A 56,577-nucleotide genomic window follows, 5' to 3' on the forward strand; every position below is an offset into this window, starting at 1 on the left:
ACGGGCGAGAGTGACATTCCTGAATTGCAGATGGGTGACATTTTAGCTTTGCGGCTACAATTACGTATTCGCATAATCAGTATTATGTTAACTTTGGTACTTGCTCAGATCATAGTTGTTACACACCGTAATATTCGCAGTGCCATTTTACGTATTGTACGACCCCATCAGCAACGCTGGTCTGTGGTGCGTAACCAGTTAGCTTGCGAAGCAAGCTGTTGTCGGCCCAAGTCGCAGGAACATCGCCGGGCTGCATTGGGAGCATTTGTTTTTGTGCTACGTGGTTCGACGCACGTTCGATGGCTCCGATAAAATCCAACAGCTGCACGCTCTCGCCATTGCCAACATTTACAACTCGCCACGGAGCAACTGGTGACAGACTGTCACCATCCGGAATGACGCCGTCCTTCGGACGCTCTGGTACTGCCTCGATCAATAATCTAATACCGCGCACGAGATCGACAACGAAAGTAAAGTCGCGCTTCATGTTACCGTGGTTAAACACCTTGATCGGCTTTCCTGCCATGATCGCGCTCGTGAACAAATACGGCGCCATATCTGGGCGGCCCCAGGGCCCATACACTGTAAAGAACCGGAACATCGTCACAGGCATGTCAAACAGATGCGCGTAGCTATGAGCCATAGCTTCTGTCGCTTTTTTTGTGGCCGCATAATAGGACATTTGGTGATCAACTTGATCTGTCTCGCGATACGGCATTTTGGTGTTTGCACCATAAACCGAACTCGTTGACGCAAGAAGCAAATGCTTTGGTGGAAACGCACGTGCGGCCTCTAATAACTCAAATGTTCCCAATAAGTTAGCTTCGGTATAAGCGCGCGGATTGTCGATTGAGTATCGTACACCAGCTTGAGCGGCCAAATGGACGACTGCGTCAAAACGATGTGTCTCAAATAGCCCCATCAAGAGGCCTGGCTCTTCTACCCTGCCCGTCACACTGGTATATAGTTCGCGCTCGCGCAACTGGTCTTCACGGGCCTGTTTTAACGCTGGATCGTAATAGTCATTGTGGCTATCTAAACCAACGACTTCAAAGCCTTCGTCAAGCAAAAGCTTTGAAAGATGGAAGCCGATAAAGCCGGCAGCGCCGGTCACCAAAACTGTGCGTTTCTGCATTAATCTACCTCAAATAAATCGCGCGTGTATACTTTGTCAGCAACATCGCTGAGGTCAGCCGACTGCCGGTTTGCAAGGATCAAGTCTGCGTCCGATTTAAACGCCGCCAAATCATTCACAACGGGGCTATTAAAGAACTGGTCGTCGTCTAGAACCGGCTCGTAAACGATGCATTTAATACCCTTAGCCTTGATACGCTTCATAATGCCTTGGATTGAACTGTCTCTGAAGTTGCTCGAACCGGCCTTCATTACCAAACGATAAACACCAACTGTCTTTGGCATTTTTGCAATAATTTGATCCGCGATAAAATCCTTGCGCGTCCGGTTGGATTCAACGATCGCACCAATGATATTTTGAGGTACTTGATCATAGTTGGCCAGTAACTGCTTGGTATCTTTAGGTAAACAGTAACCGCCATAACCGAATGATGGATTATTATAATGCGTGCCAATCCGTGGATCGAGGCTAACACCTTCTATCACCTCACGCGAGTTTAAACCGTGTGCAATGGCGTAACTATCCAACTCGTTAAAATAGGCCACTCGCATTGCCAAAAATGTGTTTGAAAACAATTTTATAGCCTCTGCCTCTGTAGAATTCGTGAACAGAACAGGCATGTCTTTCTTAATGGCACCTTCAACCAACAGATTAGCAAATCGGCGCGCGTTGTCAGTATGGGATCCGACCACAATCCGCGATGGATGCAAGTTGTCATAGAGCGCCCTACCCTCGCGCAAAAACTCTGGCGAAAACATAATATTCTCATAACCAAGCTGTTCACGCAGTTGGTTAGTAAAACCGACCGGCACAGTAGATTTGATGATTATGACAGCCTTGGGTGCAATTTCGTGAGCTTGTCGTGCAACCGCTTCAACGCTTGAAGTGTCAAAATGATTGGTGCGGGGATCATAGTTGGTTGGCGTCGCGATAATGACGAAATCAGCTTCACCGTAAGCAATACTAGGGTCGGTCGTTGCCGATAAACTCAGCTTTCTTGTCGCTAGAAAATCGGTGATATCATCGTCCTCGATTGAGGATTTCCGAGCGTTAACCGCAGCCACACGGGACTGGTCAACGTCAATTGCCGCTACATTATATTTTTGTGCAAGCAATACTGCGTTTGACAGACCGACATAGCCTAACCCTGCGACTGCAATCTTCATGGCTGTGTTACCTCGATATTGGTTATCGTTATTAAATTATTGATCTTAAATGGACTGACTGTCTATTCAGAGTTATCCCACCGAACGACATAATCTCCTTGCTGCGCATTCTGAATGCGCTCAGTTGGATTTGCTCCCTTTGTCTTTTGAATGACGTAGTATAAATACCATCGCCCCATAAGACCTCTCGCTCTAAATCGTGCCCCCCTCTTTCCGGTGTCGTCCACCTGAATAACATCCATTGTAGGGTCGAATGGAACGGCGGCACACGTCTTGACCTCACATCCACGCGAATCTTGCCAATAACGCCACACCAATTCTGGACTAAATTGATAAAACCCATGGCCTGCCCAGCCCGACATGCCATTTGTAGAAATGAATATTCCATCATCCTTTAACATATGAAAAACATTATCTAATGCTTGCGGTGTGTTAAACACATGCTCAAGCGTGCCACCGTCAAGTATTACATCAAACTTCCTTCGCAGCGCTTTTGGCACGGGCTCATTCATGTCGTGGGTATGGTCGCAGCCTTCATAGTCCGAAAAATCCATCGACGACATCTTGGGAAAGCCAACGGCAGATAGAAACGTTTCGGCAAATCCGTCTTCTTGTTCATAACCGGGTATATCGGTGGAGAGACCATGCTGCCTCAGTGCTCGACGCGTGATAGTTCGCCATTTTGGCTTCAGGCGAAGCCCCTGCCGCCCAAGCATCACTCCATTTTTTTTTCCTTTCAGGAGTGGTGCCGTTTCCAGTAATTGTAGTGCAAGTGCCGTATCAACGCCCATCTAACGTCCTCAAAAATTGTTTTGGGCAACACTTGGTCCGACCCAAGTACTGAGTGTCTTGAATGCCTCGTCGCCAACTAAGACTTATAAAGGCGGAACCTAGCCAAAACCATAGCAAGCCATCACAAATTCGGGTTTTCTTATTACCGCGAAAAACGTACCTTTGCATAACTCAAGATGAAATGGCTAATCCAATTGCAAGACAATCCGCCGTCCGATGACAATGATGACTTAGAAGAGCGTGCCGGTAACGCGAGTTCTGAGATCTTGCCGTTTTGGTTCTCAGAGCTTTCTCCTGGTGGTTCAGGTAGCGGCTTCCTTGAGAAAACAAATCGTCATTCCTTGATGTTCGTTAAACGGATGCGGCCAGTTCTTTTGGTTAGCTTCGATAACCTTTCCAATGTTTCGGATTCTAGTTCAGAGCGGAGCCCATGGGCCTATAAATTTGCAATGGACCACAACGTTTCGCATCTTGGTGTATTTGCGCATGGCAAGATGTGGTATCGAGATCCAGCCCTGATCTCTCGAATGGAACAACTTGCCGAGACAGGTTTTTTTGCTGGCTATGAACGGGTCGTATTTGCGGGTTCTTCTATGGGGGCGTTTGCTGCTCTTGTTTTCGCATCCCTTGTACCCGGCGCTCATGTCTTGGCGTTCAATCCACAAAGCACACTTGATCCGGAACTTGTCCCTTGGGAAAAACGCTATTGGATCGGAAGACGGCAGGATTGGACGCTACCATTAAGCGATGCTAAGGGGGCTTTGGACCGTTGCGGTCCTGTCAGCGTCTTCTATGACCCCTACTATGCACCTGACCGCATGCATTATGAGCGTATACAAGGACCCAATGTAACACCTTACAAATGTTGGTTCTCAAATCACAAATCAGCTGTCTTCTTACGCAAGATTGACGCACTGAAACCGCTCATGTTTGAGGGGTTGTTTGGTGAAATTACTCCATCAATGTTCTATGAGTTATACCGACGTCGCCGGACCCTTCCCTGGTATTCTGGTTCACTGCAAAAATACTTCACTAATACCAACCGCGATCATATGGCTAAAGTCGTCCGCATGAATTTTAGACGTCTAAAGCGAGAGGCACAGTGAGCTCCCCGTACACAATTATTCATGGCGGCTTCCACAAGACTGCGTCGACATTCATGCAGCGTATTCTGCATCGAAATAAAGGCTACATGAAGAAACAGGGAGTGTATTACGTCCACCATCGACATATGCGCAAGCAATTTACCGTGCCCTGCCAGTCCAATGCCTATATGCACGCAGGCGTCCACAGAAATACCGTAATCAATGACCAACAACTTCGCGAAATCACGCGTGAATTCTTTGCGCCAATCCGAGAGGCAAAACCACGCCGGTTAATTCTTAGCGATGAGAACCTTGCAGGGCATTGTGGCCATTGCGTGAAGTTTGGGCAGCTTTATCGCTTTCGTGATCCATTCATGAAAGTAACTGCTGGCGAAATTCCATATTCAGTTCGCGAAGTTCATCTGGCTGTACGCAATTATGCCGATTTTTTCGCTGCTGCTTACGTCGAATACGTTAGAGCCCTTCAAGAGAACAGTCCTGATTTTATTTTCCCGCAAACCATGACAGAAAAAGTGTTCAAACTACTGCCGGGCTGGGTCGGTGTCATAGACAGAGTGAAAGTCTATTTTCCTGAGGCGCAAATTTATGTTTGGACATTCGAAGATTTTCGAAGTGACCCGCTTCTAGCTAATCAAATTCTTTCAAATCTAGCTGGTAGCGATGTTGATGTAAGGAAATTCAAGAACCCCAAAGACTCGAAGCAGCGCCCTTCTGCATCCGCGCGTGCAATGGATGAAATTCAAGGTCTTGTTTTGTCCGATGGAATTGCAGAAGCTTCAAAGCACATCCGTGAAATACAAGAAAGGTTTCCGCGCAACAAAGAAAACAAGGGTTTCGATCCGTGGTCGGAGTGGGAGCGTCATCACCTGTCCAACCTTTATGAAAAAGACCTGGCCCGCCTTTCAAAGGATTCTGCCATCACGATAGTACGGCCGAAACCGCTATTTTCGTAACCGATTAGCAAGCGGGAATTATTGAAACTAATTCCCTTTTCTCCAAGCGGTTAAAAGTGATAAAGAAATGATATGACACGAACTATCCTTATCCTAAATGGCCCAAACCTAAACCTTCTTGGCACACGTCAGCCAGAGGTTTATGGCCCGACTACATTGAATGATGTCGAAGAACTTTGCCAAGCAAAGGCGAAGCAGCTCAATGTTGAGATTGAGTTTGCGCAAAGCAACCACGAAGGTGTACTTATCGACCTGCTTCATGCCGCGCGCGGCAAGCACGCCGGGGTCATCTTGAACGCTGGTGCATATACACATACATCTGTGGCGTTGATGGATGCCATATCAAGTATCATGTTACCTGTCATCGAATTACACCTTTCGAACATCCATGCGCGTGAAGCGTTCCGGCAGACTTCGTATATTTCGAAAGTCTGTGTCGGCCAAATCTGCGGGTTTGGTGCGTCCGGGTATCCACTGGCGATGCAAGCACTAACCGACTATTTGGGAGAGCCAGCATGAGAAGCCTCGTTGATCAGCTATCACGGTTGACCAACGCGAGTTCCGTCGAAGAGCTTTGGAAACTTCATACTCAACAGATGGAAGCGTACGGCTTTGATCGGTTGATGTACGGTTATACCCGCTATCGCACTTCGAGCTCTCTTGGTGATCCGCAAGATTGGGTCCTATTGTCGTCGCAGACACCAGAGTACATGAAGGTCTTCTTTGACGAAGGCTATTACTATCACGCGCCGATGCTAAAGTGGGCCTTGGCAAACGATGGCGCATGCAGCTGGCGCTGGATGATGGAAATGGGCCGTATTGATAACCTGACGCCAAGCGAATTGCGCGTTATGGAATTCAATCGAAGAATGAACGTTACAGCCGGTTATACGGTGAGCTTTCGGTCAATTTCGGAACGCACTAAAGCAGCGATTGCTTTGACGGCCCGTGCCGGGATTACCCAAGATATGGTCGAACAGACTTGGGCAAAGCACGGCGATGAAATTATCGTCATGAACAACGTCATGCACCTTAAGCTGCTTACCCTGCCCTACACCGGCGAACGTCACCTGACGAAACGTCAACGCGAAGTCTTGCAGTGGGTTGGCGATGGTAAGACAACACAGGACATTGCGGTCTTGCTGGGCCTGACACCCGCGACGGTAGAAAAACATCTCCGCCTCGCAAGAGAAGCGCTTGATGTGGAAACCACCGCTCAGGCCGTTCTTAAGGCCGCATTCTATAACCAGATGTTTGTCATGGACGCTGAGCCAAAGTGAGCATGATCGGTCGACTGCCGGCGAACTGAATGTAAGTCAGTGGATCAGGAAACGTTAACGATCTTTCCTTTGACGCAAGGGAAAACGTTATAAAAATGCGAGAGGTCAGGTTTCCCTGACTTTCGTAACGTCACGTCATTTGCCACAGTATAGATGTTCCGTGAGTGGTGGCCTTAGGCCTGGGAACAGCGGATTGAACCCCTTGCGATTTCAAGGCCCTGCAATCCGTGCCGGTTAATCCGGACGCTGGTGCCAAGGGTTTGCCCGAAAGCATCAGCACCCCTGATGATTGTGTGCCCTCGTCCCGAAATTGGGCGCGCATTAATCAAAGCGGCACCGTGTCTTTTCCCGAGCACGGTGCCGCGTCATCATTTACATTTAGTTGCCCTAGATGCTGTCGACATACATAGGCTCGAGATAGTCGGCGTACATATCGGGAACTTCGTCAATAGTATCATAGGTTGTCACAACTGGCCCCGTCTCAGCATACTCAGTTACCTGGAATTGCCACGGATCGCTGCCATCAACGTCTTTTTCGATCCGTGCAGCCTTTTCACCATCGTCAAAGAAGACGTAAATTTCGTCTCCATTGTCGAGCGCTGTAGCGGAAATCTCCACGTTCCATCTGGCGCATAGGCGTACATCTTTGCAGCCCAGTCATATGCCCCACCCGTACCGTCGTCGGTGTCCATCCGAATAACGAGCGATAACGTACCGTCTTCATACTGTGCATTGCGTGATGAGCCATCGTCATAAAGAGTAGTTGCTTGCGCGATTTTGCCATTTTCGTCGTAGTTGAAGACAATCGAATCCCAATTAGAGCTATCTTCGAGATCCTGCTTTACGGTCTCCTGTCGAACTCCATCGGTATAGTATTCATTTTTCACGACACCGTTATCATATACGGTCTCGCGATGCTCGACCTGACCTGACGTGTCGTAATATGTCTCTATGCTTTCCCAAGCGTATGCGCCCGGGTCACCGTTTGGTGCCTCCCATGGAGCAAAGCCATCCTACTGAATTGTTCTCGACCGCACGCCATCATCAAAGATTTCGAATTTATATTGACCATTGTCATACGCCGTTAAGCGATCTGCGATTTGACCAAATTCGTCATAGGTGGTCTCAATGCTATCCCAAGAATATTGGTTGTCTGTATCTGTAATGATTGTAGAGCTCATATTTGTGTATCCACTTTGAATGTACGCACAACGCATGATTGGACATCTATACCTTAGTGAAACCGTTAAAATAGCTCTTCAGACAAAAAATGGGGCTCTCTGAACCGATCAGAGAGCCCCACTAAATTACTAATTAGATTAGACTATTAGCCGTTCAGCTTTGCAACTTCTGCTGCAAAATCTTCTTCGACTTTTTCGACGCCTTCGCCAACTTCAAGACGGGCGTAGCCAGTGATTTCCACGCCAGCTTCTTTGGCTGCATCTGCAACTGTCAGGTCTGGGTTCACAACGAACTGTTGGTTCAGCAAAGTGATTTCAGCCATGTATTTCTTCATACGGCCAACGATCATCTTTTCGATCACAGCTTCTGGCTTGCCAGATTCACGTGCGATGTCCATCTGAACTTGCTTTTCTTTCTCGACCACTGCTGGGTCAAGATCAGCTTCAGACAGGGACGCAGGGTTTGCAGCAGCGATGTGCATTGCAACCTGGCGGCCGAATTCTTCGTTGTCGCCGTTCAGCGCAACAAGAACACCGATGTTACCCATGCCAGGTGCAGCAGCGTTGTGCACGTAAGTCACAACAGATGTGCCTTCGAGCGCAGCCATGCGGCGAACCGACATGTTTTCGCCGATAACAGCAACTGCGTCAGTCACAGTTTGCTCTACTGACTTACCGTTCATGTCAGCAGCTTTCAGGCCGTCAATGTCAGACACGCCCAAAGCAACATTTGCGATACCTGAAACCATTTTCTGGAATTCAGCGTTTTTCGCAACAAAGTCAGTTTCCGAGTTCACCTCAACAGCGACACCTTTGCCGCCAGATACAGCAACCGCGACCAGACCTTCAGCAGCCGTACGGCCGGATTTCTTAGCAGCTTTTGCAAGACCTTTGGTGCGCAGCCAATCAACCGCAGCTTCCATGTCGCCATCAGTTTCTGTCAGCGCTTTTTTCGCGTCCATCATGCCTGCGCCAGTGCTGTCGCGCAGTTCTTTCACCATTGCAGCGGTGATTGCCATGTTACTTCTCCTTAAACGGAATTCATTGATCTGCGGGAGGGGGAATAAGCCCCCTACCCGACCGTTTTGTGACGCTTATTCAGCAGCTGCTTCTTCAGCAACGACTTCTTCTGCGAACTCTTCCATTGCGCCCATGTCAACGCCAGCTGCACCCAGCTGAGCGGACATACCGTCAAGCGCTGCACGTGCAGCCAGATCGGTGTAAAGCGCGATGGCGCGTGCCGCGTCGTCGTTACCTGGGATGACGTAGTCTACGCCGTCAGGTGAGCAGTTGGTATCAACAACAGCTACCACAGGGATGCCCAGTTTCTTAGCTTCTGCGATTGCCAGATCTTCTTTGTTGACGTCGATGACGAAAATCAGGTCAGGAACGCCGCCCATTTCGCGGATACCGCCAAGGGATGCTTCCAATTTGCCTTGCTCACGTTCCATGCCAAGACGTTCTTTCTTGGTCAGGCCAGCAAAGCCAGTTGCCGACGCTTCGTCGATCGCTTTCAGGCGGTTGATGGACTGCGAAACAGTCTGCCAGTTAGTGAGCGTGCCGCCCAACCAACGGTGGTTCATGTAGAACTGCGCAGATTTCTCAGCAGCTTCCATGATTGGCTTTGCAGCTTGACGCTTTGTGCCAACGAAAAGAACGCGGCCGCCTTTTGCGACTGTGTCACGGATAACTTGCAGAGCCTGGTCCAACATTGGAACAGTCTGTGTCAGGTCCATGATGTGGATGCCGTTACGAGAGCCGTAGATGTACTGACCCATTTTAGGGTTCCAGCGTGCGGTCTGGTGACCAAAGTGTACGCCTGCTTCAAGCAGTTGGCGCATGGAGAACTCAGGAAGAGCCATGTCTTTTTTCCTTTTCCGGTTTCAACCTCAGCGGGGAATTAGCGTGATGCCAACCGGTGGATCCTTTGGGATTTCTCCCCATTGGACCCGCCCCCGCCTGTGGGATTAAGTGCGTGCGCTTTAACTCGGGTTTCGGCCAGAGGCAACCCTTGAGGTGCCTTCGGTTAGAGTATTTTTAGCAAACAGGCATAAAATCTTATAAAAAGACCCGTTCAATGAACCAATACGCGCCAACTGCGGCGATTGCGACCGATGCTGGAATAGCGACAAGGCGTCTATATGCATCGATTTGGTCGCGAAAGTGAATGGACGCAGTGCATAGCACAAAGACCATCGCCAATGGCGCGGCAAATAGCCAAACGGGGCCCTCAATTAGGGTTTGGAGTGGAATGGGGTTCAGCGCAACAAGCACAAGCGCCACAATCAACATAACCGCATATAAGGCGAAACCCTGCCCAACTTCATTCGCGCCACGGTCAATACGCAATGCTTGCCAAACGCAAAGGAACATAACTGCGATGACAGCAAGCTGTCCGACCTCCACCCCAATATTAAAGCCGATTAGGGCTGGGATGAATGCGTTTTCTGGCAGCCCAAATTCAGCCAACACCGATGCAAAGCCAAGGCCATGCAAAAGCCCGAAGCCAAACACGACAAACGGACGCCAGCGGCTGAGCCCCTTGGTGAATATATTCTCGACTGCAACGAACACGATGGATGCGGCGATAAGTGGCTCAACAATACTGCCAGGCAGCACGACATACCCAAGCGCGGCCAAAGCAAGCGTCAGAGTGTGTGCGACCGTAAATAACGAGACTTGCGTCAAAAGCGGACGCATGTGCGCCGACAAGAAAAACAAACCAAGCACGAACAGGATGTGATCCAAGCCTTTTGGCACGATGTGGTCGAAGCCAATCGGGATGTAGGCCGCAAAGACTTGCCATCCGCTTTGCGCAGAACCACCGCTGATTAGGAATGGCTCGGATAGTTCGCCACCAGCTACCGTTCCGGTGTACGGTTCATTTGCCACACCATTTTGCCGAACAATCAACGTGCCATAAGCAGTATCCCAGCCGACTTGAAAACGCTCCGCACTTACTGGGTAATCGCCGATCAGACTTAGACGCGTCATACGCACAACACGGCTATCCTCGGCGGCGAAAACGACCGTGCCATTATCGCGCAACGTGACTGGCGTGCCGTCGGCCTCAAAAGTGAAATTAGATAAGAATTGCGGCATGTAGACACTGAATTTTTCTGTAATTTCTTGCGGTGAAAGCGCACGTAGAGCGTCGTAATCTTCGACATTGGCCGCCGCATCCGTGTCTTCGACGCTACTTAGATCAACGCCAGCAAGCATTGCTTCGGCGTTCACTTCGATCTCGATCGTGACGACGCCATCATCAGCGGTCAGATCAAGAATGCTCGGGAATACTTCATGTGCCTGCGCCATCGTCCCAAACATCACAATCAGCGTGAGCACGCTTGACATCACGGCACGAAACACAACCCTTGCCCCGTTAGATAAGGAAATCCCTATGCGCATTTTTGCTCTTCTCTTTATTTTCTTGGCCGCACCCGTGTCAGCGCATGAATTCTGGCTGGAACCAGTGGCCTATCAGATTCCAGCGGACGGTAGCCTTGAGGCAGATATTGTCAATGGGCAGAACTTTGTCGGCACGACGCAAGTGTTTTTTCCGCAGCGGTTTGAACACTTTGCAATCATCGCAGGCCCCGCCGCCGCCAACGTCGAAGGCCGCGCAGGTGATCGCCCTGCCTTAACCCAAGAACCCGTTGCCGAGGGGCTAAACATCGTTGCCTATCAGGCCCGCAATGCGACCGTGAATTACGCCACTTGGGAAAAGTTTCAGAATTTCGTGGATCACAAAGATCTAGGCGATGTCCTAAGCCGCCAACGCGAACGCGGATTGCCCGAAGCTGAGTTCAAAGAGGTATATTCTCGCTACTCCAAAACACTTATCGGTGTGGGGCATTCTGAAGGTGCCGATCAGCGCACTGGTCTCGAAACGGAATTGGTCGCGCTCAACAACCCATACATTGACGATCTTTCCGATGGTTTCACTGTTCAGCTATTTTATCGTGAGGACCCGCGCGCAAACGTGCAAATCGAGGTTTTTGAAAAGTCAAAGGCAGGCGTAGTCAATATTGTCTACTATCAAACCAACGAAGACGGTATCGCGACCTTTCCGGTCAGCGCGGGCAATAGCTATATGGTTGATGCTGTCGTCCTACGTGAACCGACGACTGAACTACAGGAACAGACCGGCGCAGTATGGGAAACATTATGGGCCAATCTGACCTTCGGTGTGCCAGAATGAGGGATACCCTGCGCGAAAAAATCATGACCGTATGCAATCAAAAAATTGCGCAAAAGGGAGAAGGCGTTGGACTATCGTTCTATGCGTTTTTTGCCAACCGTAATGATGATCCGGAGCTGTTGATGGAGGCAGCGACATGGTGGATACGCACTCATAAACTGGATCATTTTGAAAAGGCCCAAAAAATCCACCAAATGGTCAAAGATGGCCTATGACGGGCGCTTGCGCATCGCTGTAAGCTCGGTCAGAACGGGCACATGACACATACACCTGACATTCTTTGTATTGGCTCTGTCCTGTGGGACGTGATTGGCCGTACTGCTAGCTCAATGCGCGTGGGTTCTGACGTGCCGGGGCGTATTACCCGCCTTCCCGGTGGTGTCGCGATGAACATCGCAATGACGCTGCGCCGCTTTGACATGACCCCTGCCCTTTTGACCGCAATTGGTCGCGACGCCGAAGGCGATGAGCTTGTCGCAGAGGCAAGTCGGATGGGTATGGTTTGTGACCATATCTATCGGTCTGATGATCTGCCAACGGATGTTTATATGGCGGTTGAAGGTGCCAATGGCCTAATTGCCGCAATCGCTGACGCGCATTCGTTAGAGGCCGCAGGAGATAAGATTTTGCGCCCCATGTCCGATGGCGCCCTTGGCACGGCAGACACACCATATGCTGGGACCGTTGCACTTGATGGCAACCTTACAGAAGAATTGCTGCAAGAAATCGCTGGATCTGACTTGTTTCGACTTGCGGATCTACGCGTTGCTCCGGCTTCTCCGGGCAAGGCCGAACGGCTACTGGCTCTGCTTGGGCATCCTTCAGCGACACTTTACGTGAACCTCGAAGAAGCTGGGCTGCTTTGCCATACCACCTTTGAAGACAGCGCAAGCGCTGCTGCCGCATTAATCAAACGCGGTGCGCACCGTGTACTGGTAACCGATGGCGGCAAATCTGCGTCCAAGGGCACCCAAGGCGACATCATTACCCAAACCCCGCCCGCTGTAATGGTTACCCGCGTCACGGGCGCAGGCGACACATTTATGGCAGCCCACATCGCATCAGAAGCAGAAGGCATGGACCGTGCTGCAGCCCTTACGCGCGCCTTAAATGCTGCCGCGACCTACGTATCCGGAGAAACACCACTATGACGATTTCAATTCACTACAGCACAGAAGTCGCCCATGCCCGTGCTGATGGCCGCCCGATTGTCGCGCTTGAAAGCACGATCATCACACATGGCATGCCCTTTCCCCAAAACGTAGAAACTGCACGTTTGGTCGAGGACGACGTACGCAAGGCCGGCGCAGTACCGGCAACCATCGCGGTCATTGATGGGCTGCTGCACGTCGGGCTTGAAGCCGATCAGCTAGACAGCCTTGGTCAGGCGCAAGATGTGGCAAAGCTTTCACGAGCCGACATGGCCGCATGTATCGCGACTGGCGGCACAGGTGCGACGACTGTTGCTGCAACGATGATCGCGGCCAATTTGGCTGGCATTCACGTGTTTGCGACAGGTGGCATTGGTGGCGTACATCGTGGCGCAGAACTTAGCTTTGATATCTCGGCCGATTTGCATGAACTGGCGCAAACACCCGTTACGGTCGTTGGCGCAGGCGCAAAAGCGATCCTTGATCTGCCAAAGACGTTTGAAGTGCTTGAAACCTTGGGCGTCCCAGTCATCGCTTACGGTCAAGACGCATTGCCCGCGTTTTGGTCCGCAGAGTCGGAATTGCCAGCGCCACTACGTATGGACACTGCCGAGGATATCGCGCGGGCGCAGCTAACACGTACCGCTATGGGCCTTCAGGGTGGTCAGTTAGTGGCAAACCCCATTCCGCTTGCGGATCAAATCACGGCCGAAACGCTCGCGCCGATCATCTCGCAGGCACTTGCCGAAGCCGATGAGCAAAGCATCAGCGCAAAGGCCGTGACCCCATTCCTACTGGGGCGAATTTTTGAACTGACCGAAGGTCGTTCATTGACCGCGAATATTGCATTAGTTCGAAACAATGCGCGGCTGGCTGCCCAAATTGCCATCGAAATGGTGAAATTGGGTTAGCCGGCGCAACTGTAAGCTTGTGACAACCAACCGAAATACCTAGATGTGGCTTCGTAGCCATTTGAGATAGTAAAAATGAATGACGCAACGAATGACGACCTTAAGCGCCGTGGCAAGTTGCGGATTTTCGCGCGACTTCGTAGCAATTTCTTGGCTGGACTTATCATCGTTGCGCCTATTGGGCTGACGCTTTGGCTAATTTGGACGGTTGTCGGCTGGATCGACAGTTGGGTTTGGCCATTTGTTCCCGATTATTACCATCCCGAAGAGCTGGTTAACCGAATTCTAAACCGCGGACCGGGTAACGAAATCACCGTGAACGTCCGCGGCATCGGGGTTTTCATTTTCTTGATCTTCACCGTGATGGTGGGTTGGGTCGGTAAAGGTCTGATCGGTAGGTCGTTCCTTGGCATAGGCGAACGTTTTGTTGACCGCATGCCGGTTGTCCGTTCGATCTATAATGCGGCCAAACAATTGGCCGAGACAGTATTTTCACAGCGCGACACGTCATTCGACAAGGCCTGTATGGTCGAATACCCGCGCAAAGGCATTTGGGCGATCGCGTTTGTGTCTACGAATGCAAAAGGTGAGATCGACGCCAAGCTGTCCAATGGCGAACCGATTGTCACCGTGTTCTTGCCGACAACGCCAAACCCCACATCTGGGTTCTTGCTGTTCCTTCCGCAAAGCGAAATCAAAGTACTTGATATGTCAGTTGAAGACGCCGCAAAACTGGTGATCTCTGCCGGTCTTGTGTATCCTGTCAAAAAGGATACCGCCGAGTTGACCGAGGAAACAACTTAAGTGTTTGGTGCGTCAGTTACGGGTTTTGCAACGGGCTTCAGCCTGATCCTTGCCATCGGTGCACAAAACGCATTCGTGCTTAGACAAGGGCTCGCCCGCAATCATGTGTTTTGGCTTTGCCTTTTGTGCGCCGGGTCAGATGCATTTTTGATCGCAGCAGGCGTATTGGGCTTTGGTTTCATTGTAGAGCTATATCCGCTGCTGCCACAAATCATGACTTGGGGCGGCGCTGCGTTTCTTATCGTCTATGGGGCGATGCGCCTTTGGGCCGCCTACAAGGGTGAATATGCCATGCAAATCGCCGGACAGTCAGCGGGGCTTTGGGCAACGCTTGCGACGGCTGCAGCACTGACATGGCTGAACCCTCATGTCTATCTTGACACATTGGGGCTTATCGGCGCGATTTCTGTTCAATACGTTGATGCAGCGCAAAAGCTCGCTTTTGGAATTGGTGCTGTTACCTCATCCTTCGTCTTCTTTTTTGGGCTTGGCTACGGCGCACGCCTGTTAGCCCCTATTATGCAATCAGCAAAGGCATGGCAGCTTCTGGATGTGCTGATTGGACTTGTCATGTGGGCAATTGCTTACAAGCTGATTAGCTAAACATGTCGGCCAGATCGACGGTACTTTGATTATTTAAGTCATCTTTGTGCTTGGCCAAGAACGCCGATGCCGCGACCTCTCCTGCTTCGCGCAAGCGGCTAAGAACCACGGGCGTCGGAATGGTTTTTGTCGCCACGTTCAGTTCATTCATTAGAACATCGTCGGCGATCATGTGGACCAGCACGCTTTTCATCGCGCCCTCTGGCACTGAGCCTTCGCTGATCAACCGCTTTACAAATGCAATGGCGCGCAATTCACGCAGTAACGAACTGTTAAAGCTGATTTCGTTAATGCGGTTATGAATGCCCTGTACATCCAATGGCACCTCTTCGCGATAGAGAGGATTGATATTCACGATAAGAACGTCGTTCGGTAAGTGCCTTTCAAATAACGGGAAAAGCGCTGGGTTGCCGGTGTAACCGCCATCCCAGAATGCTTCGATATTGCCGGTTTTTGGGTCTTCGAATTCGACGGCTTGAAATAGGCTCGGCAAGCATGCCGATGCCATGATCACATCTGGTGAAATTTCGGTATCCGTGAAAACCCGGATCTTCCCTGAACGGACGTTGGTTGCGCAGATATGCAACTCAGGTCCGTTGTCACCGCAGATTTTGTCATAGTGAAATTGCTTTACGATGGACTCAAGAGGATTACGGATCGCTGGACCATAAGTATATGGCGACATCAAACGCGTGGTGAAATCAAATGCCGCATATGCGGGCGAATATTTCAACGTCTTTGCCCAGATATGCGCGGTCGGTGACATGGATGACACCCAGTCCGACAACCGCTGATCCGTGACTGCGCCCACCTGCCCCCAAAGCCATTCTAGGTTCTCGATGGCACCCTCGCGACCGCCAGTAACCCAACCGGATTTCAACGCAGCCGCATTCAATGCACCCGCCGACGTACCCGAGATCGCGGCGATCTCAATATCCTCTTCTTGAAGAAGTCGAGACAGCACACCCCATGTGAAGGCGCCATGTGCGCCCCCACCTTGAAGTGCGAGGTTGATCCGCTTCACAATGCGGTCCAGCCGCCGTCAACGCTGATCGTTGTACCGGTGACCTGCGCTGCAGCATCCGAACACAGGTAAAGCGCTGTACCGCCCAGCTGTTCAGTTGTCGCGAATTGCTTCGATGGTTGTCGCTCTAGCATTACGTTTTTGATCACGTCTTCGCGGGACATGTTGTATTCTTTCATCGTGTCGGGGATTTGCGCTTCGACCAATGGCGTCAGCACATACCCCGGACAGATCGCATTGCAAGTGATCGGTTCTTGTGCCGTCTCAAGGCCGATTGTCTTGGTGAAACCAACGATCCCGTGCTTGGCTGCCACATATGCAGACTTATAAGGCGATGCGGTCAGACCATGGGCCGATGCGATATTGATGATCCGCCCCCAACCTTTTTCACGCATCCCTGTGATCGCCGCAGCGGTCGTATGAAAAGCAGAACTAAGGTTAATGGCGATAATCGCGTCCCATTTGCCCGCAGGGAAATCTTGAACCGGGGCGACGTGTTGAATGCCCGCATTGTTCACCAAAATATCACAGCCACCCGCATCAGTGATCAACCGACGACATTCATCGCCCTTTGACATGTCCGCCTGGATATAGCGGGCCTGAACGCCAGTCTGTTCTGCGATTTCAGCCGCGAGCGCATGATCTTCGGCGGTGTCAGTGTAGGAATTAAGCACCACATTAATGCCTGCCTTGGCCAATTCACGGGCAACACCAAGCCCAATACCTGAATTTGAACCTGTAATGACGGCGGTTTTGCCTGAAAGTGACATGGAATCTGCTCCGTGATGTTGCGTTGCGACTCAGTCTACATGCTGCAACTGCAAAGGCCACCGATTGTTAGAATGGCCAATAAAAAAACGCCCGCACAAGGCGGGCGTGAAGTTATTGAGGCAGGTTTCATACAGGCAAGAAACCTATCGAGCAGTGACTCCTTTATAAGCAATCACTTGCGCGGCTCCAAGCTAAAAGTTTGAAAACGCACAAAAGCCGCTTTACGATCAGTTTTAATAACCAAATCAAACTAACGGGGCATCACAATTATGACATCGCATTTTCATCGCAGCTGGCGGGGTCTGACAGCGACTCTGGCGCTGATCACGGCAGGCACAACAGCCTTTGCCGAACCCCAAAATGGCATAGCTATGTATGGCGATCCGGCCCTTCCACCGGATTTTGTGTCCCTGCCCTATGCCAATGCCGATGCACCGACAGGCGGACAAATCGTAACTGCCGAGGTTGGAAGTTTTGACAGCTTGAATCCCTTCATCCGCAAAGGGTCAGTTCCTTGGCAGCTACGCTTCTTTTTGGGCGAAAGCTTTATGGGGCGCAGCCTTGATGAACCCTTCTCACTTTACGGGGTTTTGGCCGAATCGGTTGAAACAGGACCGAATCGCGAATGGGTCGAATTTACCCTTCGCGAAGGCACGCAATTCTCAGATGGTAGCCCGCTCACAATTGAAGATGTGATGTGGTCTTATGAAACGCTCGGAACAATTGGCCACCCACGCTATTTGGGGTTCTGGTCCAAGGTCGAAACTATGGAGCAGACTGGCGATCGCTCCGTCCGGTTTACATTCAACGTCGAAGACCGCGAATTGGCATTGCTTGCCGGGATGCGCCCAATCCTGAAAAAGGCACAATGGGAAGGCGTAGACTTTGCCGAAAGCACGACTGACATCGTGCCAATCACCTCGGCCCCTTATCTGATTGATGACTTTGAACCGGGACGGTTTGTTTCGCTGAAACGCAATCCTGACTACTGGGGCGCTGACGTTCCCTTCCGTGTCGGTACCAATAACATCGACGAAGTACGTCTTGAATTCTTTGGCGATGAAACAGCCGCGTTTGAGGCGTTTAAGGTTGGCGAAGTGAATTCAAACCGGGAATTCAACGTCGCGCGATGGGAAAGCCAATATAACTTCCCTGCAGTACAAGATGGTGATGTTGTACTGTCAGTCTTAGGCCATGAACGCCCGTCCGGCATGACGGGTTTTGTCATGAATACACGTAAACCGCAGTTCGCCGATTGGCGGGTTCGCGACGCGATGATCAACGCGTTCAACTTTGAATTCATCAACGAGGCAATGACGGGATCCGCGCAACCGCGCATCACGTCCTATTGGTCGAACTCTCCGCTTGGTATGGGGCATGGTCCGGCCGAAGGTCGCGTGGCCGAATTCCTCCAACCCTTTGCGGATGAGCTCACGCCCGGCACCTTAGAAGGTTACAGCCTACCCGTTTCTGATGGCTCAGAACGAAACCGTGCAGGTACGAGAGCAGCGCTGGATCAACTCGCTGCAGCGGGCTGGACCGTACAAGATGGCGTTATGAAAAACGAAGCCGGTGACGTGTTCACCTTTGAAATCCTGCTGGACCAAGGCGCGTCAGAAAACCAATCGATCATCGATATGTATGTGGAATCCCTAGCGCGGATTGGCGTCACACCTACGGTGACCGTCGCCGACAGTGCGCAATTCAAAGAACGCACTGACGCCTATGAATTTGACATGACCTACTATCGTCGTGGCGTATCGTTGTCTCCGGGCAATGAGCAATACAATTACTACGGTTCTGAAAGCGCTGACCAGACCGGTGGTCGTAACCTGATGGGCGTCAAATCACCTGCCGTCGATTCGATGATCGGTCGTTTGCTCACTTCAGAAAGCCAAGACGATTTCGTTGCCGCAGTAAAAGCATTGGATCGCACCTTGACCGCTGGCCGGTATGTCATCCCGATCTACCAGTGGAACATCAGCCGCATCGCGCATTCCAAGAACCTGCATTATCCGGAAACAATGCCAATATTTGGTGACTGGCCGGGTTGGCAACCAGACGTTTGGTGGTATTCCGAAGACTAAGCTTCCGGCCCCGCCGTCATGGATTTGTTACATACGATCCGTAGGCGGGGCCGGAATTAAAAGAAGGGCATCATGAATGTCCTCGTACTCCGCACAGGTAACTCTGCCCGTTCAATCCTGCTGTAAAGGTCCACCCGCAATCCCTAACACTGCTGGCCGAAAAACGTTTTCCAACAGAAGGCCTATCATCGCAAAGTTGGGATGACTTTGCGCGTGGCGATGCCCCGAAAATGGATGCCGTCATAACGCTTTGCGGGTCTGCCGCAGCCGAAGAATGCCCATATTGGGCAGGTGCCCCCGTCCGTGCACATTGGGGCGTCGAAGACCCAGCTGCGCCGGCGCCCGAAGATTGGGCCCGGGCATTTGAAACTGCATATACCCAGCTGGAAACGCGCGCGAACGCGTTCATTGCGTTACCTTTTGAAGACATGTCACAAGATGACCTTCAGGCAGCGCTAAACAAGATCGGTGAAGACCATGCGTAAGCTATTTGCCGAAGGTCTAGGGACCACATTCCTTTTGATCGGTGTCATCGGCTCTGGCATCATGGGCGACACGCTGTCGGGTGGGAATGTCGCCATTGCACTTCTTGCCAATGCGATTGCGACGGGTTGTATCCTTTACGCGATCATCACAACGCTTGGGCCAATTTCTGGGGCGCACTTCAATCCAGCGGTGACACTGGCCTTTTTCCTACGCCGTGAAATCGCAGCGAAAGAGGCTGTCCGTTACGTCATCGTGCAGGTGATCGGCGCGATCTTGGGCGTTTGGGCCGCGCATATGATGTTCGATATGTCGATCCTGCAAGTGTCGTCGACAGACCGCACAGGCATTGCACAGTGGTTCTCGGAAATCATCGCGACCTTTGGCCTATTATTCGTGATCTTCGGCGGGATCAGTTCTAACCGCGAGGCCGTACCGACCTTGGTCGCGCTTTATATCACTGGGGCATATTGGTTTACGTCATCGACAAGCTTCGCAAACCCTGCTGTCACGATCGCACGAGGGTTCAGCGATACTTTCGCCGGCATCAACCCAGCGCATATCCCGATGTTCATTGTGATGCAGATTGTTGCCGTAGGTATCGCTGCAGTGGTCCTACCAAAACTGTTTCGTGATTAATTCAGCGACGTGACCCACAAAATGGTCGCGTCTTCCTGACTGACAGACACCACATTGTGGCCCATTGAAGCATCGTAATAGGCGTTGTCACCACGGCTTAGTTCGATGGGTTCATAGAATTCAGTATAAAGCCGAACTTGCCCAGTCAGAACGTACAAGAATTCTTCACCGTCGTGACGTACCCAGCCGTCAAAATCATCCATTGATCGGGCACGCACACGAGCCCGATAAGGCAGCATCTTTTTGGTGGTAAGCGTTTCAGCAAGCAACGCATGTTCGTAGGTTGTTGTAATCTTTGTGCCTTCTTCGCCATTGCGTGTCACTGCCATGCGCCCGTTGACTTGACCTTTCGATGGCGGCGTAAACAGCTGCGGTACCGAAATCTCAAGCCCAACCGCGAGCTTTTTCAAAGCATCATAAGTCGGTGACATCTGCCCGTTTTCAATCTTGGAAAGGGTCGAACGCGCCAATCCGGCCTGCTGGGCAGCCTGCTCTAGCGTCCAATCACGCGCCTTGCGCAATTCACGCACGCGCGCGCCCAGATCAAGAGGTTGGGCAATCGTGCTATCACCATTTTCATGGGCCACGCGGATCAGGCTTTTGGGGTCGTTCTGTGTCATGCCGTCACTCTTAATCAGAGGTCGCAGCCGTTGCAACTACGGCCATATATTGCCCCCACCGCCTGCACAGTTCACAGATAAACCTGTGCTTATTTGCACAATTTATTTCCCGCTAGGCTCTGGCCCTTATTGTCTGACGTGATATCAGAAATCGAAGAGTACGTTTTTTGACGTACAGAATGCTCAGCCGTCGACAATTGAAACCGCAGATGCGACGTGACAGGAGACCCAAATGGTCAAGCTAGATATTATTTCGGATCCAATCTGCCCATGGTGCTACATCGGTAAGACCAATTTGGACAAAGCGCTGCTTCAGTTTCCGGATCATCCGTTTGTCATGGAATGGCATCCGTTTCAGTTGAACCCAGACATGCCTGCCGAAGGTATGGATAGGCGCGCCTACCTAGAAGCCAAATTCGGCGGAAAAGAAGGTGCCATTAGCGCCTATGCACCTGTTGTTGAACACGCCGAAAAATCGGGTGCACTGATTAACTTTGACGCCATCAAAAAGACCCCGAACACGATTGATGCCCACCGACTTATCCATTGGGCAGGTATTGAGCAGCGCCAGACGTTTGTTGTCGATCTATTGTTCAAAGCCTATTTCGTCGAAGGTCGTGACATCAGCGACCACGAGGTTTTGGCCGATATCGCGGATACCGCCGAAATGGACGCAGCGACCATCACAAAGCTGCTGAGTTCAGATGCTGATACCGACGATATTCGCGCCCGTGATGCACATAGCCGCAAAATGGGTGTTAACTCGGTCCCGACGTTCATCGTGGCCCAGCAGCACGCGGTTCCCGGTGCACAACCACCCGAGGTCTGGGTGAACGTGATTACCGAGATCATGGACAAGCTAGAAGAAGACGCATGAACCCGCCACGGCCAGCTTGGCACAATAACGACAAGCATCAGGTCGCTTTGGCACCCTAGTGGTGCGCCGTTCATTCATTGAAGCCTACCCGACAGCAACTCGTTGCTGCCATTACTCTTTTCGTTGGACATAGTTTATGAAACGTCTTCCCCAAACTGAATTCATTGCCCTGATGGCAATGCTTGCCGCAACTGTCGCGTTTTCGATTGATGCGATGTTGCCTGCCCTGCCCCAAATCGGGCTGGACCTTACCCCACTGAACATGAACCGTGCGCAACTGATCGTCACCAGTTTCGTGCTTGGCATGGGCGTTGGTACCATGTTCACCGGCCCATTGTCTGATGCGTTTGGCCGCAAGCCCGTGATGGTCGGCGGTGCGATCGTCTATATCCTTGCCTGCGCTTTGGCATGGCAGGCGCAGAGCCTCGAAATCATGCTATTCGCCCGCGTATTGCAGGGCCTTGGCGCTGCTGGCCCCCGTGTCGTTGCGATGGCGTTGGTGCGCGACCTCTATTCGGGGCGCGAAATGGCGCGGATCATGTCGTTTGTCATGATCGTCTTTTCGATTGTTCCGGCGCTTGCGCCGACCTTGGGGCATTACATCATCATCGGTTTTGGCTGGCGCGGTATCTTCGCGGCCTTCGTTCTTTTCGCTTCCATTGTGATGACATGGCTGATTATCCGGCAACCTGAAACCTTAACGCCGGAAAAGCGCCGTCCACTGAGTGCCAAAGCCATTATCGGCGCCATCCGCGAGATGTTCGTTCACCGGACGGCACGCCTGTCGATCCTTATTCAAACGCTGACGTTTGGGATGTTGTTTATGCTCATTTCATCAACGCAGCAGGTATTCGACCAAACCTTTGGGCAAGGCGAAACCTTCCATCTTTGGTTTGGTGCAATTGCGATCTTTGCCTCATCAGCAAGCGTCTTGAATGCGCGCCTTGTTGTAAGGCTTGGCATGCGTGCGATCATCAAATCGATGTATACCGCGCAGATCGCCCTGACGGTTATGCTTATCGTTGTGACCCTACTTAACGGTCCTTACTGGCTTAGCTTTGGCGCCTATCTTATTTGGGTTACTGGAAATTTCTTCCAAGCTGGTCTAACCATCGGCAACCTAAACGCACTCGCGATGGAGGAAATGGGCCATATCGCAGGGCTCGCGGCATCGGTCATTGCAGCTGTCGCGACTGTTGGTGCGGTCGTTATCGCGGCACCTATTGCGCTGTTGTTTGATGGAACGCCAATGCCGATGGCCTATGGCGCATTGGTCAGTGCGAGCCTCGCGCTGTGGCTCACCACAATGATCAAACGGCCAGGTGAAGAATAGCTCTCTTGTTCTGATTTCAGCACGCAAAAGAAAGGTCGGGTCTACCCGGCCTTTTTCTTTTTCTCGTCAGCCAGTTTCTGCGCCAATTCTCGTGCGATGTTGAATGCGCCTTGGATTTTGTCGCGCTCTTTGGTCCAGTCACGTAGCACAACGATCTTGTTGTCTTTGACCTTAGCCTGACCATCCTGCGCGTGCACGAATTCGACCAAACCTTGTGGAGACGCGAATTTGTCGTTGTGGAACTGGATTGTTGCACCTTTCGGACCCGCATCAAGTTTGGAAATGCCGGCACGCTTACACATCGCCTTGATCCGCACGACAAGCATGAGCGTATTCACTTCACGCGGCAATTTCCCAAAGCGGTCAATCAATTCAGCAGCAAAGCCTTCCAGTTCAACCTTAGTCGTCAGCTCGGACAGACGCCGATACAGGCCAAGCCGGACATCAAGGTCAGGCACGTATTCCTCAGGGATCAGAACCGGCACACCAAGATTGATCTGTGGCGCCCACTGACCATCGTCGACGATACCTTCGGCATCCCCGGATTTGATCGCCGCTATCTGGTCTTCAAGCATCTGCTGGTACAGCTCATAGCCAACTTCGCGCATCTGCCCGGATTGTTCTTCGCCCAACAGGTTACCTGCCCCACGAATATCCAAATCCTGCGACGCCAGTGTAAATCCAGCACCAAGACTATCAATCGATCCAAGCACACGTAGACGTTTTTGCGCGGTGTCGGTCAATTTCTGACGTGGCTTTGTTGTCAGATAGGCATAAGCACGGGTTTTTGACCGCCCCACACGTCCGCGAATTTGGTACAGCTGCGACAGGCCAAACATATCTGCACGCCAAACAATCATTGTGTTCGCAGTCGGAATATCGAGGCCGGATTCAACGATCGTGGTCGCCAACAAGACATCATATTTACCGTCATAGAAGGCATTCATGCGGTCATCCAGCTCACCCGCAGCCATCTGACCAGTGGCAGTGATATAGGAGACTTCGGGCATTTCCTTTTTCAAGAATTCTTCCATCTCGGGCATGTCAGCAATTCGCGGCACGACAATAAAGGATTGCCCGCCGCGGTAGTGTTCACGCAGCAAGGCCTCGCGGACGGTGACAGTATCGAATTCGCTGACATATGTCCGAATCGCAAGCCGATCGATGGGTGGCGTGCCGATGATCGACAGATCGCGGACCCCAGACAGCGATAGCTGCAAGGTCCGTGGAATTGGCGTCGCGGTCAGTGTCAGTACATGCACATCGGTCCGCAATTGCTTTAGGCGTTCTTTGTGCTGAACACCAAATTTCTGTTCTTCATCAATGACTAATAAGCCAAGGTTCTTGAACCGCACACCCTTTGCTAAAAGCGCATGCGTACCAACGACAATATCAACCGTTCCTTTGGTGATCCCATCACGCGTCAACGCGGCGTCTTTGGCGGACACGAAACGCGACAGCGGTCGGACATTAACGGGAAATCCCCGAAACCGTTCTGCAAAGTTCTGATAATGCTGGCGTGCCAACAGCGTAGTTGGCGCGATAATTGCAACTTGAATACCGGAAAGCGCGGCGACAAATGCTGCGCGAATGGCGACTTCTGTCTTACCGAAACCAACGTCCCCGCAAATAAGGCGATCCATTGGCTTACCAGCGGCTAAATCCTCTAGAACGTCAGCAATCGCTGCTAGCTGATCATCCGTTTCAACATAGGGAAAGCGGGCAAGGAATTGATCCCAAAGCCCTTCGGGCGGGTCCATTGCTGGTGCGGTACGCAGTTCACGTTCCGCGGCGACCCGGATCAGACGTTCCGCAATCTGACGGATACGTTCCTTGAGCTTGGCTTTCTTGGCCTGCCATGCGCCACCGCCCAGCTTATCCAGCAGCCCCGTATCATGCCCATATTTGGACAAAAGTTCGATGTTCTCGACTGGCAGATAAAGCTTTGAATCTTCGGCATATTCCAGCAGAAGACATTCGTGCGCCGCCCCCAGTGCGGTGACGACCTCCATCCCCTTAAACCGACCGACACCGTGATCAACATGGACCACAAGATCACCCGGATTAAGGCTGTTTGCCTCTGAAAGGAAATTCTCGGCACGGCGCTTGCGTTTGGTCTGGCGGATTAGCCGATCACCCAAAACGTCCTGCTCTGAAATGACAGTAAGGCCAGGTGCCTCAAATCCATGATCAAGCGGCCAGACGGCAAGGTGAACGCCCGACTTTCCAACCCGACTGAAGTCGTTGATCAGGATGGTCTCGGCGATGCCTTCATCTTCGATCAACCCTTCCAACCGTTCGCGCGCGCCTTCAGAGTAAGAGGCAATCACAACAGGACCGTCGCTCAGCTTGACCTTCACATGGTCCGCTAATGAACTGAAAAGGCTTATTTGTTCTTGTTGGCGTTCCGGCGCAAAATTCCGACCAATACGTCCGCCTGCATCGATGACGCCCATCCCCGTGGCTTGCTTTAGCGGCGAGAACTGCAATACCCGACGGTTTTCAACGGCTGCGTCCCAGGCCGTGTCATCCATATACAACAAGGCAGGTGGCGCTGGTTTATAAACGCTATCCATCCGGCCCTTTTGGCTAAGGGCGTGCATCCGCGTGCCATATTGATCTTCGATGCTTTCCCAGCGGGCCAGACGCATCGGCGCCATCTGATCGTCTAAGGTGACGGTTGCACGCGGCAAATAATCAAACAGCGTTTCTAGGTCTTCTTGGAAGAAGCCCAACCAATGTTCGATCCCGGCGTGTTTACGCCCCGCACTCACGGCCTCATATAATGGGTCATCGGTTCCAGCGGCGCCGAATTCGATCCGGTAGTTTTGTCGAAAACGCGTGATCGCCGGGTCGTCCAAGATCACCTCGGACACTGGGGCAAGCTCGACTTCAGTAAGCTTTTCGGTGGTTCGTTGCGTGGCCGGATCAAACCGACGTGCGCCATCCAAAACATCACCAAATAGATCAAGCCGAACCGGCCCCGATTGTCCGGGCGGAAAGATATCTATAATACCCCCACGCACGGCGTAGTCACCCGGCTCCATCACTGTAGGACTCTGTGTAAAACCCATACGTACCAGGAAGTTACGCAGCGCATCTTCATCAATGCGGCTACCGACAGTCGCCTTGAACGCGGCCTCGCGCAATAGACTGCGCGCAGGCACCCGCTGCGTCGCGGCCGCAAGCGAGGTCAGTAAAACGAATTTCTCAGGCATGCCATGCACAAGACCCGCAAGCGTCGCCATCCGCGCAGCTGAGACATCCGCATTGGGCGACACACGGTCATATGGCAAGCAATCCCATGCCGGAAATACGAATACGGGAACATCTGGGGCAAAGAACGAAAGCGCGGCCTGCATTGCGGCCAAGCGTTTGTCGTCGCGCGCGACATGCACAACGGGCTGACCTTTTGACAGCTCAGCAAGGATAAGCTGCGCATCATAGCCTTCAGGGGCACCGCTTACGGTGATGTGTTTTAGATCGGACATGCCGGATGAACTACCCTGCAGGTCTTCGGTGTCAACTGCTCAGTATCCAAATGGGTTCGATAGATTGTAGAACATGCCATAGGCAGCCGAAAAAAACACCGAAATCATAGCGATAAATTGGATCCACAGACGTATCCGCATGAGCCGCTTGGCAAGCTCAGTCCCTCGCGGTGGATCTTGCAACAGTCTTGTACTGGCGTGGAAGCTAAGACCGCCCGCTATCGTGAGCGGAAACAGCAAAAAGAATAGCCCCTGCGCAACTTCCATCCTGTAGTAGAACCCCGCCATCGCGATCGAGGTCAGCAAGAACGCAATAAAACCAACAATGATGAACCCACCTTCGTTTGATAACGCCTGCAACCGTCGCACGTTGATATCGGTAAGGCTTTCCAAATCGGCCGCCGCCTGATCACCTTTGCGGCGCGCGCGCTGTATCACATCAAAAGGAATGCCCAGAATCCAATGACTTGCGATCATCCACGACACACAGACCATGAGCCAGTACCAGAGGTTTGAAAATGTACGCAGGCTTACTATTCGCGAAAAGACGTCGTTCCAATCCAAGGGAGCATCCTATTGATGTAAATGGCTTTCCCGGACGTTAGCGCCACAATCCGAAGATGCCCAGACTTGTGATGCGGAAAAATCCGTGCGACCAAGGCGTGAGATACGAAAGATCCAGATATGAAACCTACCGTTGCTCCCTTTCCCGCCACCCGCCTGCGTCGCAATCGCCAATCAGCCAGTTTGCGTGCACTGACACGCCAACATTCGTTCGGCGTGGACGACCTGATATGGCCTGTATTTGTAATGGACGGGAAAGACGATGAAACGCCGGTGGCATCCATGCCCGGAGTGACTCGCAAGACGGTAGATCGCGTGGCAAAGGCCGCAGTCGAGGCACAATCACTGGGAATTCCCGCGATTTGCCTATTTCCCTACACCGGTATGGAGGCCCGTACCGAAGATTGCGCAATGGCATGGGATCCAAACAACCTCACCAACCAAGCGATCCGCGCCATCAAAGATGCCGCACCCGATATCGCCGTGATGACGGATATCGCCTTGGACCCATACAATATCAACGGTCACGATGGCTTTGTTGAGAATGGTGAAATCGTCAATGATCGCACCGTCGAAGCGCTTGTGAAAATGGCGCTGGCGCAGGCAGATGCCGGCGCTGATATTTTAGGACCATCTGATATGATGGACGGTCGCATCGCGGCAATCCGCGCGGCACTAGAGACAGAAAAGCATCAAAACGTCACGATCCTAAGCTACACCGCGAAATACGCGTCCGCGTTTTATGGGCCGTTCAGGGACGCGGTTGGTGCCTCTTCGGCGCTGACAGGCGACAAAAACACCTATCAAATGGACCCGGGCAACTCAGACGAAGCGCTGCGCCTTGTTGAGCGCGACCTGTCTGAAGGCGCTGACATGATCATGGTCAAACCGGGAATGCCGTATCTGGATATCTGTCGACGTGTGAAAGACACTTTTGGTGTGCCAACTTTCGCCTATCAGGTTAGCGGCGAATACGCGATGTTACAGGCTGCTGCACAAAATGGTTGGCTGGACGGTGAAAAAGTAATGATGGAAAGCCTTTTAGCATTCAAACGCGCTGGATGTGACGGTGTTCTTACCTATTTCGCCCCCGAAGCGGCCAAGCTGTTGAACAGCTAAACCGCGTGACAGCCCGACCTCATTTGCCTATAGTTGCGCCCACAAGAGGCGGCAAACGTTTCGATTTTTAGGCAGATAAGGCGGAAACATTATGAGCAATTATACACGGCGCAGCTTTGCGCTTGGCGCTTTAGCGACAACCACACTGGGCGCATGTAGCAATGGCATCGGCGGTAGCGGACCCGCGACAATCGACGCTCGGGTCGATAGCACGCTGAACGCAATGTATTCTCAGTACCCCGGCACCCGCGAACTAGCGAGCCGTGCAACGGGTATGTTGGTGATGCCCCTCATCACCGAAGTGGGCCTTGGGCTTGGTGGTTCTTTTGGGCGTGGCGCACTGCGCATTGGGAACTCAACCGTCGACTATTATTCATCCGCCTCAGGCAGCGCGGGCCTGCAGATTGGCGCCCAACAATACAGCCACGTCCTGTTTTTCATGACCCAAGAAGCATTGATGGATTTCCGTCAATCTCCGGGTTGGGCAGCAGGTGCTGACATCGAATACGCTATCAGCGCCCAAAGCGAAATGCTGCGTGCTGAGACGACGACTTCACTGTCACCAGTGATCGCGGTCGTGTTTGCACAAACTGGCTTGCGTCTTGGTGCAACGCTTGAAGGCACGAAATACACGCGCATTATCCCGTAAGGGCATTGCAGATGCCGCAAGGCAAAACGCAAGATACAACGCACAACGTGACCTGCCCCATCCTTATTCTTGCGGCGGGCAGCTCACGTCGTATGCGTGGGCGCGATAAGCTGTTGGAGCCAGTGAATGACCAGCCACTTATTCGTCTGCAATGTGAACGGGCAGTCGCAGCTGGGCAGCCCGTTTATGTCGCTGTCCCTTCACTTGATCATCCACGCGCACTAGCAGTTGCAGACCTTCCAGTAGCGTTGATACCGATCCCCGATAGTAACGAGGGCATCGGCGCGACCCTACGGACGAGTATACCGCGCCTTCCCGACGGTGTGCAGGGCTTTATGATTGTCTTGGGAGACCTTGTCGCGCTGAATACAGACGATTTCGTCGCGATGCTTCGCGCCCTAGAAACCTATCCTGAAAACCTTATTTGGCGAGGTGCGACCAGAGACGCAAAACCCGGCCATCCGATCGTCTTTCATCACAGCTTGCGCGATGAATTCAGTAGCCTAAAGGGCGACGAAGGTGCCGCACAGATCGTCGCCGCTCATAAAGACAAAATGCATTTGGTCGAACTGGGCCCTCAAGCCCTGCTGGATTTGGACACCCCAGAAGATTGGGCGGAATGGCGCACGCCTTAGGACTTAAAAAGAACTTTCGTTTCTTTTTTCTGCAGCGTCTTCCGGGCCGCGCGGTATTGTTTCAGCCCTTCCATAGTCGCAAGTTCAGGGAACAGGCGGAACAACTCTTCGCGCTGGTCATCATCAACGCCACGCAAAGAATAATCACCAGGCTGGAAGGTTTCAGACCAACTGCCGTTCGAAAGAACGACCTCGTGGTGTTCACACATAAAGTGAATATAGGTCATATTCTGCGGCGGTGCGATTTTTACGCCATCTAACCGGGTCAGGTCTTTGGCATAGACCAGCACTTCGTTTTGTTCGAAATACATCTGCGCCATTTCTGAAACGACCAACATGCGATGATACGGCGATACCTGCATGTCACGTTCGGGCAGACCGTCGCCCAATGCGCCCGCCTTGATAAATATCGGCCGAATGCTTGGTGTTGTCTCTAGGTCCTCTGTCGTGACCTTCTTATGCCCAACCCAGCTAATGTGCTTTATGCCATTGTCACGGGTCAGCACGCGGGTTCCGACGATCAGATCTTCGACCAATGTCTCGCCTCTTGGCGTGGCAATTGCCGTGCCTGGGGTAAAGCATGGTACGATTTTTTCAGGTATCGTCACGTCTACATCTGCCTCCGGCTTTACCGGCTGGCTCGCGCTCCATAAAGCGGCGCTTTCTGTTGTGCAGATCGCCTTGGTCATGTTTGAAATCCCGATAGAAAACCACTTACCAAAAAACCCGTCCGTCACACGAACAGTAACTCATAAATGAATACCAGCCGCTTAACGCAGCAATCAATAGTTCCAGCGCTGAACACACCATAAGTATAGGATTCGCAAGCAAATACCCTGAATTTGACGCCGTTCCGTCAGTATATCGACGCAAAGCAACCACAGTATCGCCATGGTTGCTACACGCAAACATTTTTCAGGATGATACTGGTGCCGATGGAGAGACTCGAACTCTCACGATATTGCTATCGGGGGATTTTGAATCCCCTGCGTCTACCATTCCGCCACATCGGCCAGTGCGGACCTCCTAAACAGGACCGCGGGCAACGTCAATCAGTCGAATGCATTTTCCGTCATTAAAGTCGCGTCGCCCCGAAAGTATCGCATTCACCAAGGCTGCCGCTTTCGAAGCCACGGGCAAACCAGCGTTGGCGTTGATCGCTTGTTCCATGGGTAAATGTGTGTGGTTGTACGCGCTGACCGGCATTACGCTGCAATGTGTCGTCACCAATTTGGGCTGCTGCGTTCATTGCTTCGGCGATGTCGCCGCGCTCAAGACTTCCGAATTTTTCTTCGGCCGCCCGCGCCCAGATGCCCGAGAAACAATCGGCCTGCAGTTCGATCCGAACAGAGATCGCGTTTGATTCTCTTTCAGATGACCGCGCACGAATCTGGTTTGCTTGCCCCAAAATGCCCAATTCGTTTTGCACGTGGTGCGCAATCTCATGTGCGACAACATAGGCTGCCGCGAAATCGCCGCCTGCGCCCAAGCGATCTTCGAGCGTTGTAAAGAACGCTGTATCAAGAAACGCCTTTTTCTCAGGTGGGCAATAGAACGGTCCAGTCGCGGCTGATGCCCCGCCACAAGCAGATTGCGTCTGCCCTTTGAAAAGCACAAGGCTTGGTGCGTTATAGACTTTGCCCAACTGCTGACGGAAAATGTCGGACCAGACTTCTTCGGTATCCGCCAATGTCACAGAGACGAATTCTGCTGCACGTTCATCGGCAGGTGTTAGTTCAGCTGACTGTGCGCTACCCTGCCCGGCCCCATCGAGGTTTACGAATTGGCTGACGTCCACACCAAAGTACCAACCGACAAGCAGAACAACAATTGCCCCGGCACCGCCGATTCCGCCTGCGCTACGTGCGCCGCCGCCACGCCGCCGATCCTCGATATTGCTGCTACCGCGTCGTCCTTGCCATTTCATGGTCAAATCTCCCGTTGATTAACGGCTACTTTACCCGCATCGAGTGTGTGCACAAGCTTGACCCCACTGCGCGGGCATGGCCTAACGCATACAACATTGAAAGGTTCGGATATGTTGCGTGGTCTCTACAATTGGACGTTATCACTGGCGCAATCGCGCTATGCCTTATGGGCACTTGCTGTCGTGGCATTTGTCGAATCTTCGTTCTTCCCTATACCGCCAGATGTTTTGATGATCCCAATGATCATTGCACGGCCATCGCGTGCATTCCTCATCGCCGGCATCGCGACCGTTGCCTCGGTCCTGGGCGGTATCTTTGGTTACTACATTGGCTTTGCACTGATGGAGACCATCGGCCAACCCATTCTTGATTTTTACCACAAAGGACATGCGTTCGAAGAATTCGCCGCGAAATACAATGAATGGGGTGCTTGGGCTGTGCTCACTGCGGGCGTCACGCCCTTTCCGTTCAAGGTCATCACGATCGCGTCAGGCGTGACCCACCTGTCATTCCCAGTCTTTGTAATTTCCGCCATTATCGCACGTGCGCTGCGGTTCTTCTTGGTCGCTGCACTTTTGTGGAAATTCGGGGAACCTATCCGTGACTTTATCGAACGCCGCTTGGGGCTTGTTTTCATTGCGTTTTGCGTCTTGCTTCTTGGCGGGTTCGCGGTTGTGGGCATGCTATGACGCGTAATCTGATGGTGCTATTTGCTGCAGGTGGTTCTGCCGCGCTATTGGGCGGCGCATTTGTATTTCAATTCCTTGGCTACCCGCCCTGTGCGATGTGCATTTGGCAACGCTGGCCGCATGTGGTCGCGATCGTCATCGGGCTTTTGGCATGGAAAATTCGGGGATGGTTATTGCCAGCGCTTGGCGCATTGGCGGCCGCAACAACAGGCTCCATCGGCTTCTTCCACATGGGCGTAGAACGCGACTGGTGGGAAGGACCAAGCAGCTGCACAGGGAATGGGCTTTTGAATGGCCTTGATGGTGCCGGACTACTTGCCATCGAAGGTCCAAAAGTCATCATGTGCGATCAAGTGTCATGGGAATTCCTGACACTCTCCATGCCAACATGGAACGGGATCTTCTCTTTCGTTTTGGTCGGATTTTGGATCGCAGCAATAGTTCTTAGCGGCGCGTCGACAAAAGAAGGCTTGTCTCGCTCCGCGTGACACCTTCTAGGCGGCGAATAGCAGATAGCACCTGATCGAATTCTTCGAGCGTCGCCGTTCCGATTTCTGCGATCAAATCCCAAGTGCCATTGGTTGAATGAACCATCTGCACTTGGGGCATACGCGTTAGGCTTTTTGATATCTTCTCGGCACCCCGCCCCGCGATCTCCAAGCTCATGAAGCCGCGTACTGGATCTGGCCGCACGTCAGAACGTGTGACAACGGTAAACCCAACGATTTCACCACCTTCTACCAGCCGATCAAGTCGCGTCCGAATGGTGCTGCGCGTCACGTTCAGTTCTGCTGCCAGCTCTGACAGCGATGCGCGCCCATTTCGACGCAACGCCCCGACAAGCCGTGTATCCAGTTTGTCCAATTTGACCACTCACTTTGTACAATTTAGATGCATTTTGCACGTTTTGTGCGCTACCGCCACCTGTTGTTTTGGACAATAATTTTGGGATGACACAAAAACACTGCATCTTAATTGGGGCACCGGTGGACTGCGGAAAACGCGTTCGTGGTTGCCTCATGGGCCCCGACGCATACCGAACCGCTGGCATCTCAGAGGCCATCACTGAACTTGGCCACACAGTCGAAGACATCGGCAACCTGCGCCCCGCATCGGTAGAAGTCGCGCCTGCCCGAAACCCGCAAGTCTATAAGCTGGCCGAAAATGTCGGCTGGACACAAACCCTCATGGCCGCCGCTGAAGAAGCAGCGCCACGGGGGATGCCCATTTTCATGGGTGGTGACCATGCACTTGCGGCCGGAACTGTTGCAGGCATGGCCGCCCACGCGGCCAAACAGAACCGACCGTTTTTTGCGCTTTGGCTGGATGCGCACAGCGACATCCATACGCCTGATACGACCGACAGCGGGAACTTACACGGCACGCCAGTGGGCTATGTCACTGGGCGCGACGGCTTTGACGCCTATCCACCCCTGCCGGTGCGCGTCGAACCCGCGAACATCTGCATGATTGGCTTGCGGTCGGTTGATGCCGCTGAACATGCCGTCCTTGACGATGGCGATGTGATGCTGGTGGATATGCGGACAATCGACGAACAAGGGATCAGCGCCCCGCTGCAGGCGTTCTTGGACAAGGTCCATGCCGTCAACGGTATGCTGCATGTTTCCCTAGATGTGGATTTCTTAGACCCATCTGTTGCACCCGCAGTTGGAACAACCGTTCCAGGTGGCGCCACTGTCCGCGAAGGCCACCTTGTCATGGAAATGCTCTCAGACTCCGGTCTCGTGACCTCTCTCGATCTTGTTGAGCTTAACCCGTTTCTTGATGACCGCGGCCAGACCGCAAACCTCATGGTCGACCTGACAGCATCTCTGCTGGGTCGCCGCGTATTTGATCGACCAACCCGGAGCCACCAATGACACTCAAAGCCTCACACCTCGCGATGGTTCCATTCGTAAGCGTCGACAACATGATGCGACTGATCCACAGCATCGGTATCGAAACCTTTATGGCGGATCTGGCGCGTGAAATTGAACACGACTTTGCCCGTTGGGAATTGTTCGACAAAACGCCACGCTTGGGCAGCCATTCAGACGTTGGTGTGATCGAACTGATGCCGACATCTGATGGTGAACTTTACGGTTTCAAGTATGTAAACGGTCACCCGAAAAACATGAAGGAAGGCCTTCAGACTGTGACAGCGTTCGGCGTCTTGGCTGATGTTTACACAGGCTATCCGATCCTGTTTTCAGAGATGACGGTACTGACCGCCCTGCGCACAGGTGCCATGTCTGCCGTCGCGACTAAGCACCTTGCATCGCCTGACGCGAAAACCATGGCCATGATTGGTAATGGTGCGCAGTCAGAATTCCAATGCCTCGCGATCAAGGCGGTCTGTGGTATCAATGATATCCGCTTGTACGATATTGACCCAGAAGCGACCAAAAAATGCGCAGCCAACTTGGCTGATCTTGGGTTCACGATTACGTCCTGCACGACCCCAGAAGAAGCCATTCAAGGCGCTGACGTCATCACAGTGGCCACGGCTGATAAGGATATGCAAACGATCCTGACCGACAACATGGTTGGCGCGGGCGTCCACATCAACGCAATTGGGGGCGACTGCCCCGGCAAGACGGAGCTTCACCGTGATATTGTCGCCCGATCAACCGTATTCGTTGAATATCCACCGCAGACCCGTATCGAAGGCGAAATTCAGCAAATGCCCGAAGACCACCCGGTCACAGAGCTTTGGCAGGTTATCACAGGCGCAACGCCGGGCCGTACATCCGCGTCAGAGGTCACACTGTTCGACGGTGTCGGCTTTGCAATCGAGGACTTTAGCGCCCTTCGCTATGTCCACAAGCAGATCAAAGACACGCCGTTCTATGTCGATATCGACCTGATCGCCGACCCTGATGATCCCCGCGATTTGTTCGGTATGATTAAACGCGCTGGATAATGCCTTGGGGCAGGAAAATCACCGCGATTTCCTGCCCCACATTTTAACTACAAAAAATATCCAATTTTCTGCGGAAACTTGGGCAATAAAAACAATACGTTAAGCGTCAATAACCGCCCCCAATTCGCCAACCCAGCATCGCCCATTGCACCCTATATCAAGTGTCTGATAAGGTATCCTGAACGAGATATAGCAGTAAGAATAACAACAGGCGGTCCACGTGAACGATACTCCAGAAACCCCTGAAAACGATGACGAAAACACGCCAGCACGTTATGTTTATGACGGGCCAGCGGTTACCATCGAGCACGAGCTGAAAACCAGCTATCTTGATTACGCGATGAGCGTGATCGTAAGTCGTGCGATCCCAGATTTGCGCGATGGCTTGAAACCCGTACACCGCCGCATCCTTTATGGTATGAACGAAAGCGGTAACACGTCGGACAAACCTTACCGGAAATCAGCGCGTTCTGTTGGCGATGTTATGGGTAAATACCACCCTCACGGTGACAGTGCGATTTATGACGCTTTGGTCCGGATGGCCCAAGATTTCTCTATGTCGCTAAAGCTGCTTGATGGACAAGGTAACTTTGGCTCGATGGACGGAGACCGCGCCGCTGCGATGCGTTACACCGAAGTCCGGATGGATAAGCCTGCCGCGTTCCTGCTGGCTGATATCGACAAAGACACGGTTGATTTTCAAGACAACTACGACGGCAAAGACCGTGAACCCACTGTTTTACCTGCACGTTTTCCAAACATGCTGGTCAACGGTGCCGGCGGTATTGCTGTTGGTATGGCGACAAACATTCCGCCTCATAACTTGGGCGAAGTGATCAATGCGACATTGGCACTGATTGACGAACCAGACCTGACATCTGAACAATTGATCGAATATGTCCCTGCCCCTGATTTCCCAACGGGCGGGATTATTCTGGGCCGCAGCGGTGCGCGCAAAGCCTATCTTGAAGGCCGTGGTTCTGTCGTTGTGCGTTCCAAAACGCACGTCGAAGAAATTCGTAAAGATCGCTACGCAATCGTCATCGACGAAATTCCCTATCAGGTGAACAAGGCCGCGATGATCGACAAGATCGCCGAAGCCGCCCGTGAAAAGCGGATCGAAGGCATTGCACATGTTCAAGACGAATCTGACCGTAATGGTGTTCGGGTTGTTGTTGAACTGAAGCGCGACGCCACGGCCGAGGTTGTTCTGAACCAGCTGTTCCGCTTTACGCCGATGCAAACTTACTTCGGCTGTAACATGCTTGCGCTGAACGGCGGCAAGCCAGAACAGCTGACGCTACGCGCATTCCTGACCGCGTTTATCGACTTCCGCGAAGAAGTGGTTGCGCGACGCACCGCATATGAACTGCGCAAGGCGCGTGAACGCGCGCATATCCTGTGTGGTTTGGCTGTTGCCGTCACAAACATCGATGAAATCGTTGCGACTATCCGTTCATCTGCTGACGCTGCGACTGCGCGTGAAAAACTGATGACACGTCGTTGGCCAGCTGAAACGATCCTCGAGTATATCGCGCTAATCGACGATCCGACCCACACTGCCAACGAAGACGGCACATATAACCTGTCCGAAACACAGGCGCGTGCGATCCTTGAATTGCGCCTTCAGCGTTTGACCCAAATTGGCGTCAAAGAAGTGACTGATGAACTTCAAGAACTAGCAGGTAAGATAAGGGAATACTTAGAAATTTTGGGTTCACGTGATCGCATCATGCAGATCATCCGTGATGAGCTGCACGAAGTACGCGATCAGTTTGCTGTGCCTCGCCGCACCGAAGTCGTCGACTGGGCTGGCGACATGGATGACGAAGATCTGATCGAACGCGAAGACATGGTCGTGACGGTCACGTCTGGCGGTTACATCAAACGTACAGCTCTTGCCGATTTCCGCGCACAACGTCGTGGTGGTAAAGGTCTGTCATCCATGCAGACCAAAGAAGAGGACGTGGTTACCACCCTCTTTGTGGCCAACACGCATACGCAACTGTTGTTCTTTACGACAGACGGAATGGTTTACAAGCTTAAGACATGGCGCCTGCCGCTTGGCAGCCGTACTGCAAAAGGCAAAGCCATCGTTAACATCCTTCCTATTCCGCAAGGTGTATCCATCGCGGCGATCATGCCCGTTGACCGCCCTGAGGACGAATGGGACGATTTACAAGTCGTCTTTGCGACCTCCGCCGGTACTGTCCGCCGGAACAAACTGTCAGATTTCACGAACGTTATGCGTAACGGCAAGATCGCGATGAAGTTTGAGGATGATCACGCTGAGACAACACTGATTAACGCACGTATCGCATCAAACGATGATGACGTGATGCTGGTCACTGATTCAGGTCGTGCAATCCGCTTCCCTGCAACAGATGTCCGTGTCTTTAACTCACGTGCTTCTGTTGGTGTACGCGGGATCAAGCTGCAAGGCGACGATAAGGTCGTTTCCATGTCAATCATTCGCCACTTCAAGGCCGAGGCCGATGAGCGTGCAGCATATCTGAAAATGCGCCGTGCAATGGCTGGCTTGGCCGATGATGCGGAAACGGATGACGAAGAAGAAGTAGTCGCAGGTGCAATCAGCCAAGAACGCTATGCTGAGATGTCCGCCGCTGAAAACCTAATCCTAACAATCACCGCCAAAGGCTCTGGTAAACTGTCGTCCAGCCATGACTACCCCGTTCGCGGACGTGGCGGCATGGGCGTTGCAGCAATGGACAAAGCAATGCGCGGCGGCCCACTGGTGACATCGTTCCCGGTCGAGATGTCGGATCAAATCATGCTTGTAACGTCGACAGGTCAGTCTATCCGCGTTCCGATTGAGGGTATCTCCTTCCGGTCACGCGGCGCTGGCGGAGTCAAAGTATTCGATACTGGCAAAGGTGAAACCGTGGTCAGCGTTGCATGGATTGCCGACCAAGGTGAAGAAGAAGGTGAAGTAGAAGGCTAAGCGATAAGATCGCGGCATTCTGCGCCACCAGCATAATAATATAGAGACGCGCTCGTGTCGGCGGTTTTTTGTTCAATTGGAACCGTTGAGTGCGTCTCCTAAGCATCACTCGTTTAGAGTAGCGACGCAGGCTGATTGCGAGAAAATAATCGCCCACTACGATGCACAACGTTAAATACTGAGGGATTTATAGATGCTTCGCACACTTACGTTGACTTCCACCTTTGCACTAGCGGCCAACGCAGTTGCAGCAGAAGGTTTGACCTATGCCGGCCTGAACTCAGACTTCACGCATTTTACAAAGGCAAACGACGATACCGCAATCGCTGGCATTCTTCATGGCGCAGTTGAATTTGAATTCAGCGGTTTTATCCTCAACGGTGATTTCGTGGGCACTGCCTTTGATGCCGAAGTAAACGCGTTTGATACTGAATCCCAACAGATCTTTCTTTCTGCTGGCTATCGGCTCATGCCCGAAATCCTCGTAGGTGCTGGATTTGGCGTCGTTTCTGGCGACGACTACGAGGAAACCTTGTACGAAGCCTACGGACAATACGATAGCGGCGATTTCGGTGTTGGCGTGAATGTCATCATTAATGAAAACGATGACAGTTTCACTTCGCTATACAGCGAACTGAACACCGGCAACATTTTTAACGTTGGCGGTGTCGTTACTGTCAGCTCAATCGAAGATTACGGCACAGACTACTATCTATCTGCTGGATTCGACGACCGCGGTTCGTTCGCACTTGCATATTTCACCGGCAACACTGAAATCGACAGCACTCTCTTTGGACTTCATGGAGGTTACCAAGTTAATCCCCAGACCCGCGTGATCGGCGGTTATCTCACCAATGTGGGTAAGGATTCGTCTGATGTATTCGCTTTTGCAGCGGGCGCAGGCTACCAAGTCGCTGACGGCGCTTGGCTAGACGCCACAATTGGCGGTGTCGATCTTGAAGGTAGCCAGCTTATCAATACCTTCGGCGTGGCATTTACGTTTGAATCAGGCGAGCGCACGCGCATAGATAGACGGATGTCAGCAGATCATTCAGACAGCCTTATGTCCACCGGCTATGGTTCACTTTTATTCGCCAACGCTCTATAGCGCCAAACTTCTAAATGCCCATCTCGCGCACGTGACGTTGAGCGAGATGGATAGATTGTGAAGGGGAAGTCAGTAAACTATCTTTTCTGGCTTTGTCGTGATGCGGGTTGGGGCTAACCACTGCATTTTTCCTTGCCACCAAATCAAGCTCAATAAATTATATCCGGTTAAATCTGTCGCCCATAAATATGGGTTTCTTTTATAATTTCATTTTTAGATAGAAATGAAATCAAGCGAGTTTATGTGGCATCCACGTCTAATCGTGGCATTCTAGCATCTCTAAAACTTATTTTGCGCTACACGCCTGAAGAGATGGAGTTCACTTTTACCCTGCAGTAGATACGCCTTTGTTATTACAACAAAGTCGGAGAATAATAATGACAATTAGAATTTTAGTCGCTTCCGCGCTATTGCTAGCAACTGCAACAACCGGAGCTGTAGCACAGGGATTTTCTGGTGGTACGGTCTCTTTGGAGCATACTGGATTTGATGGCGACGCTGACGTGTTAAATTCCAGACGTTTCGAAGCTGGGGTTGAGTTTGCGGCAACATCGCAATTGGCGTTCGGAGTCGACGTAACAAATACATCACCTTCAGAGTTTGACCAAGATGTTTCAGGTCTAGGTGTACACGGAATTTTTGCCGTCAACACTGATGTAAAACTCGGCGTCTGGTACTCTCGCGAGAAGGTTGAAGATTTTGATGACGAAATCAGCTCTTACGGTATTGAAGCAGCATATAGCTTAGGACAATCTTCTTTGAGAGGTTACCTAGGTACCGGTGACGCCGAAGGAACGGATTTTACGCTTTTAGGTGTCGATACGGCCTACGATCTAGGCAACGGCTTTAGCGTCATCACTGCACTTGACTATGTTGACCTGTCCGACCAAGACTTCACCCTATCGACAATTGAAGTCGGCGGAGCGTATGAAATAATGCCAGGTGCATCGGTCTTTGCATCTATTGGGAACCTGACCATTGATTCTTTTGGTAGCACCGGCGACGAAAACTTCTTCAAAGTTGGAGCGGAGTTCTCGTTTGGCCCACAAGGTGGTACGACTTTCAAACAGCACGGCCTGTTTGATACATTCCCACCAGCAACATAAATCTGAAGTTTCGATAGCTTTTGTCTGAATTCCTAAGAGGCCCTGCCGTACTGCTGGGGCCTCTTATTTTTGGGTGAGCGTAGCCGTTAATAGTCTTTGGCGCGGATGGATGTATCTTCAATTGATAATGCAGTCTTCCGGGCAATAAATCGACACGCAAGCAAAATCACTGTTTCCGATACCCTGCAACGGCGCCGTCGCGGTGCAAGCTAGGAAATCAGATGGACGGTTCGAAGTGAACAATTTCGAGTGTTCTTTTGTGATCAAATTGAAACACCGCGCCGCGAATTTATGATCAGTCTGTCAGCTAAGAATAACAACCTGTAGGTGATTGGCATATTTACCCTAAAGGCCCTAGGAACCATGACTTACAAACTTACGCTAACGACCCTTCTTATCAGTTCGAGCATGACACCTGTTTTTGCGCAAACAGTAGGCCTCAGTGCCGCATCCATAGATCTTGGCAGCGCATTCCTCACTGGTGACGGTTCAGATGCGAACCAAACTAGCCTCGAGGGAACCGCAGAATTTGCTCTTACGCCTACAATCACACTCGGCGCAAGTTTGGGCCTGTACGGCCACAGCGGTGATACATACGACAACGAAGCGAGCATCTATGATGCGACCAATTTCACAGCGCACGCCTTGTACAAAGCTACGCCAACAACTGCACTTGGTATTTTTGTCGCGACTGAGTCGACTGATGCGCACAGTGAACACATAAATGTCATTGGCGCGGAATTTGGTATGCGATCGGGCAAGACATCGTTTGATGCATACTACGGCATGACCGACCTGGCAGCCAATGCGAATGACGACTATACGTTCGGCGGAATGGCTCTTGAAGTTGGGCTCGCTCAGGGCTTCACAATCGGCGCAAGCTACGACGCATTTTCTCCATCTATTGGTGTCACACTTGGTGGTGTCGTGCTCGAAGCCACTGTTACTGACGTCGCTGTGAGCGCCGGATATGACTTCGGAAATGGTATTGGTGTTGAAGCAGAGCTAGGTCGCCTTGGCATTACTGCAAATGACGGCACAACAAACTACACAGCGACTGACCCTGAAGTTTATGTCGGCCTAAACGTGAGCTATGACTTCGGCGGGAACGGTGGCACCTTTACGAAAACGCGTTCGTTTATGGATCTCGCCGCGTTTTCATTGGATCGCTTCTAAGCGCTATCGTTTTTAGCCTGAGGAAGTTTTTGATTTTAGCCCCGGCATTCACTGCCGGGGCTTTTCATTTATCTAAGCCGCGATTAGATCAGCTTCATGGATCAGACATTAAACATTATCGGCGGCGGTATGGCCGGATCAGAGGCAGCTTGGCAGGCAGCGAATGCAGGGCTGCAGGTTGTCATTCATGAAATGCGGCCCAAGGTCGAAACCTTTGCACATCGCACTGGCAACTTGGGTGAAATGGTTTGCTCGAATTCGTTTCGTTCAGACGATCACGAGCAAAACGCCGTCGGGCTGTTGCATTGGGAAATGATGCAAGCCGATGGGTTGATCATGCAAACGGCCTATAAATACCGCCTACCCGCTGGCGGCGCATTGGCTGTTGATCGTGACCCCTTTGCCGAAAGCGTGACCGAGGCACTCAAAGCGCATCCGAACATTTCGATTTCATATGATGAAATCACAAGCCTACCCGACGATGGCCACTGGATCATCGCGACTGGTCCGCTGACATCTGGAAATCTGGCCGAAGCGATTCAAGCCGAAACCAGCGCTGAAGCACTGGCATTCTTTGATGCCATCGCCCCGATTGTTTACCATGACAGCATCAACATGGATGTCGCGTGGATGCAGTCCCGTTATGATAAAGGCGAGACCGAGGAAGAGCGTACCGCTTACCTCAATTGCCCTATGACTAAAGACCAGTATGAGGCCTTTATCGACGCGCTTCTTGCCGCCGAGAAGACCGAGTTCAAAGAAGGCGAAACCGCCGGATATTTCGACGGCTGCTTGCCGATTGAGGTAATGGCTGAACGTGGTCGTGAGACGCTTCGTTTTGGACCAATGAAACCTGTCGGCCTAACCAACGCCAATGATCCAGAGAACAAACCTTATGCGGTTGTTCAACTACGTCGCGACAATGCGCTTGGCACATTGTACAATATCGTTGGGTTTCAAACAAAAATGAAGTACGGCGCACAAAAGGCTGTATTTAAAACAATTCCTGCGCTTGAGAACGCTGAGTTTGCACGGCTTGGCGGCATTCATAGGAATACATTCATCAACTCACCAACACTACTTGATGAGCAAATGCGCCTGCGGTCGCGCCCGAATATCCGCTTTGCAGGGCAGATTACTGGTGTTGAAGGCTATGTTGAAAGCGCTGCGATGGGGCTGCTTGCTGGGCGTCTTGCGGTCGCTGAACTCACAGGAAAAGCGCTGCCCGCCGTCCCAAACACGACGGCCATGGGTGCGCTTGTGACGCATATCACTGGCGGTGCTGAGGCAAAGACATTCCAACCTATGAACGTCAATTTCGGCCTGTTCCCGCCTCTCGAAGGTGCGAAAAACGGACGTCGCAACCGTAAAGACCGTTACAAAGGCTACACAGATCGCGCCAAGGCAGATTGGCAGGCGTGGCTAGCCCAGACAGTGTAAATGATCACGCGGTTTGCCCCATCGCCTACAGGGCCACTGCATCTGGGGCATGCCTATTCCGCTCTGACGGTTTGGGATGTTGCGGCGAAGCACGGCGGGGCCGCGCTGCTGCGCATTGAAGACACTGACAGCACCCGCGCCCGACCCGAGTTCGAGCAAGCCATTTATGACGATCTACACTGGATGGGATTAGATTGGCCGCCACCTGTGCGGCGACAATCAGATCACAAGGCTGCATATGGCCGTGTCATTGAAGAACTCACGAAGCGCCAATTGGTCTTCCCCTGCTCTTGCACAAGGCGGGAGATCCAAGCCGCTGGAGCTTTGCCCGGTGTCGAAGGTCTGGTTTATCCTGGCACCTGTCGCCACCGTTCAATGAACGACGCGCGCCCGGGCGATGCGATCAGGTTAAACATCAGCGCAGCCCTAAGCCAAATTGATCACCCCATGACGTTTGTCGAGCTTTCATCGGGCACCGCGATCAAACATCACGTCGCTCCAGATCAGCTTACCAAAGACATTGGTGACACTGTTCTCATCCGAAAAAACACGGGCGAACCAGCCTATCATCTTGCTTGTGTTCACGATGATGCGCTGCAAAGTATCACCCATGTCGTGCGCGGAATGGATCTTTGGGCACAAACACCGTTTCAGGTCGTTCTTCAAAATATCATGGGATGGCCTACACCTAAGTATCACCACCATCCTCTGATCACCGACGACAGCGGCAAGCGTTTGGCAAAGATAGATAAGTCAAAAGCGCTATCAAAATATCGTGCCGAAGGCGCCACACCAGACGACATTCGCCGCCTCGTCGGACTTCCCCCATCATCTTGCTAAAAATACTCCCGCGCGGAGCGCATTCCTACGTCTCTAAAGGCGCTTCAGTCACAACTTCTTCACCGTCGACAACCGCAGTAAAGAAACAGGTCCGACGGCCGGTATGACAGGCCGCGCCGACCTGCTTGACCTCTACCAATAGACAGTCACGATCACAGTCGATTTTCAACGCAACCAGTTCCTGTGTGTGCCCACTTGTTTCGCCTTTGATCCAGAATTCTTGGCGTGAACGGGACCAATAGGTCACACGACCAGTCTCTAACGTCTTAGCCACCGATTCGGCATTCATCCACGCCATCATCAGGACTTCGCCGGAAACGCTGTCTTGGGCGATCGCGGGGATCAGGCCTGCGTCATTGTATTTCAAACTGTTTGGATCAAATGACATGGTGAAACCCTTTGCAACTGAATGTCTTCGGACTATCTAAGGGGGACCGTTCAGAAGGGCAAACGCCATGTCAGCAGAAACAGATATGATCAAACTATATTCCGGTCGGATTATGGCGTTGGCAGCGGATATGCCGCGGACGACCCGGCTCAATACGCCGACAGCAACCGCAAAGAAACGCGCACCACTTTGTGGATCGACGGTGACGGTTGATGTCCAACTAGACGACGGGGTTATCACCGACTACGGCCAAGACGTAAAAGCATGCGCGCTTGGTCAGGCGGCAGCGGCGGTGGTTGGGGCAAATATCGTTGGCCTAACACCCGTGCAGATCAAAGCGGGACGTGATCAGCTATTTGATATGCTCAAGAACGACGGTGCGGTCCCTGCTGCCCCGTTCAACGATCTTGAGGTTCTACAGCCTGCAAAAGACTACAAGAACCGCCACGCTTCAATTCTACTTGCGTTTGATGCAACGCTTGATGCACTCGAGGCTTCTAAGACAGACGCATAAAAAACCGCCGCACACCCGGGACAGAGTGGCGGCGGCAGGTTTTTCGCGACACGGGTTCGGTCAAACTTCCTTCGGGAGAGGCAAAACCCCGTTCAGGATATTAGACAGGCAGGTCATTCAGCATTGCGTATGTGGGACAGTGCAATGTGAGGGAAACCAAACCCGCGTCGCGCAGGCACGTCAGACTAATCCGGGCAGGGATAATCCGACAAACAACATGACCATCAAAGCAACAACGCCAAGCGCATCAGAGATAATCGTGTCACGGGACCGGACAATAACGTCTTTGATTTCCTTAGCCATTTTGTTGCTCCTTTGTTCTGTTGCCACTTTGTTCTCACAGAATTAACCCTCCGTAAAGAACTTTTTGAGAACATTTGCGAACAAAATAGCTAACCAACTGATATTAAACGAATAGCTTTTTCCTGTTCCATCAGCCAAAGCAGTGTTCGGGCCGCCTGCCCACGTTCTGTTTCAAGTTTTGGATCGTCGTTTAACAATTTACGCGCGTCTGTTTGGGCAAGCGCCATCAGTCCAGCCTGCCGTTCAAGATCCGCAATCCTGAAACGCGGTATACCAGATTGCGCGGTTCCGATCACGTCACCGGCCCCACGCATGGCAAGGTCTTCCTCAGAAATCTTGAAGCCATCTTCGGTCTCACGCAAAATCTCAAGGCGGCGTCGGCCGGTTTCGCTCAACGGTGCTTGGTATAGCAATAAACATGTCGATGCCGCTGCTCCGCGCCCTACCCGCCCACGTAGCTGGTGCAGCTGCGCCAAACCAAAGCTTTCGGCCCGTTCAATCATCATGATTGATGCATTCGGGACGTTCACCCCGACCTCAATCACTGTTGTGGCGACCAATACCTTGGTTTCTCCTGACACGAACCGCGCCATGGCGGCGTCTTTTTCAGCGGGCGGCATTTGGCCATGGACCAACCCGACGACACCTTCGCCTAGTGCTGCCCGAAGATGTTTGAACCGCTCCTCGGCGGCGGTCATATCGACAAATTCGCTTTCTTCAACCAACGGACAAACCCAATAAGCCTGTCGCCCTTCGCTGACCGCGTGACGCAGTTTATCAACCACTTCATCCATGCGCGATGTGGAAACCAATGCGGTCTGTACTGGCGTTCGTCCGGGCGGCTTTTCATCCAACACCGACACATCCATATCGCCGTATTGCGCCAAGGCCAGCGACCGTGGAATTGGTGTCGCCGTCATAACCAACACGTCGGTCGCGATACCTTTTTCACCAAGCTCCATGCGCTGTGCCACACCAAAACGATGCTGTTCGTCGATGACGGCCAAGCGCAAATCATTGAAAACGACGTCTTTTTGGAACACCGCATGTGTCCCAACCAAAATCGCGATGTCTCCATCGGCCAACGCGCTTAGCTTGGCCGCGCGTTCGCCGCCTTTATCCCGCCCGGTCAAAAGCTCAAGCCTTATCCCCGCGCTTTCGGCAAGTGGCTGCAATCCTTCAAGGTGCTGGCGCGCTAAAATCTCTGTCGGGGCCATCATGACGCCTTGCCCGCCAGCTTCGACCACAGTCAGCAGCGACAAAAACGCGACTAGCGTTTTGCCTGCACCAACATCGCCCTGAAGAAGACGATTCATCCGAAATGCCGACGCCAAATCCGCGTTAATTTCCGAAACGGCCCTCGTTTGCGCACCGGTCGGTTTATACGGTAAATTCGCCAAGACCTTCGCCGCAAGCGTACCCGTGCCCTTAGACTGCCGCCCCTTTGCCCGCCTCGTCACCGCACGCGCCAACGCGAGCGTCATCTGGTGCGCAAGCAATTCGTCATAGGCCAATCGCTGGCGCCCTGGATCGTGTGGAGAAAGATCAGTGGCGGCCTTTGGACTATGAACAGCAACCAATGCATCATGCCAATCGGGCCAGTTTTCACGCTTTTTCAGCTCTGCGTCGATCCATTCTGGTAAATCTGCGGCCATTTCCAAAGCAGACCGCGTCGCGCGGTACAATAATTTTTGCGTAATGCCAGCATGCAAAGGATAAACAGGTTCAAACGCCGGGATCTCTTCAGCCTCTTCCAAGGTCACGATGTGGTCAGGATGGACCATCTGCGCAACGCTGTCGAATATCTCAAGCTTGCCTGAAACGACCCGTTTTTGCCCAGTCGGAAGGATTTTTTGCAGGTAATCCCCTCGAGCGTGGAAAAAGACCAGTTGAAACGAGGTCTGCGCATCCGAGACATTCACCCGATATGGTCGACCACGCGTTTTTGGGGGATAATGTTCGCCGACAGTCACTTCGACTGTCGCCACCGCAGGCGCAACAACTTCTCGGATTGACGCCCGGCGATGTCGGTCAACGCCCGACATAGGCAGAGTCATCAACAGATCGCGGGGTTTCGTTACCCCCGCGGCATCAAGTATCTGGGCCGTCTTTGGGCCAATCCCATCCAATTTGGTTAATGCGCCAAAGAGCGGGAAAAGAACCTCTGGCCGGCCCGTCATGCGTCGCCAATCAGGGCTAGCCAGGCGTCTTCGTCCATTGTCTCAACCCCCAAATCAGCCGCTTTCTTTGCTTTTGATCCTGCACCCGGACCTACAACCAGAATGTCGGTCTTGGCGCTGACCGATCCAGAAACCTTGGCGCCCAAGGCCTCGGCCCGGCCCTTTGCTTCGGCACGGGTCATCTTCTCAAGCGTACCCGTGAAAACAACGGTTTTACCTGCCACCGGGCTGTCGGTGCTCGCTGCGACTGCATCTTGCACCTCAAGTTCAGCAACCAAACGGTCAATCGACGCGCGTTCTGAATCTTGCTGCATCGTCGTAACAAGCGACGTCGCCATCACCGCGCCAACACCGTCAATCCCGGTCAGTTCATCCCACTCTGGGCCGTCACCAATCTTGGCAGTGGTCATTGCTGTCTCAAATGCCGACCAAGAGGTATAGTGGTTCGCAAGTAACGCAGCCGAACTGTCACCGACATGTCTAATGCCAAGCGAAAATATCAAACGTCCAAGTCCGATTTTTCTTTTATCATCAATCGCATCGAATAGGTTGTTTGCGCTTTTTTCGCCCCATCCCTCGCGATTTTTGAGCTGCTGCAGACCGCTTCCGAAACGCGCACGTAAAGTGAAAATATCCGCTGGGGTTTCGACCCAACCATCTGAATAAAACTGCTCGACCTGCTTGGCCCCCAAACCTTCGATGTCAAATGCACCGCGAGACACAAAATGCTTTAACTTTTCAACAGCTTGCGCAGGACATATAATGCCGCCAGTGCAGCGACGCACGGCATCACCTTCTTCACGAATTGCGGCCGATCCACATTCAGGACAAGTGTCAGGAAACGTATAGCGCTGCGCGTCGCCGTCACGACGGGCAGTATCGACGTCTTTGATTTTCGGTATCACATCACCGGCGCGATAAATCTGCACCCAGTCACCCACCCGAATATCACGACCTTCACGAATTGGCTGGCCGTCACCTCCAAGGCCCGCGATATAATCTTCGTTGTGAAGGGTCGCATTGGAAACCACGACTCCGCCGACAGTCACTGGCGCGAGACGAGCAACTGGCGACAATGCCCCGGTGCGACCGACCTGAATGTCGATCGCCTCTAACCGGGTCCACGCCAATTCAGCCGGGAACTTATGCGCAATTGCCCAACGCGGGGTCGTTGACCGGAACCCGAGCCGGCGCTGTAGATCAAGATCATCGACTTTGTAAACTACGCCATCAATATCGTAGCCCAACGTCGCACGCTGTTCTTCGATCATGTGATAATGCGCGATCATTTGTTCAGGGCCGTCGCATTTTACTGTTAGTTCATTGGTCGAAAAGCCAAAGTCTGACAATTGCTGAATCGCACCAGATTGCGTGTCACCTAGTGGCGCAGAAAGATCGCCCCAAGCGTAGGCAAAAAACCTAAGCGGCCGCGATTTGGTGATGCTCGCATCGAGTTGGCGCAAAGAACCCGCTGCAGCGTTGCGAGGGTTTGCAAAAGTCTTAGCCCCAGCGCTTTCTTGTCGTAGGTTCAGTGCCTCAAAATCGGCATGGCTCATGTAGACTTCGCCACGAACCTCTAGAACTTCTGGTGCATTATCAATTTGTTGCGGGATATCGGAAATCGTTTTGGCGTTCGCAGTTACGTTCTCACCAACCGCCCCATCGCCACGTGTCGCGGCCTGAACCAATTTCCCGTTTTCGTATCGTAATGAAAGAGAAAGGCCGTCGATCTTCGGCTCGGCTGTATACACAAGCGGCGCCTCAGCGCCCAATCCCAAATACTTGCGAATACGCGCATCGAAATCGGTGACGTCTTCATCGCTGAACGCATTGCCAAGGGACAACATGCGCACGACATGCTGTACCTTTCCAAAGCCTTCAGCAATAGCGCCACCGACTTGCTCGGTTGGACTGTCGGCGCGCTTAAGATCAGGAAACGCTTCCTCGATCGCCTGATTTCGTTGCCGTAGGCGGTCGTACTCGGCATCCGAAATCTCAGGCGTGTCATCACGGTGGTACGCGGTATTGGCTGCATGTATTTGTTCAGCCAGCCAAGACAGTTCGTTTTTAGCTTGCTCAGCAGTCAATTTTTCAACGGGCAAAAGCGCCGCCTTATGCTGCTGAGTATGCGTTTCTTGTACCACGTAAGCCCCCGGGAATTTCACAGCCAACGCGCGTTGGCGAACGGTGCAATTCTTAGGCAACCAAATCTGCGCCGTCCAGAGCCTATGCCCCTTCTGCAAATAAGGCTGCCAGCCGTAAACGGGTAAAACAGTAGCGCGTGTTACGCGCTGACTGCAATCGGCTCTGACTGTGCCATTGGTTCAGGATCGCGCAAAACATAGCCACGGCCCCAGACAGTCTCGATGTAATTTTCACCAGCCGTCGCTTCGCTTAGCTTCTTGCGCAACTTACAGATGAACACATCAATGATTTTTAGTTCAGGTTCGTCCATGCCGCCATAAAGATGGTTAAGAAACATCTCTTTTGTGAGTGTCGTTCCCTTACGCAAACTAAGAAGTTCGAGCATCTGATATTCTTTTCCGGTGAGGTGCACGGTGCTGCCCGCCACGCTAACAGTCTTTGCATCGAGGTTCACATCAATCTGCCCAGTTGTGATAATGGACTGAGCATGACCTTTTGAACGCCGGATGATTGCGTGAATACGCGCAACCAATTCTTCGCGATGGAACGGTTTCGTCAGATAGTCATCTGCCCCGAAACCAAAACCTTTCAACTTACTTTCCGTACCATCATCGCCAGATAAAATAAGGATTGGCGTATCAATACGGCTAAGGCGCAACTGACGCAGGACCTCGTAACCGTTCATGTCCGGTAGGTTCAGGTCAAGCAGGATCAGATCGTAATCGTATAGCTTAGCAAGATCGATCCCCTCTTCCCCTAGATCAGTTGCGTAAACGTTTAGGTTGGCATGAGTCAGCATCAGCTCGATGCTTTTCGATGTTGTTGGGTCATCTTCGACCAGCAAGACACGCATTTGGGGTTCTCCGCTCTATCGTTTGTCTTGTTAACCTAAACACGGAATGGTTAACCACCCGTTACCACGCACTTTCCTATGGTCATTCAACCTAAGGTTGCCTATACTGTTGTAGCGCTGTCGCCTTCAAGGCTCCCTCACCATGCTGTGCGATGGCGTTCTCCCACTCCGAAAATTCCTCATCAGATAAAGCATATCGTTCTAACGCCTCTTTACGAAGGATCAGCCCAAACGCGACAGCCCGCACAACGGCAGCTTTGCGTGACGCAACCCAGCGGCGCGTGTTTTCTTTTGGTAGGTCTGCGCGCGTCATCACGGACCCATCTGGCAACGTCACGGACCGTGGTCCTTCCACTTTTCTAAGGTACATGTTCACCCCTTTTGATTACTCCCGGAGAAGTTTATCGCCAAAAGGACTTAACGAGACGTATAACCGCCCCTTGAGAGTGCGGTGCATTTTCCTATATTTCACTTCAAACTCTATTCAATTGGACACGCTATGCCCCTTGATTCGCCGCTGAACTCTCTCGGCTTTGCCAAACCGCCCGCGCAAACGCGCGTTGTCGTTGCCATGTCTGGCGGCGTCGATAGCTCTGTTGTGGCGGCGCAATTGGCCGAAGAAGGCTATGATGTGGTTGGCGTTACACTGCAGCTTTACGACCATGGTGCGGCCTTGGCCAAAAAAGGCGCGTGCTGTGCGGGCCGTGATATCCACGACGCCCGCCGTGTCGCAGAAGAGATGGGTTTTCCACACTATGTGCTGGATTACGAAAACACATTCCGCGAGGCCGTCATTGATGAATTCGCGGATAGCTACCTTGCAGGTGCGACGCCCGTTCCATGCATTCGCTGTAACGAACGTGTGAAATTCAAGGATCTGCTGGAAACGGCCAAAGACCTAGACGCGGATTGTATGGCGACAGGCCACTATATCCAACGTCAAATGGGCGACACCAAAGCAGAGCTTCATTCAGCGGCGGACAGCAATCGCGACCAAAGCTATTTCCTGTTTTCGACAACCCAAGAGCAGCTGGATTACCTACGTTTTCCGCTTGGACACCTGAAGTCCAAAGACGAGACCCGCGCTCTGGCTAGCAAATACGGCCTAAGCGTTGCGGATAAGCCTGACAGCCAAGACATCTGCTTTGTCCCCGACGGGAACTACGCAAAGCTGATCGAAAAACTGCGTCCCGGATCTGCCGAGGCTGGTGATATCGTCGATGTCGAAGGCAATGTTTTGGGGACCCACAAGGGTGTGATCCACTATACTGTCGGTCAACGCCGAGGCTTGGGTATCGGCGGTTTGGCTGATCCGCTTTATGTGGTCAAACTCGACGTTGACAAAAAACATGTCATCGTTGGTCCACGCGAAATGCTGGCAACCCGCCGCGTTCCGATCCGCGAGATCAACTGGCTGGGCGACACCAAGTTCACTGACATGAAGGAACGGAACATTATGGTCCGGGTGCGGTCAACGCGGCCGCCGACGGATGCTATTCTGCGCCCAATCTCAGACACTGAAGCAGAAGTCGAACTGATGGTTGCAGAACAAGGCGTTTCACCGGGGCAAGCCTGCGTTTTCTACGACCCTGATAGCACACGTGTATTGGGTGGCGGATGGATCTGGCGCGGTTAACCCACCCAGACCGATCTGGATTAGATGGCACCAGCAAGACCAAAAAAGCGGCAGGGTATAACCCTGCCGTTTGTTTTATTTATCAAGCTTGCGATAGGCATTTAGCCCACCCGCAATGAACTTAGCATTCTTATAGCCCATATCCCGCAGTGTAGCCGCAGATAGCGCGCCACGGTTATAGGCGTTGCAATAGCAGAGAATTGTAGCGTCTAGATCGCTAATTTCGCCTTCAATATTCATCTCGAGCTTGCCGCGACTGACGTTGATTGCGCCGGGAATGTGCCCTGCATCATGCTCCTCTTTGTCACGTATATCGAGAGCGATCGCACCTTCTGCAATCAACGCATCAACGTCCTCTGGCTTGACTTCATCGACCTTCTCTCGTGCAGCGTTGGCCATCGTCTGGAATTTTTCGGTATATGCCATTCTTAAGGGCTCCATCTGGTTTCATATTTAACCAAATGTTTACTGAACTACTCAAATTACTTCGGTGATATTGTCACAAAGACGGAAAACGTAATTCTACCTTACGATGAAAACGCTGATTATCTTGCGATAATGGCACAAACCGCCCCTAAAATTGCGGACCAAATTCAAAATCTGCTGGTGCTTCATATCGCGCGGCTTTACCCACTGCATTATGATCTATAATTCTGCATCCGAGTGGCGTGACGCGCCGCAAAAACGTGTTCTTCTGTTTGCTATGTCAGGCTTGGGCAAGACGTACCTGTCTTCCATGCTGCGCGAACAGGGTGATTGGTTTCACTACTCCATCGATTACCGCATTGGCACCCGCTACATGGGCGAATTGATTGCAGACAACGCAAAACGCGAAGCGATGAAGGTTCCGTTTCTGCGTGACCTGCTGCGCTCGGACAGTATTTATATTGGCTCGAATATTTCGTTCAACGATCTCAAACCGATGTCGTCTTACCTAGGTAAGCCCGGCGATCCTGATCTGGGTGGTTTGCCGTGGGATGAATACACGCGCCGCCAAGACCAATTCCAACAGGCCGAGATTGCCGCGCTTCATGACACCGGGCACTTTATTGAACGGTCACATGACCTGTACCAGTACCCGCATTTCATTTGTGACACGGGCGGATCGATTTGCGAATGGGTTGACGTAGACGACCCGAACGACCCAATCATGACTGATCTGGCATCCAAAACATTGATGGTCTGGATCGAAGGTTCGGACGCCCATACGGCAGAATTGGTGCGTCGTTTTGATCGCGAACCAAAGCCGATGTCCTATGATCCAGTGTTCTTGCTGAACACTTGGAACGCATATCTCGAAGAATTCAACGTGGCACCCGACAAGGTAAACCCCGATGATTTCATACGTTGGGCATTCGCTAAGGCACTGGCCCACCGCCAACCGCGCTATCGCGCGATGGCGGAACGTTGGGGCATCACTGTACCGATGGATGCCGTCGGCAAAGTTAAGACCGCCGACGACTTTATCGACATGATTGCCGATGCACTTGAGAAGCGCGGTTAAGAAGCCTATTTCTTAATCCCTGCTGTTTAGGACCAATATCATGCCCATCAAACTTCCCTCTGCCCTGCCCGCCTTTGACGTTTTATCGCGTGAAGGTGTTATGGTCATGGGTGAGGAACAGGCTGCGCGTCAGGATATCCGACCACTGCGGATCGCATTGCTGAACCTGATGCCTAAAAAGATCCAAACCGAGAACCAGTTCGCGCGGTTGATTGGGGCGACCCCGCTGCAGATCGAACTGACCTTGATCCGGATGTCCGAACACCAGACCAAGAATACGGCAGCTGAACATATGGCCGAATTCTATGTGCCATTCAGCGAGGTCACCGACCAAAAATTTGACGGGCTCATCATCACGGGCGCCCCAATAGAGCATCTTCCGTTCACCGATGTGACCTATTGGGACGAGCTAAAGCAAGTGTTTGAGTGGACACAAACCAACGTGCATTCGACCTTCGGCGTGTGCTGGGGCGGCATGGCTATGATCAATTATTTTCATGGCGTAAAAAAGCATATCCTCGATCACAAGCTCTTTGGATGCTTCCGGCACCATCTGACGGATAGCAGTTCTCCTTATTTGATGGGGTTCTCGGATGACTGCGTCATTCCGGTCAGCCGTTGGACAGAGATGCGCCAAGATGAAATTGATGCTGCCGACGGGTTAAAAACTCTGATTACCAGTGATGAGGCTGGTCCCTGCCTTGTCGAAGACCCGGCGCACCGTGCGCTTTATATCTTTAACCACTTTGAATACGACAGCGGGACATTGAAACAAGAATACGATCGGGACGTCGAAGCAGGCACCGAAATCAATGTGCCGCTGAATTACTACCCAGACGATGACCCAACGAAACAACCGCTTAATCGCTGGAAAAGCCACGCGCATCTCCTATATGGAAATTGGATTAACCAGATTTACCAGACCACGCATTTCGAGTTGGATAAAATTGGGACGCAAGACGCTTAAACTGGCAACGATGGCACTGGGCTTTGGCGCGGTACTGTCAGGCTGCAGTTCACAAAGTCGTACCACCAAAGCAGAACAAACCCACCCTCCCCTTGGCGATTTCGTAAGTATCAACGGAAAGCGCGTTCACTACGTGCAGTCCGGCAAGGGTCCGCATGTCGTGTTGCTGCATGGCGCAGGTGGCAATTTGCGCGAATTCACGTTTTCCCTGATGGATCAGCTTGCTACGCGTTACACGGTGACGGCATTTGATCGGCCCGGCCTTGGTTACACAGACCAAGTTCCTGGGGTACCACGTCACGCCACCGCAACCGTTGGCGACAGCCCCCAAGACCAAGCCCGCATGATACGTGCAGCTGCAGAAGTTCTTGAGATCAACGCCCCTATCGTCGCTGGCCATAGCTATGGCGGGATTGTTTCTTATGCGTGGGCAGTTGAAGGGTTGGATACACCAAGCGCGGTGAACGCCAGTGGGATTGTATCTATGGCTGGTGTGACGATGCCCTGGCCCGGAAAACTCGCGCCCTACTATACGGTCAACGGCAGTGCGCTGGGCGGCGCATTTACGGTACCCATGATTTCGGCGCTTGTGCCACGTGGCGTTGTAAATAGCCGGATTGAAAGCACATTCGCCCCGCAGCCAGCCCCGACCGGCTATGCCGAATACATTGGTGCAGGCCTCACACTGCGTCCTGATAGCTTTCGGGCGAATGTCCGTCAGGTCAACACGCTGCGCCCGCATGTCGTGACATTATCCCAGCGCTATCCAGAGCTGACCTTACCGATTGAAATCGTGCATGGGACAGCTGACACGACGGTCCCAATCCATATCCATGCCGAAGAAATCATTAAGATTGTACCATCGGCAAACCTGACAAGGCTGGATGGCATCGGCCATATGCCGCAGCAAACCAATCCAGATGCTGTGATCGCAGCAATTGACCGCGCAGCGGCGCGGGCCGGATTGCACTAGGCTGCGCTTAAGCCCATAGTAGTCCAGAAGAAATATCGGGAGACACATCATGGATTTGCCGTTTGACGGTGGCATTAGCCAATTCTATCGCGAAGGCGCGCCAGATGACGTACGGACGGCGATCAAATCCGGAAACAAATCCGATATCTTGAACCCCGACTATCCCTACGATGAACGCTGGGACAAAGACGAATATGAAGACGCACTTGCTGCACTTCAGATCGAATTAGTCCGTATGCAATCATGGGTGCGCGAAACGGGTCAGCGCATTGCGATTGTCTTCGAAGGACGTGACGCGGCAGGTAAAGGTGGCACAATCAAACGCCTGCGCGAGAACCTGAACCCTCGGATTGCAAACGTTGTAGCCCTTACCAAACCGACCGATGTCGAAATGGCACAATGGTACTTCCAGCGCTATATCGCGCACCTTCCGCACAAGGGACACATCACGATTTTTGACCGTAGCTGGTATAACCGTGGCGTTGTTGAGCACGTATTTGGATTTTGCACCCCGGAACAACGCGAGCGCTGGTTCCATCAGGTGCCTGCATTTGAGCAAATGCTTGCGAGTGAGGGCATCAAAGTATTCAAAATCTGGTTGAACGTTGGGCAGGCAACGCAATTGCGCCGGTTCCTTGACCGCGAAAAAGACCCTTTGAAGCAATGGAAGCTCAGCTCAATTGACGTCAAAGGGTTGGCAAAATGGGACGCTTATAGCAACGCAATTGATGAAACGCTCACCCGCACGCATACCGACATTGCCCCGTGGACTATTGTGCGGTCTGATGACAAACGCCGCACGCGCGTCAACGCGATCCGCAGTATTTTGACCCCGCTGGACTATACCCATAAAGACCCCAAAGCGCTGGGCAAGGTTGACCCCAAAGTTGCAGGAGGCCCGGACCTCTGGAATGTCTAAACGCGGTTATCATCACGGCAATCTGCGCGAGGCACTGATTAGCGGCTGTCTGACGCTGATCGAAAAGCGCGGGCCGACCGGTTTCACCCTGTCAGAGGCCGCGCGCGAAGCAGGTGTAACCCCTGCTGCTGTCTATCGGCACTTTGAAGGCCGTGAAGATCTGATCGCAGCGGCAGCACATCAAGGCTATGAGATGTTCGGCGACGCGATGGAAACTGCCTATGGCAGCGGTCAACCCTCTGCACTAGCTGCGTTTGAAGCAACTGGTCGCGCCTATTTAACCTTCGCCCGCAACCACCCGGGGCATTACATCGCGATGTTTGAATCCGGCATTTCGATGAACCGATCACCTGAACTGAATGCAGTTGCGACCCGCGCCATGGGCGTTCTCGAAAAGGCTGCCGAAGAGCTTAGTCAACACATTCCCGCAGATCGGCGCCCGCCGCCG

Annotated in this window: 58 protein-coding genes and 1 tRNA gene (1 of these 59 only partly in view); 35 read left to right on the plus strand and 24 right to left on the minus strand. The window is 52.3% G+C overall.

Features of this window, described 5'->3' with window-relative positions; translation table 11 throughout:
• Positions 1-118 precede the first annotated feature (118 nt).
• From ACHUEV_RS00005 to ACHUEV_RS00015, 3 genes are all read right to left on the minus strand, one after another.
• Complete coding sequence (locus ACHUEV_RS00005; RefSeq protein WP_394177034.1) at positions 119-1,135, minus strand: SDR family NAD(P)-dependent oxidoreductase; 1,017 nt, start codon at positions 1,133-1,135, stop codon at positions 119-121.
• Positions 1,135-2,301 carry a nucleotide sugar dehydrogenase gene (locus tag ACHUEV_RS00010; RefSeq protein ID WP_394177035.1) on the minus strand — a complete coding sequence of 389 codons (1,167 nt, stop codon included), beginning with the start codon at positions 2,299-2,301 and terminating at the stop codon, positions 1,135-1,137. The genes ACHUEV_RS00005 and ACHUEV_RS00010 overlap by 1 nt, the downstream gene beginning before the upstream one ends.
• 62 nt (positions 2,302-2,363) lie before the next feature.
• A complete protein-coding gene (locus ACHUEV_RS00015) occupies positions 2,364-3,092 on the minus strand; it encodes a class I SAM-dependent methyltransferase (protein WP_394177036.1) in 729 nt (242 codons plus the stop codon).
• Positions 3,093-3,269: 177 nt separating this feature from the next.
• Here ACHUEV_RS00015 and ACHUEV_RS00020 point away from each other — a divergent pair, with 177 nt between their 5' ends.
• From ACHUEV_RS00020 to ACHUEV_RS00035, 4 genes are all read left to right on the plus strand, one after another.
• Entirely contained in the window at positions 3,270-4,199 is a 930-nt protein-coding gene (locus tag ACHUEV_RS00020; RefSeq protein WP_394177037.1) for a hypothetical protein, read from the plus strand.
• A 53-nt stretch (positions 4,200-4,252) separates the two neighbouring features.
• Positions 4,253-5,152 (plus strand): hypothetical protein, encoded by a 900-nt coding sequence (locus tag ACHUEV_RS00025; protein ID WP_394177038.1) that lies wholly within the window; start codon positions 4,253-4,255, stop codon positions 5,150-5,152.
• Between the two features lie 72 nt (positions 5,153-5,224).
• The gene (gene aroQ / locus ACHUEV_RS00030; RefSeq protein ID WP_394177039.1) at positions 5,225-5,671 is read left to right on the plus strand and encodes a type II 3-dehydroquinate dehydratase; all 447 of its coding nucleotides are present in this window, start codon (positions 5,225-5,227) and stop codon (positions 5,669-5,671) included.
• The gene (locus tag ACHUEV_RS00035; protein WP_394177040.1) at positions 5,668-6,432 is read left to right on the plus strand and encodes a LuxR family transcriptional regulator; all 765 of its coding nucleotides are present in this window, start codon (positions 5,668-5,670) and stop codon (positions 6,430-6,432) included. The genes aroQ and ACHUEV_RS00035 overlap by 4 nt, the downstream gene beginning before the upstream one ends.
• Positions 6,433-6,819: 387 nt before the next feature.
• Here the strand turns inward: ACHUEV_RS00035 and ACHUEV_RS00040 are convergent, their stop codons facing one another.
• The 5 genes from ACHUEV_RS00040 to ACHUEV_RS00060 form a co-directional block, all read right to left on the minus strand.
• Positions 6,820-7,050, minus strand: coding sequence for a hypothetical protein (locus ACHUEV_RS00040; protein ID WP_394177041.1), 231 nt, complete (start codon positions 7,048-7,050; stop codon positions 6,820-6,822).
• Positions 7,051-7,445: 395 nt separating this feature from the next.
• Positions 7,446-7,613, minus strand: coding sequence for a hypothetical protein (locus tag ACHUEV_RS00045; RefSeq protein ID WP_394177042.1), 168 nt, complete (start codon positions 7,611-7,613; stop codon positions 7,446-7,448).
• 146 nt (positions 7,614-7,759) lie between these two features.
• Entirely contained in the window at positions 7,760-8,632 is an 873-nt protein-coding gene (gene tsf, locus ACHUEV_RS00050; protein WP_394177043.1) for a translation elongation factor Ts, read from the minus strand.
• 75 nt (positions 8,633-8,707) lie between these two features.
• Entirely contained in the window at positions 8,708-9,475 is a 768-nt protein-coding gene (gene rpsB, locus ACHUEV_RS00055) for a 30S ribosomal protein S2 (RefSeq protein WP_394177044.1), read from the minus strand.
• Positions 9,476-9,671: 196 nt separating this feature from the next.
• Positions 9,672-10,967 carry a HupE/UreJ family protein gene (locus tag ACHUEV_RS00060; protein ID WP_394177045.1) on the minus strand — a complete coding sequence of 432 codons (1,296 nt, stop codon included), beginning with the start codon at positions 10,965-10,967 and terminating at the stop codon, positions 9,672-9,674.
• A gap of 46 nt (positions 10,968-11,013) precedes the next feature.
• Here ACHUEV_RS00060 and ACHUEV_RS00065 point away from each other — a divergent pair, with 46 nt between their 5' ends.
• The 6 genes from ACHUEV_RS00065 (at position 11,014) to ACHUEV_RS00090 (ending at position 15,283) form a co-directional block, all read left to right on the plus strand.
• The gene (locus ACHUEV_RS00065) at positions 11,014-11,814 is read left to right on the plus strand and encodes a DUF4198 domain-containing protein (RefSeq protein ID WP_394177046.1); all 801 of its coding nucleotides are present in this window, start codon (positions 11,014-11,016) and stop codon (positions 11,812-11,814) included.
• The gene (locus ACHUEV_RS00070; RefSeq protein WP_394177047.1) at positions 11,811-12,029 is read left to right on the plus strand and encodes a DUF6500 family protein; all 219 of its coding nucleotides are present in this window, start codon (positions 11,811-11,813) and stop codon (positions 12,027-12,029) included. The genes ACHUEV_RS00065 and ACHUEV_RS00070 overlap by 4 nt, the downstream gene beginning before the upstream one ends.
• Positions 12,030-12,071: 42 nt before the next feature.
• Positions 12,072-12,965, plus strand: a complete 894-nt coding sequence (locus ACHUEV_RS00075; RefSeq protein ID WP_394177048.1) for a PfkB family carbohydrate kinase — start codon at positions 12,072-12,074, stop codon at positions 12,963-12,965.
• Positions 12,962-13,876, plus strand: a complete 915-nt coding sequence (locus ACHUEV_RS00080) for a pseudouridine-5'-phosphate glycosidase (protein WP_394177049.1) — start codon at positions 12,962-12,964, stop codon at positions 13,874-13,876. The genes ACHUEV_RS00075 and ACHUEV_RS00080 overlap by 4 nt, the downstream gene beginning before the upstream one ends.
• A gap of 75 nt (positions 13,877-13,951) precedes the next feature.
• Entirely contained in the window at positions 13,952-14,680 is a 729-nt protein-coding gene (locus ACHUEV_RS00085; protein ID WP_394177050.1) for a DUF502 domain-containing protein, read from the plus strand.
• Positions 14,681-15,283 carry a LysE/ArgO family amino acid transporter gene (locus tag ACHUEV_RS00090; protein ID WP_394177051.1) on the plus strand — a complete coding sequence of 201 codons (603 nt, stop codon included), beginning with the start codon at positions 14,681-14,683 and terminating at the stop codon, positions 15,281-15,283.
• Here the strand turns inward: ACHUEV_RS00090 and ACHUEV_RS00095 are convergent.
• Together ACHUEV_RS00095 and ACHUEV_RS00100 are read right to left on the minus strand one after the other, a co-directional pair.
• Complete coding sequence (locus ACHUEV_RS00095; protein ID WP_394177052.1) at positions 15,276-16,307, minus strand: patatin-like phospholipase family protein; 1,032 nt, start codon at positions 16,305-16,307, stop codon at positions 15,276-15,278. The genes ACHUEV_RS00090 and ACHUEV_RS00095 overlap by 8 nt on opposite strands.
• On the minus strand, positions 16,304-17,077 hold the full coding sequence (locus ACHUEV_RS00100; RefSeq protein WP_394177053.1) for a 3-hydroxybutyrate dehydrogenase: 774 nt from the start codon (positions 17,075-17,077) through the stop codon (positions 16,304-16,306). Before ACHUEV_RS00100 ends, ACHUEV_RS00095 begins: the two co-directional genes overlap by 4 nt.
• A 270-nt stretch (positions 17,078-17,347) precedes the next feature.
• Here ACHUEV_RS00100 and ACHUEV_RS00105 point away from each other — a divergent pair, with 270 nt between their 5' ends.
• The 3 genes from ACHUEV_RS00105 to ACHUEV_RS00115 all read left to right on the plus strand — a co-directional run bounded on the left by ACHUEV_RS00105 (position 17,348) and on the right by ACHUEV_RS00115 (position 20,287).
• The gene (locus tag ACHUEV_RS00105; RefSeq protein WP_394177054.1) at positions 17,348-19,165 is read left to right on the plus strand and encodes an extracellular solute-binding protein; all 1,818 of its coding nucleotides are present in this window, start codon (positions 17,348-17,350) and stop codon (positions 19,163-19,165) included.
• Between the two features lie 230 nt (positions 19,166-19,395).
• The gene (locus ACHUEV_RS00110) at positions 19,396-19,650 is read left to right on the plus strand and encodes a low molecular weight phosphatase family protein (RefSeq protein WP_394177055.1); all 255 of its coding nucleotides are present in this window, start codon (positions 19,396-19,398) and stop codon (positions 19,648-19,650) included.
• Positions 19,643-20,287 carry an aquaporin gene (locus tag ACHUEV_RS00115; protein ID WP_394177056.1) on the plus strand — a complete coding sequence of 215 codons (645 nt, stop codon included), beginning with the start codon at positions 19,643-19,645 and terminating at the stop codon, positions 20,285-20,287. Before ACHUEV_RS00110 ends, ACHUEV_RS00115 begins: the two co-directional genes overlap by 8 nt.
• Here the strand turns inward: ACHUEV_RS00115 and ACHUEV_RS00120 are convergent.
• Positions 20,284-20,907 (minus strand): helix-turn-helix domain-containing protein, encoded by a 624-nt coding sequence (locus ACHUEV_RS00120; RefSeq protein ID WP_394177057.1) that lies wholly within the window; start codon positions 20,905-20,907, stop codon positions 20,284-20,286. The genes ACHUEV_RS00115 and ACHUEV_RS00120 overlap by 4 nt on opposite strands.
• Positions 20,908-21,139: 232 nt before the next feature.
• On the opposite strand from ACHUEV_RS00120, the gene ACHUEV_RS00125 reads away from it, so the two are divergent.
• Together ACHUEV_RS00125 and ACHUEV_RS00130 are read left to right on the plus strand one after the other, a co-directional pair.
• Positions 21,140-21,784, plus strand: coding sequence for a DsbA family oxidoreductase (locus tag ACHUEV_RS00125; RefSeq protein WP_394177058.1), 645 nt, complete (start codon positions 21,140-21,142; stop codon positions 21,782-21,784).
• Between the two features lie 136 nt (positions 21,785-21,920).
• The gene (locus ACHUEV_RS00130; RefSeq protein ID WP_394177059.1) at positions 21,921-23,117 is read left to right on the plus strand and encodes a multidrug effflux MFS transporter; all 1,197 of its coding nucleotides are present in this window, start codon (positions 21,921-21,923) and stop codon (positions 23,115-23,117) included.
• A 41-nt stretch (positions 23,118-23,158) separates the two neighbouring features.
• Here the strand turns inward: ACHUEV_RS00130 and mfd are convergent, their stop codons facing one another.
• Together mfd and ACHUEV_RS00140 are read right to left on the minus strand one after the other, a co-directional pair.
• On the minus strand, positions 23,159-26,608 hold the full coding sequence (gene mfd / locus ACHUEV_RS00135; protein WP_394177060.1) for a transcription-repair coupling factor: 3,450 nt from the start codon (positions 26,606-26,608) through the stop codon (positions 23,159-23,161).
• 39 nt (positions 26,609-26,647) lie between these two features.
• Positions 26,648-27,172: a hypothetical protein gene (locus ACHUEV_RS00140; RefSeq protein ID WP_394177061.1), complete on the minus strand. Its 525-nt coding sequence runs from the start codon at positions 27,170-27,172 to the stop codon at positions 26,648-26,650.
• Positions 27,173-27,292: 120 nt separating this feature from the next.
• Between ACHUEV_RS00140 and hemB the strand changes: the two genes are divergently transcribed.
• The 3 genes from hemB (at position 27,293) to ACHUEV_RS00155 (ending at position 29,575) form a co-directional block, all read left to right on the plus strand.
• Positions 27,293-28,291, plus strand: coding sequence for a porphobilinogen synthase (gene hemB, locus ACHUEV_RS00145; protein WP_394177062.1), 999 nt, complete (start codon positions 27,293-27,295; stop codon positions 28,289-28,291).
• 91 nt (positions 28,292-28,382) lie between these two features.
• The gene (locus ACHUEV_RS00150) at positions 28,383-28,940 is read left to right on the plus strand and encodes a lipid-binding SYLF domain-containing protein (RefSeq protein WP_394177063.1); all 558 of its coding nucleotides are present in this window, start codon (positions 28,383-28,385) and stop codon (positions 28,938-28,940) included.
• An 11-nt stretch (positions 28,941-28,951) separates the two neighbouring features.
• Complete coding sequence (locus ACHUEV_RS00155; RefSeq protein ID WP_394177064.1) at positions 28,952-29,575, plus strand: nucleotidyltransferase family protein; 624 nt, start codon at positions 28,952-28,954, stop codon at positions 29,573-29,575.
• On the opposite strand, the gene ACHUEV_RS00160 is transcribed toward ACHUEV_RS00155, so the two are convergent.
• From ACHUEV_RS00160 to ypfJ, 3 genes are all read right to left on the minus strand, one after another.
• On the minus strand, positions 29,572-30,264 hold the full coding sequence (locus ACHUEV_RS00160; RefSeq protein WP_394177065.1) for a Hint domain-containing protein: 693 nt from the start codon (positions 30,262-30,264) through the stop codon (positions 29,572-29,574). The two genes, ACHUEV_RS00155 and ACHUEV_RS00160, sit on opposite strands and share 4 nt — an antisense overlap.
• A 238-nt stretch (positions 30,265-30,502) precedes the next feature.
• Positions 30,503-30,588, minus strand: a tRNA-Leu gene (locus ACHUEV_RS00165).
• Between the two features lie 62 nt (positions 30,589-30,650).
• On the minus strand, positions 30,651-31,502 hold the full coding sequence (gene ypfJ, locus ACHUEV_RS00170) for a KPN_02809 family neutral zinc metallopeptidase (protein WP_394177066.1): 852 nt from the start codon (positions 31,500-31,502) through the stop codon (positions 30,651-30,653).
• A 111-nt stretch (positions 31,503-31,613) separates the two neighbouring features.
• On the opposite strand from ypfJ, the gene ACHUEV_RS00175 reads away from it, so the two are divergent.
• On the plus strand, positions 31,614-32,192 hold the full coding sequence (locus ACHUEV_RS00175; RefSeq protein WP_394177067.1) for a YqaA family protein: 579 nt from the start codon (positions 31,614-31,616) through the stop codon (positions 32,190-32,192).
• Positions 32,189-32,680 (plus strand): disulfide bond formation protein B, encoded by a 492-nt coding sequence (locus ACHUEV_RS00180; RefSeq protein ID WP_394177068.1) that lies wholly within the window; start codon positions 32,189-32,191, stop codon positions 32,678-32,680. The genes ACHUEV_RS00175 and ACHUEV_RS00180 overlap by 4 nt, the downstream gene beginning before the upstream one ends.
• Here the strand turns inward: ACHUEV_RS00180 and ACHUEV_RS00185 are convergent.
• Positions 32,637-33,056: an Lrp/AsnC family transcriptional regulator gene (locus tag ACHUEV_RS00185; RefSeq protein WP_394177069.1), complete on the minus strand. Its 420-nt coding sequence runs from the start codon at positions 33,054-33,056 to the stop codon at positions 32,637-32,639. The genes ACHUEV_RS00180 and ACHUEV_RS00185 overlap by 44 nt on opposite strands.
• Before the next feature lie 86 nt (positions 33,057-33,142).
• Here ACHUEV_RS00185 and rocF point away from each other — a divergent pair, with 86 nt between their 5' ends.
• From rocF to gluQRS, 8 genes are all read left to right on the plus strand, one after another.
• A complete protein-coding gene (gene rocF, locus ACHUEV_RS00190; protein WP_106359056.1) occupies positions 33,143-34,072 on the plus strand; it encodes an arginase in 930 nt (309 codons plus the stop codon).
• Complete coding sequence (locus tag ACHUEV_RS00195; RefSeq protein WP_394177070.1) at positions 34,069-35,115, plus strand: ornithine cyclodeaminase; 1,047 nt, start codon at positions 34,069-34,071, stop codon at positions 35,113-35,115. The genes rocF and ACHUEV_RS00195 overlap by 4 nt, the downstream gene beginning before the upstream one ends.
• Positions 35,116-35,335: 220 nt before the next feature.
• Positions 35,336-38,077, plus strand: a complete 2,742-nt coding sequence (gene gyrA, locus ACHUEV_RS00200) for a DNA gyrase subunit A (protein ID WP_394177071.1) — start codon at positions 35,336-35,338, stop codon at positions 38,075-38,077.
• A gap of 193 nt (positions 38,078-38,270) precedes the next feature.
• Positions 38,271-39,185: a hypothetical protein gene (locus ACHUEV_RS00205; protein WP_394177072.1), complete on the plus strand. Its 915-nt coding sequence runs from the start codon at positions 38,271-38,273 to the stop codon at positions 39,183-39,185.
• Between the two features lie 377 nt (positions 39,186-39,562).
• A complete protein-coding gene (locus ACHUEV_RS00210; protein ID WP_394177073.1) occupies positions 39,563-40,291 on the plus strand; it encodes a hypothetical protein in 729 nt (242 codons plus the stop codon).
• Positions 40,292-40,654: 363 nt separating this feature from the next.
• On the plus strand, positions 40,655-41,467 hold the full coding sequence (locus ACHUEV_RS00215; protein WP_394177074.1) for a hypothetical protein: 813 nt from the start codon (positions 40,655-40,657) through the stop codon (positions 41,465-41,467).
• Positions 41,468-41,563: 96 nt separating this feature from the next.
• Positions 41,564-42,907 (plus strand): methylenetetrahydrofolate--tRNA-(uracil(54)-C(5))-methyltransferase (FADH(2)-oxidizing) TrmFO, encoded by a 1,344-nt coding sequence (gene trmFO, locus ACHUEV_RS00220; protein ID WP_394177075.1) that lies wholly within the window; start codon positions 41,564-41,566, stop codon positions 42,905-42,907.
• Complete coding sequence (gluQRS, locus tag ACHUEV_RS00225; RefSeq protein ID WP_394177076.1) at positions 42,908-43,747, plus strand: tRNA glutamyl-Q(34) synthetase GluQRS; 840 nt, start codon at positions 42,908-42,910, stop codon at positions 43,745-43,747.
• Between the two features lie 25 nt (positions 43,748-43,772).
• Here gluQRS and hisI read toward each other — a convergent pair whose 3' ends face one another.
• Positions 43,773-44,135, minus strand: a complete 363-nt coding sequence (gene hisI, locus ACHUEV_RS00230; RefSeq protein WP_394177077.1) for a phosphoribosyl-AMP cyclohydrolase — start codon at positions 44,133-44,135, stop codon at positions 43,773-43,775.
• 67 nt (positions 44,136-44,202) lie between these two features.
• On the opposite strand from hisI, the gene ACHUEV_RS00235 reads away from it, so the two are divergent.
• Positions 44,203-44,649 (plus strand): iron-sulfur cluster assembly scaffold protein, encoded by a 447-nt coding sequence (locus ACHUEV_RS00235; RefSeq protein ID WP_394177078.1) that lies wholly within the window; start codon positions 44,203-44,205, stop codon positions 44,647-44,649.
• 180 nt (positions 44,650-44,829) lie between these two features.
• Here the strand turns inward: ACHUEV_RS00235 and ACHUEV_RS00240 are convergent, their stop codons facing one another.
• The 5 genes from ACHUEV_RS00240 to sciP all read right to left on the minus strand — a co-directional run bounded on the left by ACHUEV_RS00240 (position 44,830) and on the right by sciP (position 50,500).
• Entirely contained in the window at positions 44,830-44,952 is a 123-nt protein-coding gene (locus ACHUEV_RS00240) for a hypothetical protein (RefSeq protein WP_275425355.1), read from the minus strand.
• Between the two features lie 89 nt (positions 44,953-45,041).
• A complete protein-coding gene (gene recG, locus ACHUEV_RS00245; protein ID WP_394177079.1) occupies positions 45,042-47,132 on the minus strand; it encodes an ATP-dependent DNA helicase RecG in 2,091 nt (696 codons plus the stop codon).
• Entirely contained in the window at positions 47,129-49,219 is a 2,091-nt protein-coding gene (gene ligA, locus ACHUEV_RS00250; RefSeq protein ID WP_394177680.1) for an NAD-dependent DNA ligase LigA, read from the minus strand. The genes recG and ligA overlap by 4 nt, the downstream gene beginning before the upstream one ends.
• 197 nt (positions 49,220-49,416) lie before the next feature.
• Positions 49,417-50,130 carry a response regulator transcription factor CtrA gene (gene ctrA, locus ACHUEV_RS00255; RefSeq protein WP_394177080.1) on the minus strand — a complete coding sequence of 238 codons (714 nt, stop codon included), beginning with the start codon at positions 50,128-50,130 and terminating at the stop codon, positions 49,417-49,419.
• Between the two features lie 91 nt (positions 50,131-50,221).
• Entirely contained in the window at positions 50,222-50,500 is a 279-nt protein-coding gene (gene sciP / locus ACHUEV_RS00260) for a CtrA inhibitor SciP (protein ID WP_394177081.1), read from the minus strand.
• Between the two features lie 129 nt (positions 50,501-50,629).
• Between sciP and mnmA the strand changes: the two genes are divergently transcribed.
• Complete coding sequence (gene mnmA, locus ACHUEV_RS00265) at positions 50,630-51,766, plus strand: tRNA 2-thiouridine(34) synthase MnmA (RefSeq protein ID WP_394177082.1); 1,137 nt, start codon at positions 50,630-50,632, stop codon at positions 51,764-51,766.
• Positions 51,767-51,841: 75 nt separating this feature from the next.
• On the opposite strand, the gene ACHUEV_RS00270 is transcribed toward mnmA, so the two are convergent.
• Positions 51,842-52,192: a rhodanese-like domain-containing protein gene (locus tag ACHUEV_RS00270; RefSeq protein ID WP_394177083.1), complete on the minus strand. Its 351-nt coding sequence runs from the start codon at positions 52,190-52,192 to the stop codon at positions 51,842-51,844.
• 214 nt (positions 52,193-52,406) lie between these two features.
• Between ACHUEV_RS00270 and ACHUEV_RS00275 the strand changes: the two genes are divergently transcribed.
• The 5 genes in view from ACHUEV_RS00275 to ACHUEV_RS00295 are tightly spaced (at most 49 nt apart) and all read left to right on the plus strand, a layout consistent with a single transcriptional unit that may run on beyond the window.
• Entirely contained in the window at positions 52,407-53,270 is an 864-nt protein-coding gene (locus ACHUEV_RS00275) for an ATPase (RefSeq protein ID WP_394177084.1), read from the plus strand.
• A gap of 40 nt (positions 53,271-53,310) precedes the next feature.
• Positions 53,311-54,237 carry a homoserine O-acetyltransferase MetA gene (gene metA / locus ACHUEV_RS00280; RefSeq protein ID WP_394177085.1) on the plus strand — a complete coding sequence of 309 codons (927 nt, stop codon included), beginning with the start codon at positions 53,311-53,313 and terminating at the stop codon, positions 54,235-54,237.
• Positions 54,218-55,210: an alpha/beta fold hydrolase gene (locus tag ACHUEV_RS00285; protein WP_394177086.1), complete on the plus strand. Its 993-nt coding sequence runs from the start codon at positions 54,218-54,220 to the stop codon at positions 55,208-55,210. The genes metA and ACHUEV_RS00285 overlap by 20 nt, the downstream gene beginning before the upstream one ends.
• Before the next feature lie 49 nt (positions 55,211-55,259).
• A complete protein-coding gene (gene ppk2, locus ACHUEV_RS00290) occupies positions 55,260-56,129 on the plus strand; it encodes a polyphosphate kinase 2 (RefSeq protein ID WP_394177087.1) in 870 nt (289 codons plus the stop codon).
• Positions 56,122-56,577 carry the 5' portion of a TetR/AcrR family transcriptional regulator gene (locus ACHUEV_RS00295; protein ID WP_394177088.1) on the plus strand. 162 nt of this gene lie beyond the right edge of the window, so the window shows 456 of its 618 coding nt (coding positions 1-456); the start codon lies at positions 56,122-56,124; the stop codon falls past the right edge of the window. Before ppk2 ends, ACHUEV_RS00295 begins: the two co-directional genes overlap by 8 nt.

The organism is Yoonia maritima, assembly GCF_043641945.1.
In the GTDB taxonomy this organism is placed as follows: domain Bacteria; phylum Pseudomonadota; class Alphaproteobacteria; order Rhodobacterales; family Rhodobacteraceae; genus Yoonia; species Yoonia maritima_B.

Excerpts from the sequence above, each read along its gene's own strand:
- ACHUEV_RS00005 (WP_394177034.1), bottom strand. The coding sequence starts at position 1,135 with ATGCAGAAACGCACAGTTTTGGTGACCGGCGCTGCCGGCTTTATCGGC.
- ACHUEV_RS00010 (WP_394177035.1), bottom strand. The coding sequence starts at position 2,301 with ATGAAGATTGCAGTCGCAGGGTTAGGCTATGTCGGTCTGTCAAACGCA.
- ACHUEV_RS00015 (WP_394177036.1), bottom strand. The coding sequence starts at position 3,092 with ATGGGCGTTGATACGGCACTTGCACTACAATTACTGGAAACGGCACCA.
- ACHUEV_RS00020 (WP_394177037.1), top strand. The coding sequence starts at position 3,270 with ATGAAATGGCTAATCCAATTGCAAGACAATCCGCCGTCCGATGACAAT.
- ACHUEV_RS00025 (WP_394177038.1), top strand. The coding sequence starts at position 4,253 with ATGCAGCGTATTCTGCATCGAAATAAAGGCTACATGAAGAAACAGGGA.
- aroQ (WP_394177039.1), top strand. The coding sequence starts at position 5,225 with ATGACACGAACTATCCTTATCCTAAATGGCCCAAACCTAAACCTTCTT.
- ACHUEV_RS00035 (WP_394177040.1), top strand. The coding sequence starts at position 5,668 with ATGAGAAGCCTCGTTGATCAGCTATCACGGTTGACCAACGCGAGTTCC.
- ACHUEV_RS00045 (WP_394177042.1), bottom strand. The coding sequence starts at position 7,613 with ATGAGCTCTACAATCATTACAGATACAGACAACCAATATTCTTGGGAT.
- tsf (WP_394177043.1), bottom strand. The coding sequence starts at position 8,632 with ATGGCAATCACCGCTGCAATGGTGAAAGAACTGCGCGACAGCACTGGC.
- rpsB (WP_394177044.1), bottom strand. The coding sequence starts at position 9,475 with ATGGCTCTTCCTGAGTTCTCCATGCGCCAACTGCTTGAAGCAGGCGTA.
- ACHUEV_RS00060 (WP_394177045.1), bottom strand. The coding sequence starts at position 10,967 with ATGTCAAGCGTGCTCACGCTGATTGTGATGTTTGGGACGATGGCGCAG.
- ACHUEV_RS00065 (WP_394177046.1), top strand. The coding sequence starts at position 11,014 with ATGCGCATTTTTGCTCTTCTCTTTATTTTCTTGGCCGCACCCGTGTCA.
- ACHUEV_RS00070 (WP_394177047.1), top strand. The coding sequence starts at position 11,811 with ATGAGGGATACCCTGCGCGAAAAAATCATGACCGTATGCAATCAAAAA.
- ACHUEV_RS00075 (WP_394177048.1), top strand. The coding sequence starts at position 12,072 with ATGACACATACACCTGACATTCTTTGTATTGGCTCTGTCCTGTGGGAC.
- ACHUEV_RS00080 (WP_394177049.1), top strand. The coding sequence starts at position 12,962 with ATGACGATTTCAATTCACTACAGCACAGAAGTCGCCCATGCCCGTGCT.
- ACHUEV_RS00085 (WP_394177050.1), top strand. The coding sequence starts at position 13,952 with ATGAATGACGCAACGAATGACGACCTTAAGCGCCGTGGCAAGTTGCGG.
- ACHUEV_RS00100 (WP_394177053.1), bottom strand. The coding sequence starts at position 17,077 with ATGTCACTTTCAGGCAAAACCGCCGTCATTACAGGTTCAAATTCAGGT.
- ACHUEV_RS00105 (WP_394177054.1), top strand. The coding sequence starts at position 17,348 with ATGACATCGCATTTTCATCGCAGCTGGCGGGGTCTGACAGCGACTCTG.
- ACHUEV_RS00110 (WP_394177055.1), top strand. The coding sequence starts at position 19,396 with ATGGATGCCGTCATAACGCTTTGCGGGTCTGCCGCAGCCGAAGAATGC.
- ACHUEV_RS00115 (WP_394177056.1), top strand. The coding sequence starts at position 19,643 with ATGCGTAAGCTATTTGCCGAAGGTCTAGGGACCACATTCCTTTTGATC.
- ACHUEV_RS00120 (WP_394177057.1), bottom strand. The coding sequence starts at position 20,907 with ATGACACAGAACGACCCCAAAAGCCTGATCCGCGTGGCCCATGAAAAT.
- ACHUEV_RS00125 (WP_394177058.1), top strand. The coding sequence starts at position 21,140 with ATGGTCAAGCTAGATATTATTTCGGATCCAATCTGCCCATGGTGCTAC.
- ACHUEV_RS00130 (WP_394177059.1), top strand. The coding sequence starts at position 21,921 with ATGAAACGTCTTCCCCAAACTGAATTCATTGCCCTGATGGCAATGCTT.
- mfd (WP_394177060.1), bottom strand. The coding sequence starts at position 26,608 with ATGTCCGATCTAAAACACATCACCGTAAGCGGTGCCCCTGAAGGCTAT.
- hemB (WP_394177062.1), top strand. The coding sequence starts at position 27,293 with ATGAAACCTACCGTTGCTCCCTTTCCCGCCACCCGCCTGCGTCGCAAT.
- ACHUEV_RS00150 (WP_394177063.1), top strand. The coding sequence starts at position 28,383 with ATGAGCAATTATACACGGCGCAGCTTTGCGCTTGGCGCTTTAGCGACA.
- ACHUEV_RS00155 (WP_394177064.1), top strand. The coding sequence starts at position 28,952 with ATGCCGCAAGGCAAAACGCAAGATACAACGCACAACGTGACCTGCCCC.
- ACHUEV_RS00160 (WP_394177065.1), bottom strand. The coding sequence starts at position 30,264 with ATGACCAAGGCGATCTGCACAACAGAAAGCGCCGCTTTATGGAGCGCG.
- ypfJ (WP_394177066.1), bottom strand. The coding sequence starts at position 31,502 with ATGAAATGGCAAGGACGACGCGGTAGCAGCAATATCGAGGATCGGCGG.
- ACHUEV_RS00175 (WP_394177067.1), top strand. The coding sequence starts at position 31,614 with ATGTTGCGTGGTCTCTACAATTGGACGTTATCACTGGCGCAATCGCGC.
- ACHUEV_RS00180 (WP_394177068.1), top strand. The coding sequence starts at position 32,189 with ATGACGCGTAATCTGATGGTGCTATTTGCTGCAGGTGGTTCTGCCGCG.
- rocF (WP_106359056.1), top strand. The coding sequence starts at position 33,143 with ATGACACAAAAACACTGCATCTTAATTGGGGCACCGGTGGACTGCGGA.
- ACHUEV_RS00195 (WP_394177070.1), top strand. The coding sequence starts at position 34,069 with ATGACACTCAAAGCCTCACACCTCGCGATGGTTCCATTCGTAAGCGTC.
- ACHUEV_RS00205 (WP_394177072.1), top strand. The coding sequence starts at position 38,271 with ATGCTTCGCACACTTACGTTGACTTCCACCTTTGCACTAGCGGCCAAC.
- ACHUEV_RS00210 (WP_394177073.1), top strand. The coding sequence starts at position 39,563 with ATGACAATTAGAATTTTAGTCGCTTCCGCGCTATTGCTAGCAACTGCA.
- ACHUEV_RS00215 (WP_394177074.1), top strand. The coding sequence starts at position 40,655 with ATGACTTACAAACTTACGCTAACGACCCTTCTTATCAGTTCGAGCATG.
- trmFO (WP_394177075.1), top strand. The coding sequence starts at position 41,564 with ATGGATCAGACATTAAACATTATCGGCGGCGGTATGGCCGGATCAGAG.
- gluQRS (WP_394177076.1), top strand. The coding sequence starts at position 42,908 with ATGATCACGCGGTTTGCCCCATCGCCTACAGGGCCACTGCATCTGGGG.
- hisI (WP_394177077.1), bottom strand. The coding sequence starts at position 44,135 with ATGTCATTTGATCCAAACAGTTTGAAATACAATGACGCAGGCCTGATC.
- ACHUEV_RS00235 (WP_394177078.1), top strand. The coding sequence starts at position 44,203 with ATGTCAGCAGAAACAGATATGATCAAACTATATTCCGGTCGGATTATG.
- ACHUEV_RS00240 (WP_275425355.1), bottom strand. The coding sequence starts at position 44,952 with ATGGCTAAGGAAATCAAAGACGTTATTGTCCGGTCCCGTGACACGATT.
- recG (WP_394177079.1), bottom strand. The coding sequence starts at position 47,132 with ATGACGGGCCGGCCAGAGGTTCTTTTCCCGCTCTTTGGCGCATTAACC.
- ctrA (WP_394177080.1), bottom strand. The coding sequence starts at position 50,130 with ATGCGTGTCTTGCTGGTCGAAGATGACCCAACAACATCGAAAAGCATC.
- sciP (WP_394177081.1), bottom strand. The coding sequence starts at position 50,500 with ATGTACCTTAGAAAAGTGGAAGGACCACGGTCCGTGACGTTGCCAGAT.
- mnmA (WP_394177082.1), top strand. The coding sequence starts at position 50,630 with ATGCCCCTTGATTCGCCGCTGAACTCTCTCGGCTTTGCCAAACCGCCC.
- ACHUEV_RS00270 (WP_394177083.1), bottom strand. The coding sequence starts at position 52,192 with ATGGCATATACCGAAAAATTCCAGACGATGGCCAACGCTGCACGAGAG.
- ACHUEV_RS00275 (WP_394177084.1), top strand. The coding sequence starts at position 52,407 with ATGATCTATAATTCTGCATCCGAGTGGCGTGACGCGCCGCAAAAACGT.
- metA (WP_394177085.1), top strand. The coding sequence starts at position 53,311 with ATGCCCATCAAACTTCCCTCTGCCCTGCCCGCCTTTGACGTTTTATCG.
- ppk2 (WP_394177087.1), top strand. The coding sequence starts at position 55,260 with ATGGATTTGCCGTTTGACGGTGGCATTAGCCAATTCTATCGCGAAGGC.